Below are 44,441 nucleotides of genomic sequence, written 5' to 3' on the forward strand. Positions count from 1 at the left end.
TGCGGATCGCACTGAACACGGCGTGGTCCAGCCATTGCTGCAAGTGCGCGGCGACGTCGAACGCTTCGTCCTGCTCGAACGCGGCGTCCAGCGCGGCGCCGAAATTGCCGCCGCCCTGCAGCACCGCCAGCGCGGCGTGGCCTGCGCTGCCGAGCGGCAGCACTGCGGTTTTCCAGCTGGCGCGGGTGATGAGCGCAAAACCGCGGATCTCCATGCTGTCCGGGAACGGCGGGCCATCAGACTGGTGCGCCAGCCACAACTGCACCACGTTCCAGCCGGATGCGAACAGGCTGCATGCGCGGCGCAGCGCCAGGTGCGCCTGTTCCAGTTGCTCGGGCGGGACGGCGGCCAGATCGGCAGCCGGCACCGCGGGCGAGTCGGCCGCATAGTGGGCGCGGTGCAGCGCCCATTCGAGCCTGGCCATGTCGGGCAGGTATGGGAGAGCGGCGGTGTGCGGGAAGTCTGCAAGGAAGCCGGCAAAGCCGGCGCCGAACTGGTTCAGGTCGCCGCTGGAGGACGGGTGCGCGCGGCCGTATTGCCCGCTCAGGCCGCCGAAGAATTCTTCGCCCACCAGCTGGGCAATCACCGGATAGGCGGTGGCCAGGGTTTTGTGCCAGCTGACGGCCAGATTGCCGCGATACAGAGCGTAGCGCTGCTCGTTGGCATCGCCCCGGCAGGCCGCCAGCACAGGGCCGGCATCGGCGACGTCGAGCAAGCCGGCGGCGAAAGCTTGCTGGCTACCGGCCAGCTTGGCCAGCCCGCCCGGCACTGCGGGCGCGCGGCCATCGCTCCGCCGCACGTCCGGCAGCGGCAGCCGCACTTGCCGTGGCCCGGCGGCCCATCTCTCAGCCATTGCGCGCGCTTTGCCGGCCTCGCCCAGCAGCACGTCGAGCTCGGGAATATCGGTATCCCACTCGATCAGCGTGGGCAGCCAGCCGAAGCGGCGCAGAGCGGCTTCGTACAATGCCCAAACCGGCTCGGCCACCGCCGCACCATGGTGGTCGATCACCGCGTCCGGCGTCACCAGGTGGCCCGCAAGGTGGATTTCGCCCACCGTGCCGGGTGCGATCGCGGCTAGCGCAGCGAGCGCGTCCTCGCCGTGATTGCATTGGTTCACATAAAGATTGTTGATGTCCAGCAGCAGCCCGCAACCGGTCCTCTGCGCCAGCGCCGCCATGAACTCGGCCTCGCTCATGGCGTCGCCGCGAAAGCGTAGATAGGTGGACACATTTTCCAGCAGTATCGTGCGTTGCAGCCTGTCCTGCACGCGATGCACTCGCTCGCACAGCAGATCCAGCGCGGCGCCGTCAAGCGCCAGCGGCAGCAAGTCATTGAGGTGGCGGCCGGCCACGGCTCCCCAGCACAAGTGCTCGGACACCAGTGCCGGCTGCACCGCCCGCACCAGCTCGCGCACGCGGTCCAGGTGCTCTTCGGAGAAGCCGCGCGCCGAACCCAGCCCCAGCCCCACGCCGTGCAGGCTCACCGGATAGTCGCGCCGCAAGTCCTGCAGCACGTGCCAGTCCCAGCCGCCCCGGTCGAGATAATTCTCGGTGTGTACTTCCAGCCACCCGGCCGTGGGCCGCTGCTCCAGGAAGCGGCGATAATGCTGCGCCCTCAGGCCAACGCCAACGCCCAGCGCGGGGGATGGATGGGCGTCGTGCGGCATGGCGGTGGCTCCGGGCGGCAGGGGCGATTACTTGGCTGGCGCGGTGGTCTTGCCGCCGGCTTTTTCGCAGGTGCCCTTGGCCACATATTTCCACTCGGTAGGCGCGTTGTCGGCTTTGGCCTGGCCGGCGCAGGAGTGGGTGCCATTGGACGAAGCACAGTCGTTCTGGCCGGCTTTGGCGATGCCGTAGCATTTTTCCTTGCCGGCGGCAGGTTCCATGGCCGAGGCGGACACGGTGGCGGCGCTGCAGACGGTTGCCAGGGCAGCGGCGATCAGGGCTTGACGTTTGTTCATGACTATCTCCTAAGGATAAGTAGGGTTATCGTTCTTGATGCGCAGAAGTCTGCGGCTGAAGCATAGTCGCGCACCGAGTTCGCATCCTTACATATTTTTTTGAATTCACAAAAGAAAAAGCCCGGCATCACCGAGCGGTGTCTCCGGGCTTGCTGGCGCGCGAGGAGCGCGGCGGCGGTCTACGCCGTGGTGTTGATGGTGTTGCCGAGGTTGGAAGGCAGGTTGGATGCCTTCGGTACAGGAGGGATCGCTTCGATCAGCGCCTGTGCGCTCGATGCCTGGACGTCCTGGGCTTTTTTCTGCACGGCCAAGGCCACGTCCTGCTTGAGGCCGGTGTCGGCGATACTGGTTGCTACGCGTGCAATTCCTGAAACGTCCATGACATCCTCCACTATGGGCTATCCCCTGTTTACGGGCGCTTTTGTGAAAGCTTTAGGGGGCCGGCGAAATAATTTTCACGCGTTGCCGCAGCCAGGCCAGGATGGCCGGCGGATTATTCAAATCCAGCCAGGCCAGGCCGTCGCGCAACTGGTCCGGCGGCGGCTGGTCGGAGGCCACTGCCGCGATGCGCGGGTCGGACGGGTACAGCGGCGGGCGCCCCGTTTCCGGGCGGTACACCTCCAGCTTGTAGTAGGGATAAGACTTGAAGCCTTCGACCAGGGTCAGGTCGGCGGGCGCCATGCGCGCCAGCTGCTCGTACAGCGTGGGTTCCGGGGCGCCGCGCAGCTCCTGGATAATGGCAAAGCGGTACGGGGAGGCCACCATCACTTCGGCCGCGCCGGCCATGCGCAGGCGCGCGGAATCCTTGCGCGGCGGCTCCAGCTCCAGGTCGTGGTGGCTGTGCTTGATGACATTGACGCGCAGGCCCAGCGCGGCCAGCTGCGTCACCAGCAGTTCCAGCAGCGTGGTCTTGCCGCTGCCGGAGGTGCCGACGATGCCGATAACGTTGCCGGGAAGTTCGGGGAAATGTGGATGCATCAGAAGTTCTTTCAGTACGGCACGCGGTAGCGGTAGCCCTTGAAGGTGAAGATGGCCGCTTTCGGCAGCAGCTTTTCCAACACCAGGCCGGGGGCGACCTCCTCGCCTTCGCGGCGCAGGATTTTGTCGATCAGCACCAGGCGGTCGGCCGGGTTCTTGGAATACATATAGCCGCCCATGGTGATCGGCGGGATGCTGCGCTGTATCGGCTCCGGCAAGTCGCGCAGCAGTTGGACCGGCTCTTCCGTGACTTCGGCGACAGCGGCTGGCGCGGGTTTCGCCGGCGCAGGCTTCACCGCTTCGGCAGCGGCTAATTGAGCGGGAAGCGGCGCCGGAGCTGCCTGCACTGGCGTGGCAGCCTGCGGCAGCGCGGCCGGTCCGGCCACGGCAAGCTTGGCGGCGGGCGGCGAGGCCGGCATCCCGGCAGCAGCGCCTGGCGGCGGCGCTGGAGGCTCGGCGGGCGGCGCAACCGCAGGCGCAACGGCGGCGGCAGGCGCCGGCGCCGATGCAGCAGCAGCAGCAGCAGCAGCAGCAGCAGCAGCAGCAGCAGCAGCGCCAGTGCCGGGCGCGGCAGGCACTGCCGCCACCGCTGGCGCCTGGCCAACAAGCGCGGCGGGTACCGGCGCGGCAGGGGCGGCAGGAGCGGCTTGCTCGCGCCATGCCAGCGCGGCCGCGCCGGCAATGACCACCGCTCCGGCGGCCAGCGCCAGTGGCTTCCATGGCAGCCCTGGCGCGCGGCGGGTTGCCACCGCATCCAGGGTGGGCGCGTGGATGGTCGGCGTGGCGCCCAACTGGCGTTCCGCTTGCGCCTTCTTGAGCGCTTCAAGTATGTACGACATGATTATTTCCCCGCCACGGCCACGCCGGGCTTAGCCGGCGCCAGCAGGCGCGGTTCGTTCACGCCGCCCAGCCGGTTCAGCCTGATAAAAGTCTTCGGCCCCGCGACACCGTCCGCCTTCAAGTTCTGGCTGAGCTGAAATTCGCGCAGCAGGCGCTGGGTTTCCGCGTCCATGGGCCGGTTTTCCGGCGGCGTGCGGGCGCCGCTCAGCGCCGCCAGGCGCTTGGCCAGCCAGTCCACGTCCGGTCCCTGCTGGCCGGCCGACACCTCGTCGCGCCATGCACGCGGCGCGCGCCACAGCGTAACGAAGGTGCCGTCAAAGCGGCCGGCCAGCGCCTCCAGCCGCACGGTTTCACGCTTGCCGGCAATTTCCAGCGTGGCGCCCTGCCCGTCCATCGCAGTCAGCACTGCGTAGCGCGGCGCCACCGGGTCATCGATCAGTTTCAGCACCGCCGGGCGGTCCAGCAAGCGCAAATCGTCCAGGCCGCCTTTGCCGAACAAGCAGCGCAAGTTCAGTTTCGCGGCGGCCGGGCAGAATTCGCCCGCCGGCACAGCCTGCCCCCACAGCGTAGCCATCTGCCGCAGCGCAAGCTGGACACTTGCCGCCGCGTTCGCAGCGGCGCCAGCAGCCGGGCTTGCAACCAGGGGCGCACCCGGCGCCGGCTGCAATGCGGCGACTGGCGTGCCGGAAGCCGCCGGGGGCGGCGGCGTTGCGGCGGAAGGCGCGGCTGCAACCGTCGCCAGCCCCGTCCTGTCAGGCACCACAACCGTCACCGGGTGCGACATCAGTTGCCAGGCGGCGGTGGCGGTCAAGGCCGCACCCGCCAGCACGCCGGCGGCGACGGCCGGCCACAGGCGCTTGGCCGGCGCCGTACCGGTCTCGGTGGCGAACACCTCGGCGGCGGCGCGGCGCAGGATGGTGCGCGTGACTTGCGGCGCGTTTTCGACATAGGCGCCCAGCATGGCGCGGTCGCACAGCAGGTTGATGCGGCGCGGCACGCCCTTGGTCAGCTGGTGAATCTGCGGCATCAGGCTGGCCGGGAACGGCGCCGCGCCAACCGAGCCGGCCACCGCCAGCCGGTGTCCGATGTAGCTGCCGGTTTCCGCCACGGACAGCGAACCCAGGTGATAGCGCGCGATCACGCGCTGCGCCAGCTGCTCCAGCTCGGGCCGGGCCAGCATGGCGCGCAGCTCGGGCTGGCCGATCAGGATGATCTGCAGCAGCTTGCGCTCGCTGGTTTCCAGGTTGGTCAGCAGGCGCAGCTGCTCGAGCACGTCGGCCGACAGGTTCTGCGCCTCGTCGATGATCAGCACATTGTTGCGGCCCTGCGCGTGGCTCTCCAGCAAGTGCTGGTTGATGCCGTCCACATAGGCTTTGACACTGACCGCGCCGGCTCCCTGCGGCGCCAGCGTAATGCGGAATTCATCGCAGATCGACAGCAGCAGCTCTTCCACGGACAGCTTGGGATTGAAGATGTAGCCCAGCTGGCAATTTTCAGGAATCTGTTCCATGAAGCAGCGGCACACGGTGGTCTTGCCGGCGCCGATCTCGCCGGTCAGCAGCACGAAGCCGCCGCCGCTGCCCACCCCATACAGCAAGTGCGCCAGCGCTTCGCGGTGGCGTTCGCTCATGTACAAATAGCGCGGGTCGGGCGCGATGGAAAACGGCGATTGTTTCAGGTTGAAAAATTGCGTGTACATGTAGTCCCTGGATGAACGCCCGGCCAAGCCCGCGCTGCGGCCCGCCGTCAGCGCAGGGCAGGCGGCAGCGGCTTGAACTTGGCGCAGTAAATCTTGGCCCTGCGGTCGGCGTACACGATGCGGCTGCCCAGCGCGGCTTGCCGCACCGGAAAGCGCGAATTGTCAATTTTCGCATACCGCAGCCCATCCTGGGCAATGATGGCTTCTTCCAGCTTTTCCGGCGTGCTTTCAGCCACCGCGCCAACGAACACCATGGGCCAGCTGTCGTCGCTGACGATCACTTCCACGATCTCCTGGCCCCACAGCCGCGCGTCCTCGGTGCGGAACCACCAGGCGCCGCCTTCGCGCTTGTATGGCGGGCCGAAGAACTTGACCATGTAGTCATAGTAAAAGCGGTTGCTGGTTTCGTCGCGGCACAGCAGGCCACTGCCGATCACCGTGCCGAAAGTGGTGGGCGGCGCAGCCTGCGTTGCCGGCAAGGCCAGCAGCAGGCTCAGCGCGAAAACGGCTGTCAACGAGGGGGGCAGGCAGCGCATTACTAGATTTTGGACATCCACGCGCGGTTGGCGCTGATCTTGGCCTTGGCGGCCGCCGGCAACGCGTCATAGCAGCCGGGATACTGCTTCAGCGCGCTCTCGCGCACTTCCTTCTGCAAACCGTTTATCAGGAAGACATAGAGAGTGCCACCTTCGCTGGTTTTCCTGGTCCCTATGTATTTGATCATGCTGATTCTCCTTCCCGGCTTGGCATGCGCTCCGCCGGCGTCGCTCTGCAACCATTATGACATCTCTGGGAGCTTCTAATGGTATTTCGCGTGGCTATGCCGCTACACAACTTAACGGTATGGAACCGGGAAATCTATAGGGCGCCGATAATTGCTGACATTGGAATTGTGCATTGCGATTATGCGGCTTTTTCAAGCCAATGGCGCTGTATACACTGGGCTCATATTGATGTGGAAACACTTCTTCCCTCTTCCCTCTTCCCTCTTCCCGCAAGGAGCCAGACCATGAAATCGCTGAAACTGATTGCCGCCCTGACCGTCCTGAGCGCCGCCTCCGCCTTCGCGTCCGACGCGCCCAAGGCCGAAGCACAAGCCCCGGCCGACGCCAAGCCGGCCCCGGTGCTGCTGGCAAGCGCAGCCACCCCGGCCGCCGCTGCCGGCCTTGCCACCGCCGTGGCCGCCCCCCTGGCACCGGCCAAAAAAGACATTGGCCGCTCGCGCGCCGAGGTGCAGCGTGAAGCCGTCGAGGCGGTGCGCAACCATGAAAACACCCTGTCCAGGGACTTGAGCTTCTATACCAGATAAGCGCCCTGCCCCTGCCTGTGCGGCGCTGCATTTCAGCGCCGCTATTTTGCAGTTGATCCCGCGATTTCGCGCTTTCATCCCATTCCGCCTACCGCGCGCTGCTTTTTATCATATTGTTCACACACTTCCCGCCCCCTGGGTGAAAACTACAGTGTGAAAACTATATGAATAAGCTGATCAAACAAACCGCCCTGGCCTCCCTCCTGGTAGCGGGCGGCGCCATCTCCCTGGCCAGCCGCGCGGAAACCGCCCCGTCCAACGCCGTGGCCAATGAAGCACGCCCGGTGGCGGCCTTCACGGCCATCGAACTGGCCGGCCCCTACAACGTGGTCATCAAGGATGACGGCGGCCGCGCAGTGGAAGTGCGCGGCACCCGCAAGCAGCTGGACAACCTGGAAACCATAGTGCAAAACGGCACGCTGATCGTGCGCCCGGTCAAGCGCAACGGCTTTTCCTTCCAGTTCGGCAAGACCGCCGAACCGCCCACCGTGCGCATCAGCGCGGCAGGCCTGAAAAGCCTGATTGCAGGCGGCTCCGGCGACGTGCGCGCCGACCTGATCAAGGGGCAGCAATTCGCGCTCACGGCCAGCGGCTCCGGCGACGTGGAAGCCAGCGGCGCGGTCGGCAACCTGGTGGTGCGCGCCGGCGGCAGCGGCGACCTGGACATGCGCCAGCTGAAAAGCGGCAGCGTGAACCTGCAGATGAGCGGCTCCGGCGACGTGCAGGCCGGCGCCGTCAGCATGGACCTGAACGCCGAACTGAGCGGCTCGGGCGACCTGGAAGCCACCGAGCTGCGCACCAACACCGTCAACGCGCTGATGCACAGCTCCGGCAGCGTGACCCTGGGCGGCAGCAGCAAGGAAATCCGCGCCGAGATTACCGGCTCGGGCGACCTGGAGGCGTGCGGCCTGGCAGTGGAAAACGCCAGCGCCATGCTGCGCAGTTCGGGCAACGCCTGCATCGCCGGCAACATCAAGAAATTCGACGCCGAGGTACATGGTTCGGGCGACCTGAGCGCGCGCGGCCTGGCCAGCAACAATGTGCGCGTCATCCTGGACAGCTCGGGCAGCGTGGAACTGTCCGGCACCAGCAATACGCTGAGCGCCGAAGTGAACGGTTCGGGCGACCTGGACGCCAAGGGCCTGGTGGTGGCGCGCGCCGTCACCCGCAACCGCGGCCCCGGCAATATCTTCCTCAAGAAGGTGAGCGACTCGCTGGACGCCGAAGTGCGCGGTTCCGGCGAGCTGAAAACCACCGCTGAATGCAAGGACGTGAAACTGACCATGAGCGGCCCGGGCCAGGTCCACCTGGACGGCAACACCGCCAACCTGAACGCCCGCCTGAGCGGCTCCGGCAACCTGGAGGCGCGCGGCCTGGTGGCCAAGCAGGCCGACGTGGTGGTGCGCGGCCCGGGCAGCGCCTGGGTCCACGTGCAGGGCAAACTGAACACCGAGGGCAAGCAGTCCGGTGCGGAAGGCTCGCGCATGGTGATGATAGATCGCAGCGGCGTACGCCCCAGCCGCGACAATTGACGGTGGAGGCGGGCCTGCGGGTCCGCCCAGCCAGACTTTCCCGAACGCCCGGCCCCGAGCCGGGCGTTTTTGCGTTTACGGTCCCGCCCCCTGAAAATTGGCCTTATGCCAGACCAGATTCAATACCAACGCAACAAAATAATTTACCCTTAAAAAACAAAGATATAAGCAATAATTGCCGCCTTGGAAAGCAAGTCCACTTAACCCAAATACAATACCAGTTAAATACCTGTTGACAAGCTGGTTAGGCAACCATATAGTGCCCCACAGCTCCTCACATACACATGAACATGATCGAATTCTTAATCGGCGTCGATGGCGGCGGCAGCGGTACCCGGGTGCGCCTGATGCGCAGCAACGGCGCGGCGCTGGGCGAAGGCGACAGCGGTCCTTCTGGCCTGCTGCACGGCATCAAGAACGCGTGGTCCTCGGTCGAGGATGCGGCTGCGAAAGCTTTCAAGGCCAGCGGCCTGGACTATCCGGCGCGCGAGCGCATCGCCATCGGCCTGGGCCTGGCGGGCGTGCACAACCGCCAGTGGGCAGCCAATTTCGTGGCAGCCAATCCCGGCTACGCGGCCGTGGCGCTGGAAACGGACGCCTACACCACCGTGCTGGGCGCCCACCAGGGCCAGCCGGGCGCCATCATCGCGCTGGGCACCGGCAGCGTGGGCGAAATCCTGCTGGCCGACGGCAGCCGCAAGGAAGTGGGCGGCTGGGGCTTCCCGGCCGGCGACGAAGCGGGCGGCGCCTGGATCGGCCTGCGCGCCATCAGCCACATCCAGCAAGTGATCGACGGCCGCGCCGAAGGCGGCGCCTTCGCGGCCACTGTCATCAATGCCTGCGGGGGCGAACGCAACGCCATCCAGGTGTGGCTGGCCAACGCCACCCAGACCCATTATGCGCACCTGGCGCGCATCGTGCTGCAGCACGCGGACACGGACGAGGTGGCGCGCGCCATCCTGCTGGAGGCGGGCCGCCAGGTAGCCTTGATCGCGCAGGCGCTGGACGCCTCCGGCAAGCTGCCGATCGCGCTGTGCGGCGGCCTGGGCGAGCCCCTGCGCGCCTACCTGCCATCCCAGCTGCTGCAGCGCATCGTCGCGCCGCAGGGCGACTCGGCCGCCGGGGCGCTGCGGCTGATCCAGCAGCATCTGCAGCACTCGCAACAACACCAGACCAACAACTAAGCACCCACCAGCAAGGAGCCACCCGTGCTAGACCAGTTGAGCGATTTCAGGCCGGACCATGAAAGCGACACGCCGCTGTACATGCAGCTGGCGAACAAGCTGTCCGACGGCATAGCCAGCGGCGACTGGCGCGCCAACGAGGCGCTGCCGTCCGAACGCGTACTCTCTGAAATGCTCGACATCTCGCGGGTCACCGCGCGCAAGGCCATCGACATGCTGTGCGACCGCGGCATGCTGACCCGCAAGCGCGGCTCGGGCACCTACATCACGCCGAAACTGGAACAGCCGCTGTCGCGCCTGACCAGCTTCTCCGAAGAGCTGCGCCAGCGCGGCTTCACGGCTGGCTCGCGCTGGCTGCAGCGCGAGATCGGGGTGGCGGCGCCGCTGGAACTGCTGTCGCTGGGCCTGTCGCCCAACATGGCCGTGGCGCGCCTGAAGCGCCTGCGCACCGCCGACGACGTGGTGATGGCGATCGAAACCACCACCATCCCGGCCACCTACATGCCCAACCCGCACAGCGTGACGGGTTCCCTGTACGGCTTTTTGGAAGCCAACGGCACGGTGCCGATGCGCGCGCTGCAGCACATCCGGGCGGTCAACGCGACCACCGAGCAAGCCAAGCTGGCCAACATCCAGCCCGGCGAAGCCATGCTGCATATCACGCGCGTGAGTTATCTCGAAAACGGCGCAGCGGTGGAGCTCACGCACTCCTACTGCCGCAGCGATTATTATGAATTTGTAGCGGAGTCGCGCAGATGAGCGATGTAACGATCCAAGGCAATATCCTGACCCCGGCCGGCTGGCTGAGCGGCGCAATCTCGTTCGGCGAACGCATCGCCGGCATCAACGGCGCGGCAGTCGACCCGCAACTGAACGGCGACGACTACATCCTGCCCGGCTTTATCGACCTGCACGTGCATGGCGGGGCCGGCAAGGACGTGATGGAAGGCGGCGACGCGGTGCACACCATCGCCAGGATCCACGCGCAGCACGGCACCACCAGCATGCTGGCCACCACCATGACGGCGCCGCCGGAAGACATCGACATCGCGTTGACGGCCATCGGCCGGGCGGTGCGCCAGCGCGGCAAGAACGAGGCGCGGGTGCTGGGCGCCCACCTCGAGGGCCCGTACATCAATTCCGGCAAGCTCGGTGCGCAGCCCAATTTTGCGCGCGCCGCCACGCTGGCCGAAGTGCAGCGCCTGGAAGCCATGGCGCCGCTGCGCGTGATCACCGTGGCGCCCGAAATCGCCGGCCATCTCGGCCTGGTGCGCGAACTGGCCGACGAAGGCATGCGGGTGCAGATCGGCCACACGCTGGGATCGTACGAAGACGGCGTGGCGGCGCTGGAGCACGGCGCGGCCGGCTTCACGCACCTGTTCAACGCCATGAGCGGCCTGCACCACCGCGAGCCCGGCATGGTGGGCGCCGCGCTGGCGCACGCCGAATACGCCGAGCTGATACCGGACCTGCTGCACGTGCATCCGGGCGCCATCAAGACCGCGCTGCGCGCCATACCGCGCCTGTACTGCGTCACCGACTCCACCGCCGCCACCGGCATGCCGGACGGCGAATACATGCTGGGCCGGCACGTGGTCCACAAATGCATGGGCGGCGTGCGCCTGCCCGACGGCACCCTGGCCGGCAGCACCCTCACACTGGACCAGGCGCTGCGCAACCTGGTCGGACTCGGACTGGACCTGGCGGACGCCTCGGCCCGGGTCTCAACCAATGCGGCCGACTACATCGGCCTGCAGGAACGCGGCCGCCTAGCGCCGGGCGCGTATGCCGATCTGGTGGTACTGGATCGCGATCTCAAACTCAAAGCCGTATATATCGAAGGAGAACGTTGTGACCTCAATGATGCTTAAAGAAGCCCTGTCCGCCGCTGAATGCGTCGCGCTGCAACTGGCGAACGACGCGGACCGCTACGCGGACCTGGGACGCAAATTGAGGAGCACGCCCTTCTCGACCGCGCTGACGGTGGCGCGCGGCAGCTCGGACCACGCCTGCAACTACATCGCCTACCTGATCATGGCGCGCCTGGGGCGCGTGGTGGCCTCGCTGCCGATGTCGCTGGTGACCCTGCACAAGTCGCCGCTGATCACGCGCGACACCTTGACCATCGCCGTGTCGCAGTCGGGCCAGAGCCCGGACGTGGTCGAGCCGATCCGCTACTTCCGCGACGGCGGCGCCACCACCGTGGCGCTGGTCAACGACATCGACTCGCCGCTGGCGCAGGCCGCCGAGTGGTCGATGCCGCTGCGCGCCGGCAAAGAGCAGAGCGTGGCCGCCACCAAGAGCTTCATCACCTCGCTGGTGGCCGGTGCGCGCCTGGTGGCGCAATGGCAGAACGACCCGGAACTGCTGGCCGGCCTGCAGGCACTGCCCGAGTCGCTGAGCAAGGCCACCGAGGCCGACTGGTCGCAGGCGCTGGACGTGCTGGCCCCGGCCAAGAACATCATGGTGGTGGGACGCGGCATCAGCTTCCCGGTGGCGCTGGAATCGGCGCTGAAATTCAAGGAAACCTCGGCGCTGCAAGCCGAGGCGTTCAGCGGCGCCGAGATCAAGCACGGCCCGATGGCGCTGATCGAGGAAGGCTACCCGCTGCTGATCTTCGCCACCCGCGGTCCGACCCAGGCCGGCCTGCTGGCGCTGGCCGACGAGATGCGCGGCCGTGGCGCGCGCGTGCTGCTGGCCGCGCCGGACGACGTGGCCCAGCGCGACCTGACCTTGCCGGTGGCCGCCACGCCGGACCTCGATCCCATCGTCGCCATCCAGGCGTTCTACGTGATGGCTGCCAAGCTGTCCGCCGCGCGCGGCATGGACCCGGACCGTCCGCGCCACCTGAGCAAAGTCACCAAGACCAATTAAGCAAGCCAAGCTGCGCCCTGCCCCGGACCATCGATGAGAATCAAGACACTGCTGACCGCATTGATGGCCCTGGGCGCGGCAACGTGCGCCCTGGCTGCGCCGCCGGTTCAAAAAATCGAATTCTGGACCTTCAGCATGAAGCCCAAATTCACGCCCTATTTCGAGGGCCTGGCGCGTAATTACGAAGCCACCCATCCCGGCGTCAAGGTTGAATGGGTCGACTTCCCATGGGACATCATCCAGACCAAGCTGGTGACCCGCATCGTGGCCGGCACCCCGCCCGCGCTGGTGAACCTGAACGTACCCTGGGCCGATGAATTCGCCCGCGACGGCCTGCTCACCCCGGTCGACGACCTGCTGCAAGGCGCCCGCCAGCGCTACCTGGCCAGCACGCTGGAAGACCTCACCTTCGGCGGCAAGACCTACGGCTTCCCGATGTACAGCAACGTCGCCGTCATCAGCTACAACACCGAAATCTTCAAGGCTGCCGGCCTGACGCGCGCGCCGCGCAGCCTGGACGAGCAGCTCGCCTTCGCGCGCCAGATCGCCCAGCGCACCGGCAAGGCCGGCCTGTGCCCGGCCTTGGCCAAGATCGACGGCCTGATGATGCAGCAAGGCCTGCCGGTGATCAAAGACGGCCGCGCCGCCTTCAACTCGCCCGCACACGTGGCGCTGATCGCCAAGCTGGCCGAGACCTACAAGGCCGGCGGCCTGCTAAAGGACAGCCTGTTCGCCGAAGACAACTTCCCCGCCGCCATTGACGCCTACAAAGGCGGCCGACTTGGCATGCTGCTAGCGCCGCCGACGGCCGTCAAACGCATCGAAACCGACGCCAAAGACATCTACGCCAAGACCGACGTGGCCCCCGCGCCGCTCGGTCCGACCGGCATCGCCGATGGCGGGTGGCTGGTGCACTTCGCCGTGCCGGCCGGCGTGGACAAGCAACTGCTGCCGCAGATCGGCGAGTTCGCGCGCTACCTGACCAACGACGCCAACCAGCTGGCGTTCGCCAAGCAGGCCAGCGTGTACCCGGCCGCGGCCAACGCGGCGCGCGACCCGTTCTTTCTGGCGGTGCCGGCCAATGCAGGCGCTGCGGAAAAAGCGGTGTCGGCCGGAGCGGTCTCGATGCCGCATTCGCATACGCTCTACGTGTCCGGCGTCACCGACTATGACGAGTTGCGCCGTTCTCTGGTGAAAGCCGTCGAAGCGGGCGTCACCGGCCGGCAAGACATCAAGCAGGCGCTCGACGCCGCTGCTGCCATCTGGAACAAGAAGCTCTCCCGCCAAAGCAAGCTGAGCCGCATTCCCCCAATTCGGGGTCTGACCCCGAGTCAGGAGAATGCGGCTCAGCTCGTTTCCCAGCGGAACGCGAAACCTGCCGAGATTCGCATTGCAGCGGCGACAGTTTCGCCAATGACGGTGCCGGCGTCACTCTGGGAAGAAGGCGAGCTGAGCCGCATTGCGCGCACACGGGGTCTGACCCCGGGGTTGGAAAATGCGGCTCAGGCTGCTTGGGTGGGGCGGCTGTGAGCGCGCGGCGGACGACGTTGGCGGCGTGGCTGTTCCTGGCGCCTGCGCTGATTTTGCTGGCGGCGTTTTCGTTCTGGCCGGTCGGCTTCGGCTCTTACCTGGCTTTCACGGACTACAGCCTGATCCGCCCCACGTCTTGGGTGGGGCTGGACAATTTCCGCTACATCTTCGATAACGAGATGTTCGTCACCGGCCTGAAAAACTCGCTGGTGTTCCTGCTGATGGTGCCCTTCGTGCAGCTGGGCGCGCTGGGACTGGCGGTACTGGTGAATAACCAGCTGCCCGGCATACGCCTGTTCCGCGCGGCCTTCTATGTGCCCGTGGTGACCACCGTGTCGGTGGTCGGCATCATGTGGGGCTTCATGTTCCACGAGCAGGGCGCGCTCAATTACGTGCTGATGGCGATGCGCTTCGTCGATGCGCCCATCGGCTGGCTGTCGAACGATACGCTGGCCCTGTTCTGCATCATGTTCGTCACGCTGTGGCGCGGCCTGGGCTGGTACATGGTGATGTACCTGGCCGCGCTGCAGGCCGTACCGGCCGACATGCAGGAAGCGGCCATCCTCGACGGCGCCAACCGCTGGCAGCGCTTCTGGAAAATCACCGTGCCCACGCTGCGCCCCACCATCATGGTGTGCACCATCCTGTCCGTGCTGGCGGCGCTGAAGGCTTACCAGGAAGTGGACGTGCTCACGCAAGGCGGCCCGATGAACTCCACCTTCACGGCGCTGTACTACTCCTACGACCAGGGCCTTAAGCACCTGAAGCTGCCGCGCGCGCTGGCGGCCAGTTTCGTGGTCTCTGTATTCTGCGTCGGCATCGCCATGCTGTGCCTGCGCTATCTGAAGCCGAGCCACAAATGACGATCGCAATCAAGCCACGCACTGTCCTGCATTACGCCGCGCTGTGCGCCATCGCGCTGGTATGCGTGTTCCCGTTCTGGTGGACGGTGGTGACGGCCGTTTCCACGGAGGGCAACATCTTCGCCTTCCCGCCCACCTTCTGGCCCAAGTCGCCGTCGCTGGTCAATTTCGAGGAAGCGTTCCGCGTCATCCCCTTCCTGGCCTTCTTCAAGAACTCCATCCTGATCGCCGCGTTCACGGTGTTCTGGAAGCTGGTGCTGTGCTCGATGGCCGCCTACCCGCTGGCGCGCATGCATTTCAAGGGCCGCCGCCTGGTGTTCGGCCTGATTTTGGCCACGCTGGTACTGCCTTCCGAAGTGAACTTCCTGGTCAACTTCATCACCGTCACCAAACTGAGCCTGGTGGACACCTACGCCGGCGTGATCCTGCCCAACGTGGTGACCGCCGTCGCCATCCTGCTGCTGAAGCAAGCCTTCGAGGAAGTGCCGCAGGACCTGATCGACGCGGCCCGCGTGGACGGCGCTTCCGAGTGGATCATCTTCACCCGCATCATGCTGCCGCTGATCGCGCCCTGGCTGGCCACGGTGGGCATCCTGACGGCGGTGGAGGCCTGGAACGAATACATCTGGCCTTCCATCGTGATGAGCAAGCCGGACGAGTTTCCGCTGTCGGTGGGCGTGCTGTACTTGCGCGGCACCTTCGGCAGCAGCACCCGCGTGATCGCCGCCGGCACGGTGCTCACCATCCTGCCCACGCTGGCAGCTTTCCTTTTCACCCAACGTTATTTCATGCGCGGCATGGACGGAGCAGTCAAATGAATCACCAGGAACTTCGAAAAATCGCCGGTCAACTGATCATGATCCGCTTCCCCGGCACCGTGCTGGACGAGGCCACCGCCGAGTTCATCCGCACCAACAGCATCCGCGGCGTATGCCTGTTCCGTGGCAACATGGCGGACTCCGAGCAGCTGGCCAAGCTGACCGCCGACCTGCGCGCGGTGATGGGACCGGACGCGCTGATCGCCATCGACCAGGAAGGCGGCGCCGTGGTGCGCTCGACCTGGGTGCCGGCGCCGCCGGCCGCCATGGGCCTGGGCGCGGCCGACGACACCGACCTGGCCTACCGCACCGGCGCGGCCGTGGCGCGCGCGGTCAAGTCGCTGGGCTTCAACTGGAACTTCGCGCCGGTGCTGGACTTGAACAACAACCCGAACAACCCGGTGATCGCCGAGCGCTCCTTCGGCGCCGAGCCGCAGCGCGCCGCCGAGCTGGCGATGGCGTGGATGGCGGGCAGCCATGCGGAGGGCGTGGCTTGCTGCGTGAAGCACTTCCCCGGCCACGGCGACACGCACGTCGATTCGCACCGCGACCTGCCCACCGTGGACAAGCCCTTGTCGGAGCTGGAGAACTTCGAGTTCAAGCCCTTCAAGCTGGCCGCGCCCACAGCGCCCGCGATGATGACGGCGCACATAGTCTACCCATCCATTGATGCGGACAATCCGGCCACCATGTCGCCCGCCATCCTGGACGGCCTGCTGCGCAAGCAGTGGAACTACCGGGGCGTGATCATCACCGACGGCATGGACATGCATGCCATCGCCGGCCGCTACGGGGTGGGCAACGCCGCCGTGCGCGCGCTGATCGCCGGCGCGGACATGGTGATGGCGCTGGGAACGCCGGCAACGCAGGACGAAACCTTGAACGCCATCGCCGCCGCGCTGGCCGAGGGCTCGCTGCCGCAGGCCGCCGTGGACCAGCGCCTGGCGCGCCTGACCGCGCTGGCGCAAGCCTATCCATGCAAGCCGCGCTCGTACAAGGAAGACGCCGCCGACCGCCAGGTAATGGCCGAAGGCTGGCGCCGCGCCCTGACCGCGCGCGGCAATCCGCAGCGCCCCGCCGCCGGCGCCAGGGTGCGCCTGGTGGCGCGCCAGGACGTGGTGAGCGATGGCGTATCGGAAGCCGGCGTACCGGCCGCCGTGGTGGCGGCGTCGCTGGGCAGGCTGTACGACGTGGAACTGGTGACCTACTCGGACGCCGACGCCTTCGACTGGTCCGCGCTGCCGCAGGATGGCCGCTACACCATGCTGGCCTCGACCTCCCGCCTGCGCTACGGCGCCCATGCGCGCGCGACGTGGAAGCCGGACCTGCACCTGGCGCTGTGGAATCCGTACCAGGCGCTGGACATCGACGCGGCCGCACTGATGACCTACGGCTTCGCCGCGCCCGCGCTGGAGGCGGTCAACGCCTGGCTGGCCGGCGCGCTGGAAGCGCAGGGCCGCTGCCCGGTGCCGGGATTCGATTGACACCGCCATGGCGGGTTGCGGGCGCTGCGCGCACCGCCCCGCCCTACGGTATTGCCGCGCGCCGCCAACTGCCCGGCCCAGACAACTATAACGACAGGATGACGCAATAATGGACAAGACCGCCACCCGCAGCCCGCTGGCCTGGGTTCCCACGCTGTACTTCGCGCAGGGCCTGCCCTTCTTCGCCGTGGCGCTGATCGCCGGCCTGATGCTCAAGTCGATGGGCGTGCCGAACGACGACATCGCGCACTGGACCGCCTACATCGGCCTGGCCTGGGTGCTCAAGCCGCTGTGGAGCCCCTTCCTGGAACTGGCCGCCAGCAAGAAGGTCGTGGTGGTCGGCTTCCAGCTGGCCGGCGGGGTCTGCCTCGGCCTGGTGGGGCTGGCGCTGCAACTGCCGTTCTGGCTGTCGGCCTGCGTGGCCATGCTGGCCCTGGTGGCGATCTGCTCCGCCACCCACGACATCGGCTGCGACGGCCTGTACATCGCCAGCCTGACCGAGAAGCAGCAGGCCGGATACGCCGGCTGGCAAGGCGCCTTCTTCAACGCGGGCCGCTTCATCTCGCTGGGCGGGCTGGTGATCCTGGCCGGCTACCTGGAAAAGTCGCAGGGCGTGGTACCCGCCTGGACCATCATCTTCTGCATCCTGGCCGCCACCATGATCGCGCTCGGCCTGTATCACAGCTGGGCGCTGCCGCCGGCCTGGAACGCCGTCACCGCCGACGCCACCGCCGCCGGCATCGCCCGCACGCTGAAGGACGTCATCATCGACTATGTCAGCAAGCCGGGCATCTGGGTCTCCATCCTGTTCATCATCCTGTTCCGCGCCGGCGAAGCGCAGATCCAGACCATTGGCCCGCTGTTCCTGCGCGAGGCGCGCAACCTCGGCGGCCTGGGACTGACCACCTCGGAAGTGGGCGCCGTGTATGGCACCACCGGCACCATCGCCTTCCTCATCGGCTCCATCGCGGGCGGCTACTTCACCTCCTGGCTCAGCCTGCGGCGCGCCATCCTGTGGCTGATCCTGGCGATGAACCTGCCCAACGCGGCCTTCTATTTCCTGTCCACCTACCAGCCCACCGACCTGCCCCTGATCGGCGCGGCGCTGGGCGCGGAGATGTTCGGCTACGGCTTCGGCTTCGTCGGCATCATCCTGTACATGATGCAGGTGGTCGCACCCGGCAAATACCAGACCGCGCACTACGCCTTCTCCACCGGCATCATGCAGCTGGGCTTTGTACTGTTCAAATACGTGAGCGGCACCATCCAGCTCTCGCTCGGCTACCAGAAGTTCTTCGTCTGGGTGCTGCTGTCGGCCATTCCCGTGGCCGTGCTGTCGCAGCTGATACCGATGGCCTCGCGCGCCGCCAAGGACCAGCCGGCGGCTGGGGCGCAAGAACCTGCCACCGCGAGCTAAGCCCATGTCCAGCGTCAGCCTGAAAGGCGTCGTCAAGCACTACGACGCCAAGCACCCCGTCATCCACGGCGTGGACCTCGACATCGGCGACGGCGAGTTCGTGGTCTTCGTCGGCCCGTCCGGCTGCGGCAAGTCCACCCTGCTGCGCATGATCGCGGGGCTGGAGAGCATCACCGGCGGCGAACTGCATATCGGCGAGCACCTGGCCAACGACGTGGCGCCGGCCGAACGCCGCATCGCCATGGTATTCCAGTCCTACGCGCTATACCCGCACATGACGGTGTACGAGAACATGGCCTTTGCCCTCAAGCTGGCAGGCCACAAGGCGGACGAGGTGCGGCAGATGGTCGAGCGCGCCGCCGCCATCCTGCAGCTCACGGCCCTGCTCAAGCGCAAGCCGAAAGAGCTGTCCGGCGGCCAGCGCCAGCGCGTGGCGATCGGCCGCGCCATCGTGCGCAAACCGGAAGTGTTCCTGTTCGACGAACCGCTGTCCAACCTGGACGCCAGCCTGCGCGTGCAGATGCGGGTGGAAATCAGCCGCCTGCACCAGGAGCTGAAGACCACCATGATCTACGTGACGCACGACCAGGTGGAAGCGATGACGCTGGGCGAACGCATCGTGGTGTTCAACGGCGGCCGCATCGAGCAGGTGGGCGCGCCGCTGGAGCTGTACAACAACCCGGCCAACCTGTTCGTGGCGGGCTTTCTCGGCTCGCCGAAAATGAACTTCATCCCTGGCGAAGTGATGGCCGCCGGCCCGCATTTCGTGGCGGTGATGGCGGCCGGCGGCGCGCTGGTGGAAGTCGCCGCCCAAGGGGGCGGCGCCCAGCGCGGCGAGCGCGTCACCATCGGTATCCGCGCCGAGCACATGGCGCTGCGTCCGGCCGCCGTGCTGGACGACCAGCTCGCGCCGCAGGAAGAAAACCTGCTTGAGGCCACCGTGGGCCACGTGGAGAACCTGGGCGACCAGTCCATCGTCTACGCCAACCTGCCCGGCGTGCCGGACATGGTGGCGGTCAAGCAGGCCGCCGGAGGCCTGCAGCTGGCGCCCGGCAGCGCGGCCCGGCTGCACCTGCCGGCGGCGCGCTGCCTGCTATTTAATTCCGACGGACAAGCTTACGCACGCGGGGTGTAACAGCGGTTACAATTCACGCACTTTTGAAACCCGGCGCGCTTCCCTTTTTATGGGAGAATATGCGTTTGTCTTTATTTAGATTGAAGGATTATCCATGTCCAAGTTTCGTTTCGCACGTACCAGCCTGATCGTTGCCGCACTCGGCCTGAACCTTGCGCCAGCCCTGCTGGTTACTGCGACCGCCGCCGAAAAGGCCGCGCCCGCACCGGAAGCACCGAAGCCTGACACCGTGCGTCCTGAACTCTTCAAACTGCTGGATCCGGCCCAGATCAAGGAACTGATGGCGGCCAAGAACTACGCCGAAGTCCAGAACCGCATCACCCAGGCCGAAGCGATGGCGAACCTGACCCCTTACGAGACCTTCGTGCTGAGCCGCATGAAGGTATCGCTGGGCTCCGTCACCCAGAACAACCCCATGACCATCCAGGGCCTGGAAGCCGTGCTGGCGTCGGGCAAGCTGCCGGCCGCCGACCAGGGCGACTTCATCCAGGCGCTGGGCAATCTGTACTACAACGGCAAGGACTATCCGAAAGCCATCGCCACCTTCAACAAATACGCCGAAGTAACCGGTGACGCCACCAAGCTGCGTCCCTACGTGCTGCGCGCCTACTACTTCAACAACGACTTCGCCACCGCCAAGGCCGAACTGCTGAAGGACCTGGAAGCGAACACCAAGGCCGGCAAGACGCCCGCGCTGGAAGAGCTGCAACTGCTGGCCAACACCGGCGCCAAGTCCAAGGACACCGCCACCTATCTGATCGCCGTCGAGAAGCTGGTGCAGTTCTACCCGACCGACGACTACTGGATCGACCTGCTGAGCCGCACCCAGGGCAAGTCCACCTACTCGACCCGCTTCGCGCTGGACGTGTACCGCCTGGAGAAAGCCGCCGTATCGAAGATGGCGCAGGAAGACTACATGGAAATGGCTGAACTGGCGCTGCTGGCCGGCCAGCCGATCGAAGCGAAAAAGGCCATGGACGCGGGCTACGCAGCCGGCGTGCTGGGCACCGGCGGCAACGCGGACAAGCACAAGAAGATCAAGGCGCAGGCCGACAAGCAGGCAGCGGACGACGTGAAGAACATCGCCAGCGGCGAAGCGTCGGCCAAGAAATCGAAAGACGGCACCGGCCTGGTCAACCTGGGCTACGCCTACGTGACGCTGGACCAGTTCGACAAGGGCATCGACCTGATCCAGCAAGGTATCGCCAAGGGCGGCCTGAAGAACGCCGACGACGCCAAGCTGCGCCTGGGCTACTCCTACGCGCTGGCCGGCAAGAAGGAAGAAGCGGTCAAAGTGCTGGAAACCGTGCAAGGCGCCGACGGCCGTGCCGACCTGGCCCGCTACTGGATCCTGTGGGTTAACCGCCCAAGCACCGCAGCCGCCACTGCAGCCAAGTAATATTTCCCAAGGAACAAATGGGGTCAGGGTTAATTAGCTGCTTAATTAACCCTGGCCCCATTTTGCATTTTGGCTACGTCCCCCCGCCTCCTCAGTCTCGACGCGTTCCGCGGCTTCGTCATCCTGGCCATGATCTGGGTGAACTATGTCGCCGGCATGCCGGGCATTCCTTATTGGCTTGAGCACGCCGGCCCCACGGCGGACGGCATTACCTTGCCGGACCTGGTGTTTCCTGCTTTCTTGTTTATCGTGGGCATCGCCATTCCGCTGGCGCTGCACCGGGAGCAAGGCCGCTTCAGCGCCGCGCTGCTGGGGCGCTTGCTGTGGCGCGCCGGCAGCCTGATGGTGGCGGGCGTGGTGCTGGCCAACGCCTACCGCTACGATGCCGCCGCCGCGCTGCTGCCGCGCGCGGTCTACTTCCTGCTGTTTTACGTGGCGATGATCTTGCTGTGGCGCCAAACCGCGCAGCGCGGGGCGGCCTTCTGGGCCGGGCTGGCGCTGATGCTGTTCCTGCTGCTGTCCTTCCGGGGCCAGCTGAACGCGGAGTTCAGCAGCGTCTACCTGCAGCACACGTGGTGGGGCATCCTGGGGATGATAGGCTGGGCCTACCTGCTGTGCAGCGTTATCTACCTGGCGGTAAACGGCAAGCCGCTGCTGCTGCTGGCCGCCTTCGGGCTGCTGATCGTGCTGTACCTTGTCGGCACCGCCGGCCTGCTGCCGCTGCCGCAGGCGCTAAATGAAGTGGTCAACGTGCCGCAGGTGCTGGGGTCCACCTCGGCCAATGTACTGGCGGGCACGCTGATGGGAACGCTGTTCCTGCGCCGCGCACAGCCCGAAGGACTGCGGCCGGTGTCGCCTGCGGTGCCCGTGCCGCCGGCGCCTGCAGGCAATGCGCTGCTGCACCGGCGCCGCGTGATGCTGATGGCCTGCTTCGCCGTGGCGCTGTTCGGCGCCGGCATGCTGCTACGCCCCCTGCACGGCATCAACAAGGTCCATGCCACCGAGTCGTACACGCTGGTGTGCTCCGGACTGGTGCTGGCGCTGTTCATTCTGTTCTACGTGCTGATCGATGTGCTGCAGTGGCGCTGGTGGAGCGTTGCGCTGATGCCGGCCGGCGCGAACGCGCTGTTCGCCTTCATTGCGCCGGACCTGTGGGAGCAGTTGGCGGCGGTGCTGCGGATGCCGCGCTGGTGGTGGCCTTACCTGGAGTCGGGCGGCGGCGCCGGGCTGCTGAACGCCGCCGCGCTGACCGTGGCGATGATGGGACTGACAGCGCTGGCCAACCGGGCCGGCCTGCGCCTCAAGTTCTGACTCAGACTTTGATATAGATCCGCCGGCGGTCCATCAGGTAGCCAACCGCCCAGCAGGCCAGCATGAACGTCACCGCGAACAGCAGCGAGGCCACCTTCGGCGGCGCCAGCGCCTGGAAGGTATGCGCGTACAGCCAGTCGTAGCCGTTGCCGTTGCCGGCCTTGGTCTTCACCAGGATCACCACCGCCAGTTCGGACAGCAGGTAAATGAACAGGGTGTTCTTGCCGAACACTTCAAAGAAGTAGGTCCAGCGGCGGCGGCCGCGCATCTCGATCAGGTAAATCAGCAACGGCAGCACCAGCAGGTCCAGGCCTACCGTGTACAGCGCGTAGGAACTGGTCCACAGCTTTTTGTTGATGGGCAAGACCATGTCCCAGCACAGGGCCACGCCAACGCACAGCACGCCGGCCATCATCAGTTTCGCCAGCGTTTCGTAGTTGGCTCCCTGCGCCAGTATCAGCCTGCCGGTGAAGTAGCCGGCAATGACGTTGACGGTGGCAGGCAGGGTGCCAAGCAGGCCTTCCGGATCGAACGGCAGGCCTTCGCCGCGGTACAAATGGCGTTCGCCCAGCAGCCACAGGTCGGCCTTGCCGGCGGCATTGCCGGCCAGTGTGTAGTCGCCTCCCAGCGCCAGCATCAGCCAGTAGCCCAGCAGCGCCAGCACGCAGTAGGCCAGCGCCCCCTTCTCCTTCCAGAAATATAGGATCAGCGAGGCCAGGCCGAAGCACAGGGCGATGCGCTGCAGCACGCCCGGAACGCGCGTGCCCGACAGCGGGATCAGGCTCCAGTTGCCCGCGCCGTCCACCGCCACGAAGGGAAACCAGAACAGCAGGAAGCCGAGCAGGAAAATAATGGCGCTGCGCCTGCCGACCTTGGCCAGTACCGCGCCTTGGCCCAGGCGTGCGTACTTGGGCTGGGCGAAGCTGAGTGCGTTGCCGACCACGAACAGGAATGTGGGGAAGACCCAGTCGGTGGGGGTGAAGCCGTGCCATTGCGCGTGCAGCAGCGGCGCGAACACGGTGTTCCAGTCGCCCGGCGTGTTGACGATGATCATCAGTGCGACGGTCAGGCCGCGCAGCACGTCCAGCGACAGGTAGCGGCTGACTGCGTTGACGGCGGACTGCGCCGCCGACGCTGGCGCGGCAGAAGGCAAAGCGCTCACCTGCCCGCCTCCGCAGCTTGTGCGTGCGCCTGCGCGCGCGCCTTGGCGTGCTCCTGCAGCGCGCGCGCGTAGGCGCCGGCAGGCACGCCGGGCATGCCGCTGCAGGCGGCGTCCGCGCCCTTCACTTCGGTGCGGCAGGGCGTGTCGCGGTCGGTCGACCAGAAATGCAGGCCGGCCAGCTTGAGCTTGCGCGCTCCGCGCGCCATGGCGTCCATGTCGGCCACGGTGAACACATTTTCCACCACGTCGTTCACGCCTATCATGGCGGTCAGCTCGATCCGGTTGTAGGGCACCTGGTACTTCTCATGCACGTTGCGTGCCGCCTGCAGCGCCGAGGCACCCATGTCGCAGCGGCCCTTGCGCACCACGCACACGTCCTTCGCCGCCGGGCCGTAGTCCATCACCATGATGTTCAGCGTGTAGTCTTGCAGCCCGTTGCGGCGCACCGACTCCAGCACGGTCTCGGCCATCCCGTTCAGGCTGCGGCGGCTGCCGTCCGAGGCCGCGTGCGTGGCCACCGTAAAGCTCATGCGCAGATGCGGGCGCCGTGCCTGCGCGGCCACGACGCGCTGCACCAGCGAGTCCACCTGCTGCCCGGTCTGCCCTGCCTCGATGTCGAAGTCGAGACCAATCAGCTGCGGCGACTCGTAACGCCTGATGAAGCGCTCCATGCCCTCGTCGCTGCCGCAGGTGAAGACGTTGCCCTGCCCGCCGGTGGAAATGATGTAGCCGATACCAGCCGCCGCGAAGGCCGCCACGTTGGCCTCCGCCACCGCTTGCGCGGGCTGGCCACCCCAGTTCTCCTCGCCGCATTCGCCGCTGGCGAAGGCCCAGGTCAGGGGCTGCCTGCTGTGGCCGGTATAGGGCACGCGCTGGCCGTCCGGGGCGATGGTGATGGCGTTGCTGGCCGGGTCGTTGTGGATGGCCAGGTGCTTGTAGGGACTGTAGACCACGCGCGGCGCCGTGTCCGCGGCGTAGGCCGAACCCGTTATGGCGCCCGCCAGCAGCGCCGTTTTAATCAAATTATGCATTCCCGCTCCAGGAAGAAAAAAGGCAGGGCCTCCGAGGAAGCCCTGCCCTGTATCGCGTCAGACTTCAGCCGGCATTACATCTTGCCGCGCACGCCCAGGAAGAACTGCTTGCCGTTCTTGTAGAAGGCGCGCGGCTGCTCCTTGGTGGAGGCGTAGGACTTCAGCAGCGGATCGTTCAGGTCCTTGCCTTCGAACGACAGCGTCAGGTTTTCGGTCAGGTTGTAGTTCAGCGCCAGCGACACGGTGCCCACGTCGTCCTGGTAGATCGCGCTGTTGCGGTCCAGGCCGTTCAGGAAGGCCGAGCGGAAGCTGTAGTTCACGCGTGCGCTGAACTTGTCGTTCTCGTAGAACACGCTGGCGTTGTACGAGTTCTTCGAGGTGCCGATCATGCTGCAATCGCCCAGGTCCGCGCAGGCCGATTTCGGCGCCTTGCCGGTTTCCTTGCCGTCCGCGTAGGTGTAGTTCACGCTGGCGCCGAAACCGTTGCCCAGATCCTGCGAATACTGCAGCTCTACGCCTTTCACGCGGGCCTTGGTGTTCAGGGCCGAGCTCATGTTGTAGTTGGTGATCGAGTTGGTGGACTGGTTGTAGAACTGCGCCACCGAGGAGCCGAAGGTCACGTAGGAACCCAGGTGCATGTCGTACACGCTCATGGCGATCAGCGACTTCGGCATGAAGTACCACTCGACGCCGGCTTCCACGTTGTTCGAGTAGATCGGCTTCAGGTTCGGATTGCCGCCGGTGCCCGAGAAGGTCAGGTCGTTCAGGCTCAGCGAACCCAGGGCGCCGAAGTCCGGACGCGCCAGGGTGCGGCTGGCGGAACCGCGCAGCACCACGTCGGAGGTCAGGTCGGTACGCAGGTTCAGGCTGGGCAGGAAGTCGTTGTAGGTCTTCGAGGTGTAGACCGGTTTCCAGGCGGTGTTCGGCGAACCGTTGGCCACGTCGATTTCGGTCTTCACGAAACGCACGCCGAAGTTACCGCTGACAGGGCCCACGTTCAGGTCCGCCATCGCGTAGGCGGCATGCGCCTTTTCGGCGATCTGGAACTCGTTCTGGTAGGCGTGGCTGTCGAACTTCACGTACTTGTCGCCCCATTCCTTCATCGATTCTGCGGTGAAGGTCCACGGATTCTGCAGCACATTGCTCAGCGGGCTGGTTGGGTAGGTCGTCAGGCCGGTCGGGCGGTTGGCCAGCAGTTTACCCGCGTCGGCCACGGTGCCCTGCAGCCAGGTCAGCTGGCGGTCATGCTTGGCCGTGCGCAAGCCCATGCGGATGGTCGGCACCATGTCCCATGGGGTCTTGTAGGTGCCATCCACCTGGCCGTAGGTTTCCTTGTCCTTGGCGGTGGTGTCCGATGCCCAGCCGCCGAAGAAGTCGGCGCCGGTACGCGGGCTGAAAGTGCCGGCGTTGTCCACGGTGACGGTGGCGGGCGACATGCCGTTCATGGTCAGGCTGGTGCCTGAATAGGCCAGCCATGCTTCGTAGCCGTAGTCGCGGGCGTAGCCGGTGCCGCGCGTGGTGCCGACCTGGCCGGTGAATTTCAGGTCGTCGTTGACGCGGTATTTCCAGTCCACGTTGACGAACTTCGAGTCGCTGTACGAACCTGGACGGGCAATAATGTCCTGCACCGACGGGCCCATATTGGCACAGCTGGCGACCGGGCAGGTTTTCGGGAAGGTGATCGAGGTGATCTGGTTGCCGGTGATGGTGTAGGCCGACGGCACCACGCCGCCCACGCCGGACCAGTTGTTCGACAGCGGCTGGTACGGTGCCAGCATGAAGTTGGCGTTGACGTTGTCCGCGTCCAGGCGGGTGTACAGGCCGCTCACGTCGAAGCTGAAGTCGCTGTTGACTTTCACTTCCACGTCGATCATGCCGCCCTTGCGTTCGCGCTTCTGCTGGAACAGCGAGGAGCCGGTCAGCATGGACAGGTATTTGTTTTCCACTTCAGGATTTTTCGCGATCCAGTCCGGTGCGAAGCCCTTGGTCAGCTTGTCCCACCACAGGAATTCCTGGCCCATGCGGCGCAGCGTGCGCTTCTCGTCAAACACCTGGACCAGTACCCCCAGGTTGTTTTCCTGGTTCTTCCAGTTGGCCAGCGCGCTCACTTGCAGGTCGGTCTTCTTGGCCGCGTCGCCGTAGGCGCCTTCGATGGAACCCATCAGCGTCAGCGGTTTCTTGAAGCTCAGCGGCTTGCGGGTTTCGATGTCCACATTGCCGGCGGCGCCGCCTTCGGTCAGGTTGGCCTGCGAGCTCTTGTGCACGGTCACGCGGCCGATCAGTTCGGACGGGAACATCGAGTAGCTGACCGAACGGCCGCCGCCGGTGATGTTGGAGATATACCAGTCGCCGCTCGAGACGGTGTGGCCGTTCAGCGTGGTCAGGGTCAGGTTGGACGGCGTGCCTTTCAGGCTGACGCGGTCGTTTTCACCGAAGCCGCCTTCGGCGCCGCCGGCCGTGGCGACGGACACGCCAGGTACGCGCTGCAGCGAGTCGGCGACGCTCTTGTCCGGCATCTTGCCCACGTCTTCGGCGGTGATTACTTCCACCTGCGAGTCGGCGTTACGCTTCTGGTTGATCGACTGCGCCAATGCGGCACGGACGCCGGTCACGGTCACAACCGCGTCTGGCGACTTGGATGCATCCTGCGCCATGGCGGCGGTGCTGGTGATCAGGATGGCGACCGCAGTGGCGATCGGTGTCAAATTGCGCTTCATGTACTCCCCCTTGATTGTGGCCTTCGGTGAAAGCCCGTCCGTTTTAAGTAGATCCTCTTGCAGACCGCCGCGCTCCCCGCAACGCCCCGCAGATCCATCTATACAACCACTAACAAAACCAATTCAACGCCAATATACTCTCATCCAATACCAGAACACTACCAATTTTCGTATTTTTTTCACATGTTGTTTGCACCACACAGACCACTTTGCCAACATTCCGCCTTAGATAGCGCTACCTCCCTCTGTGGTTGCGCATGCGCAATGCAAACCGCTAGCATGCCGGTCTTTTTTTGGTATTATCGGAGCGCATAAAAGTAGACAAAAACAACAGGGGACCAGACATGACATCGCTTCAACAGATCATGCAGCACCTGGGGCAGACCAGCAGCCAGCCCCTGTACCAGCAGTTGCAGCGTGCGCTGCGCGAAGCGATCGACAAGCGCATTTTCGGACCCGACGAGGCGCTGCCGGCCGAGCGCCAGTTGGCCAACGACCTGGCCATTTCCCGCATCACGGTGCGCAAGGCCATTGACGGCCTGGTGGACGAAGGCCTGCTGGTGCGGCGCGCCGGCTCCGGCAATTTCATCAACACGCGGATAGAAAAGAACTTCGCCAAGCTGACCTCGTTTTCAGAGGACATGCGGGCGCGCGGACGCACGCCGCGCAGCGTGTGGCTGAAGCGTTCGGAGGGGACGGTGACGCCGGAAGAGGCCTTGCGGCTGCGGCTCAGCCCCGGCGCGCCGGTGTACCGCTTCAACCGCATCCGCTACGCGGACGAGATACCGATGTGCCTGGAGTACGCCACCATCGTCGCCGGCGCCCTGCCCTCGCTGGAGGCGGTGGGCGTGTCGATGTACGAGGCGCTGGAGCAGGCCGGCAACCGGCCGGTGCGCGCGCTGCAGCGCCTGAGCGCGCTGCTGCTCACCGGCGAGCAGGCCGCGCTGCTGCAAGCGAAGGAAGGCGACGCGGGCCTGGCGGTGGAGCGGCTCGGCTTCCTGCGCGACGGCCGCGCGGTGGAGTTCTGCCGCTCCTACTTCAGGGGCGACATGTATGACTTTGTCGCCGAGTTGAGTACGCCGTAGCCGCTTACTTGGCCTTGGCCTGGTCGCCGGCCGTCACCACGCTCAGCTTGTTCAAGTCCACCGCCTTGCGGAAGGCGGCGTTGACCTGCGCTGGCGTGAGCGCTTTCAGCTTGTCTTCGTAGGCCTGGCTCCACGCGTAGGTGCGGTTCAGGTACAGGAAGTTGGCCCAGCCGCCGGCCAGCACATTGTCCTGCGAGCGGTTTTGGACGCGCTGCTGCAGCATGCCGGACTTGGCCCCCGCCACCTCGGCCGCCGTGAAGCCGTCCTTCAGCGCGCGCGCCACTTCCTCGCGGATGGCCGTTTCCAGCTTCTTCAGGTTCTGCGGCGCGGCGATGGCCGAGATGCTGAGATTGCTGGCGCGGTCCACGTCGCTCACCGACAGGCTGGAACCGCCGCCGTAGGACAGGCCGTCCTTCTGCCGGATGCGGTCCATCAGGCGTGATTTCAGGCCGCCTTCGCCGAGGATGTAGTTGGCCACTTCCAGCGCCACGAAGTCCGGGTCTTCGGTGTTCATGTCGATGTTCACCTGCGCGGCATAGAAGCCGTTTTCCTTGTCCGGCGCGTTGATCACCGTATGCAGCGGCGGCCGTTCCACGTTCACGTTCAGCACGCGCGCGTAATTCGGCTTGCTCACCCAGTTGCCGAATTCCTCGGCCACCACGGCTTGCGCGGCGGGCGAATCGAAGTCGCCGACGATGGCCAGCTCGCCGTGCGAGGCGCCGTAGAATTCGCGGTGATAGGCCTTCAAATCGTCCAGCGTCAGCGCCTTGATGGCTTCGATCTGCTCATCGGTGCTCATCGCGTAGCGCACGTCGCCTTTCGGGTAGTTGTTGTAGTGCTTGGCCAGCGCATTGGTGGCCAGCACCTGCGGCTCGTTGCGCGACGCTTCCACGCCCACCAGCCATTGCTGGCGCAGCTGCTCGAACTCGGCCGCGTCGAAGGCCGGTTCCTTGAGCACGTGCGCGGCCAGGCGCAGTGCCGCTTCCAGCTTGCTGCGCGTGGTGTCGAAGCGGTACACGCTGCCGGACATCTTCAGCTTTTCCATCGCGTCGGCCAGCTGCGCACGGCTGTACTTGCTGGTGCCGCGCGTGAGCATGTGGTTGGTGGCGGCGGCGACGATCGCCTTGCCGAACTGGTTCTTCTCGTCGCCCCAGTGCAGGCGCAGCTCCACCGACACGGTTTCGCCCCGGTTCTTCTTCGGCAGCAGCGCCACTTTCAGGCCGCCGATGGTTTTCAGCTCGGTGCGCTTCAGGATGTTGGCCTGGCTCGGATCGAACACCTCGGACTTCAGCGTGTCTTCCTTGCCCTTGAAGTCCTGCATCACTTTCTCGATCGCCGGCGCGGCGGTGATCTCGGCGCGCTGCACGCTGTCCTCCGGCACGAAGCTGCCGACGGTGCGGTTGTCGCGCTTCAGGTAATGCGCGGCGGCCTTGGCCACCTGCTGCGGCGTCACCTTGGGCAGACTGTCGCGGCCCAGGAACAGCAGGCGCCAGTCGCCCAGCGCGATCTGCTCGGACAGCGCCACGCCCACCTTCTGCGGATCATTGAGCGCCTTCTCGATGCCATTGCCGATGTTGCGGCGCACGCGTTCCATTTCGTCCTCGGTGGGGGGGGTTTTCGCGAAGCCTTCCACGGCGGCGATCAGCTCGTCGCGCACCGGCTCCAGCGGCTGGCCGGCCTTCACCACGGCGCCGATCAGTTGCAGGCCGGGCGCGTAGCCGGTCTGGCCGAAGCTGAACACCTGCGCGGCCTTGCCGGTTTCCACCAGCGCCTTGTGCAGGCGGCCGTTCGGCGTGTCGTTCAGGATCTCGGACATGAAGGCCAGCGCGTCGCTGTCCTCGTGCAGCGCGGCCGGGATCTTGTAGCCCAGCGCGACGATCTGGATGTCGCCCTTGCGGCGCACGATGAAGGAACGCTCGCCATCCTGGGTCGGCTCCACGGTCCAGAAAGGCGGCAGCTTGCGCTTGGGCTTGGGGATGGCGCCAAAGGACTTGCTGATCCACGCCAGCGTCTGCGCCGGCTCGAACTTGCCGGCCACCAGCAGCACCGCGTTGTCCGGCTGGTAGTAGGTGCGGTAGAAGGCCTGCAGGTTCTCGATCTTGACGTTCTCGATGTCGCTGCGGTTGCCGATGGTGGAGCGGCCGTAGCTGTGCCAGTCGTAGGCCACGCTCTGCATGCGCTTGAGCAGCACCTCGAACGGGCTGTTCTCGCCGCTCTCGTACTCGTTGCGCACCACCGTCATTTCCGAGTCCAGGTCCTTCTTCGCCACGAAGGAATTGACCATGCGGTCGGCCTCCATGTCGAGCGCCCATTTCAGGTTGTCGCCGCCGGCCTGGAACACTTCGTAGTAGTTGGTGCGGTCGTACGAGGTGGTGCCGTTGTACTCCATGCCGCGGTCGGCGAACTGCTGCGGGATGCTGCGGTTCTTCGGCGCGCCCTTGAACAGCATGTGTTCCAGCAGGTGGGCCATGCCGGTCTCGCCGTAGTTCTCGTGGCGCGAACCGACCAGGTAGGTGACGTTGACGGTGACGGTGGGTTTGGAGGCGTCCGGGAACAGCAGTACCTTGAGGCCGTTCGGCAGCCGGTATTCGCTGATGCCTTCGACCGACGGGCCTTTCACGGTGCCCGGCGGCAGCGCCTGCGCCAGGACCAGGGAGGGCGGCAGCAGCGTCAGGCTGCACAGCAGCAGGGTGGCGCGCAGCGCCGGCAGATGTGGTTTCATGTAGTAGCCGTACAGGAAAATTGCATCCTACCCTACTTCGCCCGCCCCTCACAGTCCCGCAGGGGCGGCGTGACAAAGCGCGCATTTTTCGGCCCGGGCCGATCGATATACTGGCCGCTTTCAACCGCGAGAGGAAAACATGCATCAACGCTCCGTACTGACGCTGGCGCTTGCGCTGGCAGCAATGCCCGCCGCCGCCCGGCAGGCCAGCGCCGATCCCCTGGGGCCGATCGCGCAATGCATCGCCAAGGGGCAGTTCAGGTCGGCCGAAACGCTGCGGCGCGCCAACCAGGATCCAACGCGCCAGGTGGAGGGCCCGAACGGCCCCGCCACCGTGTCGGTGGCCGACGGCTACCGCGTCATGCTGCACAAGGCCGGCAAGGCGCCGCTGGTCAACTTGAAGATAGAACTGTCGGCGCCGGGGCAATTCAGGCAGGACCGCGACGCCATCCTGGCGCAATACGGCGTGATGGCGAAGCGCGCAGCGGCGGCGGGAGCGGCCCCGGTGGCGGCGGCGCGCAGCGAGATCAACGGCGTGGAAGTGATCGACCTGACCAGTCCGACCATCGATCGCGGCGGACCGCTCAGCATGGTCACGCTGGCGCACGAGGCCAGCGGCGTGATCGGCACGGCTTACATGCTGAGCCAGCCCAAGGACGTGCGCGAATACGCGAACATGGAAGAATATACCGCCTTGCGCGACCAGTTCACCCGCGAACTGGCCGGTTGCATGGCCGCGAAGGGCTAGGCGGGGTCGCCGGGCAGCGGCAGGAAGCAGGCGTCCACCACTTGCAGGCCGTTATCCTTGGCGAAATTGAGGACGAAATGGTAGGCCATGGGTTCGAAGTCCCGCAGCGCTTCGTTCACCACCACCGCCTTGACGCCATTGATGTGGGTCGGGCGCACGAAGGTGGAATAACCGAGATGGGAATCTCGGCCGCTGGTGCCTTCCGGACGGAAGCACGACATGACGCCGCACAGGCGGTCGGCCCAGTCGCTGGGACGGAATTGCCTGCCATCGGCAGTAATGCCAAGGATAAAGAACTCGTTGGCCAGTTCTTTGGGGGATTGAGCTGACTCGGCCATAGATGACTCGCGGGACCTGGATGCGTGAAAAATCCTAGGTATTATATCTTATAGAAGACCTAAGGAGGTAAGTACTTGATTTGAAACACGCATTGGCGGCCGCACTGCCTGGGGCGCGGGCGCCAATCCCGATATTGTAACCCGATCCAGCTGTCGGATTTCTTTCAGCGCCCTCAGCCGAGCCAGACCGCGCCGGAAAGCAACAGCAGCAGCATCATCCACAGCAACAGCGCGCGCCACACCAGGCCGACCGTGCTTTGCAGCGCGCGCACCCCCGGCTCCTCGCCCGGCAGCGCCTCCGATTCCATGTCGCCGCTGTCGACCACGGCCGCGTCGGCCGGCAGCAGGCGCGCCGCGTTTTCCTGCGGCGTGCCCAGGCGCACGCCCATGGCGCCGCCGCCAGCGGCCAGAATGATGCCGCGCGCCTCGTCGGCCCAGCGGTGGGCGAAGTTGCGCCAGGCGTAGATGGCGTCCTCGAAGTTGCCCACCACGGCGAAGGCCACGGCGGTCAGGCGCACCGGGATCCAGTCGATCCAGTAAAAGGCCCGGGTGGCGAACTCGCCGAACGCCTCGTTGCGCATGTGCTCGGGCTCGTTCCAGGCCCGCGCCAGGTATTCCGACACACGGTACAGCACCGCGCCGGCCGGGCCGAGCGGCATCAGGAACCAGAAGAACACGCCGAACACGTTGCGGTGGGTGGTGATCAGGGCTTTTTCGACGGCGATGCGGGAGATTTCGCCCGCTTCCATGCCCACCGTATCGAGCTTGGTCCATTCGGCCAGCAGCGCGCGCGCGGCCGCCTCGTCGCCCGCGTTCAGGGCCAGCTGGATGGAGGTGAAGTAATGGCTGTAGTGGCGGAAGCCCAGCGTCAGGTAGACGATCAGCACATTCCATGCGAACGCGGCCAGGAACCAGTCGTAGCGGATCAGCACCCAGTAGATCAGCATGGTGGGCGCCACCAGCGCGAACATCATCAGGAACCAGCCGATGCGGCCATGGCGCGAGTCGCCCGCGTTGAACCACGCTTCCATGCGCACCGCCAGGCTCTTGATCTCGGCGTAGATGGGATTATCCGCCCGCAGCGGCTTCATCTGCTCGATCAGCAGCGCGCAAAGAATGGAAAGAAAAGTCATTAAACGTCCTTAAGATTGGCATTGCCGCAATGCCCGCTACGATAGCGCAGCAGCGCGCCGGAATCAAACTTATTAGCGTTCCGGGAGCGCCGCGTCAGGCTCTGAGGAAATGGAACAGATTGCGCAGCATGCCGGCGGTGGCGCCCCAGATGTAATAGCGCTGGTAGGGCATGGCGTAGAAGCTGCGCCGCCCGCTGGCCAGCTCGGCCGACAGGCGCTGGTGGTTCAGGCCGTCCATCAGGAAGGCCAGCGGCACTTCGAAGATCTCGGCCACTTCGCCCGGGTCGGCGCGCAGCTCGAACGGCGGGTGCAGCAGGGCCACCACCGGGGTCACGCTGTAGTTGGTGCCGGTGTAGTAGACCGGCAGGGTGCCGATGATCTCGGCATGGCGGCGGTCCAGGCCGATCTCCTCCTCCGCTTCGCGCAGCGCGGTGTCGGCCGGACTGGCGTCATATTCCTCGGCGCGGCCGCCGGGAAAGCTGATCTGGCCGGCGTGGCTGCTCAGATGGTCGGTGCGCTGCGTGAGCAGCAGCCGCAGGCCCTCGGCGCGCTGCACCAGCGGCACCAGCACGGCGGCGGCCTTGGCGCTGGCCTGCGGCGCGAACGGGGTTTCATCGCCCTCCGGGGTCCACAGCGGCGGCGCGGCGAAGCGCGCGCGCAGCCAGTCCGGCGCCAGGCGCTCGGCCGGCACGGCCGGCTCGCCGGCGATAGCGTCAATCGGGAGTTGCTGCGGGTCGAACAAAAGCTTGGCCATACCACCTCCAAATAGCGAAAGGGCGCCAGCGGCGCCCTTTTGAGGGACGCCACCCAGGCGCCCCTGCCCCAAACCCAAACGCGATTAAGCGCTTGCTTTTGCCGCTGCTGGGCGACGGTTTGGCAGTTTTTCTTTGATACGTGCCGATTTGCCCGAACGGTCGCGCAGGTAGTACAGCTTGGCGCGACGTACGTCACCGCGGCGTTTCACTTCGATCGAAGCGATCAGCGGGGAGTACAGCTGGAAGGTACGCTCAACGCCTTCGCCGGACGAGATCTTGCGAACGATGAAGTTCGAGTTCAGGCCACGGTTACGACGGGAGATGACCACGCCTTCGTAAGCCTGGGCGCGCTTGCGGGTGCCTTCGACTACGTTGACGTTGACGATCACGGTGTCGCCAGGTGCAAATTCAGGGATGTTTTTGCCCAGGCGAGCAATTTCTTCTTGCTCGAGTTGTTGAATCAGGTTCATTTGATGACTCCAATTACCATCGTGCCGGCGCGTACTAAACCCGGTAGAGGATGGGGTTAAACAAAGAGGCAACATGCCTCTCGTCTCTACTGCTTTGCTACAGTGCCGGTTTTTCTAAACCGGCCAAAAATTTCTCGTCCTGGCGCGTCAGCAAGCCTGCTTGGCGCGCCTTGGGCAATAAATCCGGGCGCTTGCGCGCGGTCGCTTCCAGCATGCGCTGGCGGCGCCATTTTTCAATCTCGGCGTGGTTGCCGCCCATCAGCACGGCAGGCACATCCTCGCCTTCATACGTCACCGGCCGCGTGTAGTGCGGCGAATCGAGCAGGCCGTTGACAAAGCTGTCCTCGACCGCCGACGCTTCGGTGTTGAGCACGCCCGGCAGCAGGCGCACCACTGCGTCCATCAGCGCCATGGCCGGCAATTCGCCGCCCGACAGCACGAAGTCGCCCAGGCTGATTTCCTCATCGACGCAACGGTCGATCAGGCGCTGGTCCACCGCCTCGTAGCGGCCGCACAGAATCACCAGGCCGGGCTCGGCTTTGAGCTGCATCACGCGTTCGTGCGTCAGCTGCTTGCCCTGCGGCGACATGAACACCACGCGCGGCGCCGGCAAGCCGGCGTCGATCTGGCGCTGTTTCGCGGCGGCGATGGTCGCCTCCAGCGGCTTGGCCAGCATCACCATGCCGGGGCCGCCGCCATAGGGGCGGTCATCCACGGTGCGGTGATTGTCGGTGGTGAAGTCGCGCGGATTCCACAGCGACAAATTCCACTTCTGCTGCTCGAACGCGCGGCGGGTCACGCCCGACTGCGTCAGTGCGGCAAACATTTCCGGGAACAGCGTTACAACATCGAATTGCATACAGGCTCCCGGATCAGTAATCCAGGCCCCAGTCCACCGTGATCTTTTTCGCTTCCTTGTCCACCGTGATGATGAACTGGTCCACAAATGGAATCAGGCGCTCCTGCGCCGCGGACTCGGCGTCGCCAGGCTGTGCGCTGACCGGAGCGGTAATACGCAGTATCGACTGCGGACCATTGCTCATCATGTCGGCCACAACGCCCAGGCTCTCGCCCTGCAAATTCACGACTTCCAGCCCGATCAGGTCGGACCAGTAAAACTCGCCGTCATCCAGCGTGGGGAACTGGCTGCGCGGGATGTACACGCCGGTGCCTTTCAGCGCCTCCGCGAGATCCCGGTCGGTCAGGTCGTCCAGCTGGGTCACGACGTCGCCGCCGTGCAGTTTCGCACGGCGCACATTGACTGCGTGCAGGCTGGGTTTATCCAGCCACCAGGTCTTAACATGCAACAAGGCATCCGCATCGTCGGAAAAGGGGCGAACCCGGATTCCGCCTGCTACGCCGTAAGCGCCGGACACAAAGCCCACTTGCACCAGATCGTCGGGGAGTTGCACCCCGGATGCCAATTTATCTGTCAAAACCTGAACGCCGAATTAGGCTGCTTTCTTGTTCGAAGCGACCAGGCGAGCAACGGCTGGGGACAGCTGTGCGCCTACGCCGATCCAGTGAGCCAGACGGTCTTCGGTAATCTTGAATGGCACTTCTTGACCCGAAGCCATCGGGTTGTAGAAACCAACGCGTTCGATGAAACGGCCATCGCGGCGATTGCGCGAATCGGTTGCAACGATGTTGAAGAATGGGCGCTTCTTGGCGCCTCCACGAGCTAAACGAATAACGACCATAATATTTCCAAAAAGTGTGCTGAGACGGAAAAAGCCGCAAATTATAGCGCGCTTTCTCTTCCGCCAGCAAGCATTAATAACAATTGGGGTGGGTTTGGGGCAATCGAAGATTATCCCCCAGTCCGGCAAGCAGGGCAAGCATTGCGTGCAAAAAGGCTGGGCCGGAAGGCGATTATGACCGATACTTGCCGCTCCGCCGTTTCATTTTCGCCATTGTTATCGATTGTTATCGCTTTTATGACACCACAACACAAAAACAAGACTTTCTCGTCCCTGCTGGCCTTCCTGCTGGGCGGTATCGGCGCACACCGCTTCTACCTGCGTGGCGTAAATGATACATGGGGCTGGGTGCATGCGGCCAGCGTGCCGGCCATCGGCCTGGTGATGGCGGCGGCCCCGCAGGCCGACATATTCTTCAAGCTGCTGCCGCTGTTCCTGTCGATGCTGGCCGGCTTCCTGCAGGCGCTGGTGCTGGGTTTGATGTCCGACGAGCAGTGGGACGCCACCTTCAACCGCGGTTCCACGCGCCGCTCCGAAACGCGCTGGCCGCTGGCCGTGATCCTGGTGGCCACCATGCTGGTGGGCTGTGCCAGCCTCATCGCCACGATATCCCGCCTGTTTGACTTGCTGTACACTGGGGGCGCTTACGGCTGACCCAGCCCCTCACCGCCACCACCAGATGACGTTCCGCCTTTCCGCCCTGCTGTGCTGCGCGCTTGCCGCCGCCGTCACCACCCAGGCCCACGCCACCGAGCGCCTGAACTGGGGCTGGTTCAACGCCGCACCCTATATGATTGCCGAGGGGCCGGACAAGGGCAACGGCATCTTCGACCAGATCCGGGGCTTGCTCAAGGACGAGATGCCGGGCTACGAGCACAAGGACGTGCAAGCGCCCTTCCCGCGCATCTTCCAGGAAATCAGGAATGGCAACCCGTGGTGCTTCGTGGGCGGCGTGAAGAACCCGGAGCGCGAGGCGCTGGCCTACTTTTCAGCCCCGGTGGCGGTGTTCCTGCCCTTTAAAGTGGTGGTGCGGCGCGACCGGCTGGCCGAGTTCAGCGGCGCTGCCGGTCCCGGCGGCAGCATTTCGCTGGCCGAACTGATGGCGCGCGACGGCGTGCGCACCAGCTATCTGCGCGGGCGCTCGTTCTCGCCGCAGATCAACGCGCTGCTCGAACAGCACCCCAACCGCCAGTACCACTCGGAGTTCAACGAGGCGCTGCAGATGCTGCTGGCGCGGCGCCTGGACTATCTGCTGGAACTGCCCATTATCAGCACCTACTCGGCGCGCCAGCTGGGCCGCGACGGCGAACTGGCCGCGCTCACCATCCGCGAGCACGCCGACCCCACGGTGAACCGCGTGATGTGCCCGCGCACCGAATGGGGCAAGCAGGTGGTCGCCAAGGTCAACGCGGTGCTGCACGCGCAGCGCAACACCGCGCGCTACCGCGCCATCGTCGAGCGCTGGTCGGACGAGGAATCGCTGCGCATCATCCGCGCCATCTATCCCACCCAGATCCTCAAATCCGAATGAAGAGCAACCTGGCGGCGCGCCTGCTGCGCATCATCTTCGGCTGCTACTTCATCGTCACGCTGGTGGTCACCTGCGTGCAGCTGGCCGCCGAATACCGCCACACGCAGCAGCGCCTGGACGAGGAAATCGGCGCCATGGAGCACACCTTCGGCCCCGGCATCACCGGCGCGCTGTGGCGCTTCAACGGCGAAGTGCTGGGCAGCATCGTCACCGGCGTAAAAGCGCTGCCCATCGTCATCGGCGTCAAGGTCGAGGACGAGCAGGGCAAGCTGCTGCGCGCCATCGGCACCGTCAACGACGGCGCCGGCAAGCGCCTGGAAGCGGGCCCGGACGGCGCACTGATGGCCGCGCCGGCGCCGGGCATGCTGTTCGACCGCATGTTCAGCCGCAGCTTCGCCGCCGTCTACGTGGACGAGGCCGGCGAGCGCCACCCGGTGGGCCGCTGGACCGTGTACTCCAGCCAGCAGGTGGTGGTGCGCCAGGTGGCCTACGGCTTCTTCCTGATCCTGGTGAACTCCGTCATCAAGACGCTGGCGCTGTGGTTCATCTTCCTGTACGTGATCAAGCGCACGCTGGGCCAGCCGCTGCGGCAGATGAGCGACTTCGTGGGCCAGCTCAATATCGACAACATCGGCGACCGCCATTTCGTGCTGAAGGACAAGGGCAAACACGAGCTGCACCAGCTGACCGACAAGCTGAACCAGATGGCCGGCACCCTGCGCAAGTCGGTGGCCGAGAATGCCGCGCTGTACGCTGAACTGAAGGAAATGAACCGCACGCTGGAATCGCAGGTGGCCGAGCGCACCCGCGAACTGCAGCGCGTGGCCAGCACCGACATGCTGACCGGCCTGCACAACCGGCGCAAGCTGGACGAGGTGCTGGGCTATGAGGTGGAGCGCGTGCACCGCTACGGCGGCGGGCTGGCCGTGATCCTGCTCGACATCGACCACTTCAAGCAGACCAACGACAGCTACGGCCACCCCGCCGGCGACCGCGTGCTGGCGGCGGTGGCGGCCATCCTGCGCAGCGGCGCGCGCAGCATCGACAGCGTGGGCCGCTGGGGCGGCGAGGAATTCATGGTGATTTGCCCGCAGACCGAACTGCTAGGCGCGGGCGCGCTGGCCGAGATGCTGCGCCTGCGCATCGCCGCCGCCGAGTTCCCGGAGGTGGGCCGCAAGACCTGCTCCTTCGGCGTGGCCGCGCTGGGTCCGGACGAAAGCCTGTCCAGCCTGGTGGCCCGCGCCGACGCCGCGCTGTACCGCGCCAAGCAGAACGGCCGCAATGCCGTCGAGCACGATACGATTGCACAATTGCTGTAAAGCCATTTTCACCGGTTATACTGGAGAAATAACCCAGTCACCGGAGAACCAAAATGAATGTCCGCACCACTCTGCGCGCCATCGCGCTGTCCCTGATCCTGGCCGGCATGGCCAGCACCGCGTCGGCCCAGAGCTACACCAAGGCGCAGTACGCGGCCGACACCAAGCAGGCGGCCGCCCGTTATGCGGAAGACAAGAAACTGTGCGCCGAAGAGAGCAACTCCGGCGCCCGCATGCAGTGCCAGCGCGACGCCAAGGCCGAGTACAACAAGGCGCTGGCAGCAGCCAAGGCCGACCTGAAAAACGCCAGCGCCAAGCCGGCCGCCTGCAACGACTGCGGCCGCGTGATCGCGGTCAACGTGGTGGATAAAAAAGGCGAAGGCAGCGCGGTCGGCGTGATCGCCGGCGGCGTGGCCGGCGCCCTGCTGGGCAACCAGGTGGGCAGCGGCGGCGGCCGCAAGCTGGCCACCTTCGCCGGCGCGGCCGGTGGCGCCTACGCCGGCAACAAGGTCGAAGAGCACGTCAAATCGACCAAGGTATGGAATGTCAAAGTCCAGTACGACAACGGCACCCAGGGCGAGTTCAGCTTCGACAAAGACCCAGGCTACGCGAACGGCGACCTGGTCAAGAGCGCCAACGGCACCATCGTACGCCGCTAAGCCGCCCGGCACCGCCCGGCGCGCAAGCGAGCGCCGGGAATTCCTTGTCTTGTGTACGATTTGATAATTTCCACAAGACAAGGTAATCATGGAAGACCTGAAAGAACCCGAGGCCGCCCGGCCCGCCCCGGTCCACTCGCCCGCCGCTCCTGCGGCCGCCTCTGCGGCCTCGCCTGCCGCCGCGCGGCCACGCCGCAAGCGCTGGATCAGCGTGCTGCTCTATCTGCTGGCCGCCTGCGGCCTGCTGTTCCTGGGCATCGTGGCCTACGCCATGCTCAAGGCGCCGGCCCCGAAAGCGCGCATCGTCATCGACGAGGCGGCTGTCATCGACAGCGTCATGTCCAGCAACTACGGCAAATACTCCCCCACCAAGAAAGGCTGGCTCTACGTCGGCGAGGACAACCGCACCTATCTGATGCGGGTGGTGCAGCAGGCGCGCCTGCAGGACGGCGCCGACGGCGACGAGCTGTATTTCATCGCGAGCGGCGCCTCGGTCACCGAAGGCGACCAGGCCGCCGTCTACGGCGTGTTCTACATCCGCCCCGACCTGGCCGACGGCGGCCTGTCCGAGATCAGCAGCCCGGCCATGCATGCCGGCACGCGCGCGGTGCAGCCGGAGGACGTGCGCTTCGAGGCGCTGAGCGACAATCTGTGGGGCTGGGTGGTCAAGACGCGCGACGGCGAAGATCCGCGCGCGGTGCGGGCGGTGACGCACAACGTAGTGCTGGCGCCGAACGGCACCCAGATCGCCACGCTGGCCGAGTTCCTGGCGGCTGCCGAGCACGCGCCGGAAGACGGCTGCGCGGGCGCCCAGGCCCGCTACGACGCCTACCAGGCCGAGCAGAGCGCCGCCGCGGCCACGGACGACAGCGTGACCGAACCGGAATACGAAGAACCGCTGCGCTGCGAGAAGCGGCGCTGGAGCTACCGCACCGCGACCGTCAACGGCAGCGTGCCGGTGCCGTTCACGGTCACCTTGAGCGGCATGATGAACGGCGCGGCGGTGGAAGCGAAGAACTGGAAACTGATGTTCGACACCAAGAGCTTCAGCTACAACGTGCCGGAGGAATTGAAGTATTGATCAACGTTCGCCCGGTCTCGGCAGCGCGCCTAGGCGCGGCGCGACAGCAGCAAGCCCAGTCCCGCGCTGGCCAGCAGGGCAGCGCAGCTGCGGTTGAAGATGCGCTTGCCGCGCGGCTGCGCGAACCAGCGCCGCAGCCGCGTGCCCATCCAAGCATAGATGGCAATGGCCGCCATTTCCAGCGCCAGGAACAAGGCGCCCAGCACGGTGAACTGCGCCGCCATGGGCTGCGCCGGATCGACGAACTGCGGCAGGAACGCCGTGAAGATCAGGATGGCTTTGGGATTGCCGGCCGCCACCAGGAACTCCTGCCGCGCCAGCTGCATCAGTCCTGCGGCCGGCGCGGCCGGCCCGGCTTCCGCGCCGCGCGCCGCGCGCCACAGCTGAAACGCCAGGTAGAACAGATACGCCGCGCCCACCGTCTTGATGCCGTAGAACAGCAGCTCCGACGTGTGCAGCACCGCCGCCAGCCCGGCCGAAGCGAGCGCGATCATGACGCCAAACGCCAGCAAGCGCCCCGCCCCGGCGGTGCAAGCCTGGCCGAAGCCGTAGCGCGTGGCGTTGCTGATGGATAGCAGGTTGTTCGGCCCGGGCGCCATGTTCAGCGCGAAGCAGGCCGGGACAAACAGCGCAAGCGTGGAAAATTCCATGGGACCGGCTCCTTGAGTTGAGCCCTATTCTACCCACGTCCGGCATCCCGTCTCAACCATTGGCTTCCGGCGCTCCGAACAGGTCCGATGGCACCGCGCCATCGGACAGGCGCTCGATCCAACGCTCCAGCTCGGTTTGCCCGGCCTCGTCGATACGCCGCGCCCACTCAGGCGCGACCGCCGCTGCCCGGCGAACCAGCAAGCGCCGCAGCAAATCCCTGGCAACTTGCCGCCGGCCCTCCTCCCGGCCTTCTTCCCGGCCTTCAGCCCTGCCTTGTTCCCTGCCTATCTCCAATCCTTGCGCCCGGCCTTCCTCCAGCCCTTTCGAGATCCACAGCTTCCTGGCATCGTCGCGCAACAGCTCCTTGCCATTGACCAGCAAGTCATACAAACACTCTTCCCACGAGTCGAACTCTTTATCCTCCACCACTGCCGTTTTCATGGCCGCCTCCCTGCGCGCCGCACGATGCTTTGTTCCCAGCTTATGCTGCATCGCGCGTGAAATCCAGCCCGACAGGCTGTCGCGCAGCAGCTGATTCCGCTCTTCCAAAATCCACTCCGTGAGCCGGTTAACCACGTGCGCGCAAGCCTGGCGCGAGCGGGTATGGAGCAGGCCAAACAAGGCCGCCACCAGGTTGCGCCCGGCGGTGCACACGGCACTGCGATCCCGGTCGATCAGCAGATACCGCTGCTCTGGCTGCAGCAAGTCCAGGCCTTCCGGTGGCGCCAGCACCAGGCCCGACAGCGACCTGCTGGCGCGCCAGGGCCGCGCGCCGCCATACAACACGATGGGCAGCACCGCAGGCAGCTTGGCGTTCCGCCCCAGCCTGCGCTGCTTGACCAGGGGTAGCCGGTGTCGGGGTCGGTGCGCATCGGCACAGTGTGGTCCCGGCGCGCCACGGCCACGGCCGCCATGCGCGGGATGTTTGGGCTGGCTCAAGCAGGGTGAAAAAAAGGCAGCCAAAGCTGCCTTGAAGTCCGTCCCGCGGAGTGCGCTCGACCTGCGCGGGGCGCGGCTTAGAACTGGTCTTCGCTCAGCGCCAGCACGCCGGCGCTGCCGTCGATGATGGCGGTGCGCATGCCGGACGATTGCGTCAGGAAGTGGTCGGCGAAGAAGCGCGCGGTGACGATCTTGGCGCGGTAGAAGCTGGCGTCGCTGTCGCCGGCGTCCAGCTTCTGCCGGGAGATCACGGCGGCGCGCGCCATCTGCCAGCCGCCCAGCACGATGCCGGCCAGCTTCAGATAGGTCACGCTGCCGGCGAACACGGCCTTGATGTCGGTCTTCATATTGCCGGCCACGTACTCGACCACCGCTTCCAGGTCGGCCGCGCCTTGCGCCAGGTGCTTGCGGATGGCCGCGAAGTCAGCGCCGTCCAGCTTGGCCAGTTCCGCTTCCGTGGCGCGCACTTGCGCGATCAGGCCCTTGGCCACCTTGCCGCCGTCGCGCACGGTCTTGCGGCCCACCAGGTCATTGGCCTGGATGGCGGTCGTGCCTTCGTAGATCGTCAGGATCTTGGCGTCGCGGTAGTGCTGCGCCGCGCCGGTTTCCTCGATGAAACCCATGCCGCCGTGCACCTGCACGCCGTCGCGCGCCACGTCCTGCGACAGCTCGGTGGACCAACCCTTGATGATCGGCACCAGGTATTCGTACACGGCCTGGTTCTCGGCGCGGGTGGCCGCGTCGGCATGGTGGTGCGCCGCGTCGTACAGCGCGGCGCCGACGTAGGCCAGCGCGCGCGCCGCCTCGGTCTGCGAGCGCATATTCATCAGCAGGCGGCGCACGTCCGGATGGTGGATGATAGCCACCGGGCCCGCCGAACCGGCCAGGTCGCGCGACTGCACGCGGTCCTTGGCGAAGGCCACGGCCTGCTGGTAGGCGTTCTCGGACAGGCCGATGCCCTGCATGCCTACGCCGAAGCGGGCCGCGTTCATCATGATGAACATGTATTCCAGGCCGCGGTTCTCCTCGCCCACCAGGGTGCCGATGGCGCCGCCGTTGTCGCCGAACTGCAGCACGGCGGTGGGGCTGGCCTTGATGCCCAGCTTGTGCTCGATCGACACGCAATGCGCGTCGTTGCGCGCGCCCAGCGAGCCGTCGGCGTTGACCATGAACTTGGGCACGATGAACAGCGAGATGCCCTTCACCCCTTCCGGCGCGTTCGGCGTGCGCGCCAGCACCAGGTGGATGATGTTCTCGGCCATGTCGTGCTCGCCGTAGGTGATGAAAATCTTGGTGCCGAAAATCTTGTAGGTGCCGTCGTCCTGCGGCACGGCGCGGGTGCGCACCGCGGCCAGGTCGGAACCAGCTTGCGGTTCGGTCAGGTTCATGGTGCCGGTCCATTTGCCGGTCACCAGCGGCTCCAGATAGGTCGCCTTCATTTCGTCGCTGCCTGCGGTCAGCAGCGCTTCGATGGCGCCGTCCGACAGCAGCGCCACCAGCGCGAACGCCAGGTTGGCGCCGTGCAGCATCTCCACGCATGGCGTGCCGACCAGCTTGGGCAGGCCCTGGCCGCCGAAGTCGGCCGGATGCTGCAGGCCTTGCCAGCCCGCCTCGGCGAACTGCTTGAACGCTTCCTTGAAACCCTTGGAGGTGAAGACGTTGCCGTCCTTCCAGTAGCTCGGCTCCTTGTCGCCGGCGTGGTTCAGCGGCGCGATTTCGCCCGCGACGAATTTCGCGCTTTCTTCCAGCACGGCTTCCGCCGTTTCCGGGCTGGCGTCCTCGCAGCCGGGCAGCTGGCTCACGCCTTGCAGGTTGGCCAGTTCGTTCATCACGAACAGCATGTCTTTCAGGGGGGCTTGATAGCTCATCTTCTTCTCTCCAAGAAAAAGGCCACGCGGCGGCGCAATGCCTTACCCGCGTGGCCTCGGTACTAAACGTGTGGATTAACCCAGTTCTTTGACCAGTTCAGGCACGATGTCGAACAGATCGCCCACGATGCCGTAGTCGGCCACGGAGAAGATCGGCGCTTCAGGATCTTTGTTGATGGCGACGATGGTCTTCGAGTCC

At 65.7% G+C, this 44,441-nt stretch carries 43 protein-coding genes and 1 pseudogene (1 of these 44 cut by a window edge); 21 read left to right on the forward strand and 23 right to left on the reverse strand.

Translation table 11 applies throughout. The annotated features are described in order from the left end of the window. The 8 genes from ASD15_RS31235 to ASD15_RS31270 all read right to left on the reverse strand — a co-directional run. Positions 1-1,666, reverse strand: partial view of a DUF692 family multinuclear iron-containing protein gene (locus ASD15_RS31235; protein WP_057158958.1) — the 5' portion only. 26 nt of this gene lie to the left of the window's left edge; only the first 1,666 of its 1,692 coding nucleotides appear in the window; the start codon lies at positions 1,664-1,666; its stop codon lies off the left edge, out of view. Positions 1,667-1,693: 27 nt separating this feature from the next. After that, positions 1,694-1,960, reverse strand: a complete 267-nt coding sequence (locus ASD15_RS31240; RefSeq protein WP_057158959.1) for a DUF2282 domain-containing protein — start codon at positions 1,958-1,960, stop codon at positions 1,694-1,696. A 179-nt stretch (positions 1,961-2,139) separates the two neighbouring features. Beyond that, positions 2,140-2,340 carry a YjfB family protein gene (locus ASD15_RS31245; RefSeq protein WP_057158960.1) on the reverse strand — a complete coding sequence of 67 codons (201 nt, stop codon included), beginning with the start codon at positions 2,338-2,340 and terminating at the stop codon, positions 2,140-2,142. A 52-nt stretch (positions 2,341-2,392) separates the two neighbouring features. Further along, positions 2,393-2,938 (reverse strand): molybdopterin-guanine dinucleotide biosynthesis protein B, encoded by a 546-nt coding sequence (mobB, locus tag ASD15_RS31250; protein WP_057158961.1) that lies wholly within the window; start codon positions 2,936-2,938, stop codon positions 2,393-2,395. An 11-nt stretch (positions 2,939-2,949) separates the two neighbouring features. Beyond that, the gene (locus ASD15_RS31255; RefSeq protein ID WP_057158962.1) at positions 2,950-3,777 is read right to left on the reverse strand and encodes a general secretion pathway protein GspB; all 828 of its coding nucleotides are present in this window, start codon (positions 3,775-3,777) and stop codon (positions 2,950-2,952) included. Positions 3,778-3,779: 2 nt separating this feature from the next. After that, positions 3,780-5,477: an ExeA family protein gene (locus tag ASD15_RS31260; protein ID WP_057158963.1), complete on the reverse strand. Its 1,698-nt coding sequence runs from the start codon at positions 5,475-5,477 to the stop codon at positions 3,780-3,782. 47 nt (positions 5,478-5,524) lie between these two features. After that, entirely contained in the window at positions 5,525-5,992 is a 468-nt protein-coding gene (locus ASD15_RS31265; protein ID WP_229418401.1) for a hypothetical protein, read from the reverse strand. A 23-nt stretch (positions 5,993-6,015) separates the two neighbouring features. Beyond that, the gene (locus tag ASD15_RS31270) at positions 6,016-6,201 is read right to left on the reverse strand and encodes a hypothetical protein (RefSeq protein WP_057158965.1); all 186 of its coding nucleotides are present in this window, start codon (positions 6,199-6,201) and stop codon (positions 6,016-6,018) included. Positions 6,202-6,486: 285 nt separating this feature from the next. Between ASD15_RS31270 and ASD15_RS31275 the strand changes: the two genes are divergently transcribed. The 14 genes from ASD15_RS31275 (at position 6,487) to ASD15_RS31340 (ending at position 22,333) form a co-directional block, all read left to right on the forward strand. Continuing rightward, positions 6,487-6,786 (forward strand): hypothetical protein, encoded by a 300-nt coding sequence (locus ASD15_RS31275; RefSeq protein ID WP_057158966.1) that lies wholly within the window; start codon positions 6,487-6,489, stop codon positions 6,784-6,786. Between the two features lie 164 nt (positions 6,787-6,950). After that, positions 6,951-8,318: a GIN domain-containing protein gene (locus ASD15_RS31280; RefSeq protein WP_082552266.1), complete on the forward strand. Its 1,368-nt coding sequence runs from the start codon at positions 6,951-6,953 to the stop codon at positions 8,316-8,318. A gap of 290 nt (positions 8,319-8,608) precedes the next feature. Next, positions 8,609-9,502, forward strand: coding sequence for a BadF/BadG/BcrA/BcrD ATPase family protein (locus ASD15_RS31285; protein ID WP_057159016.1), 894 nt, complete (start codon positions 8,609-8,611; stop codon positions 9,500-9,502). Between the two features lie 24 nt (positions 9,503-9,526). Beyond that, on the forward strand, positions 9,527-10,261 hold the full coding sequence (locus ASD15_RS31290; RefSeq protein WP_200954133.1) for a GntR family transcriptional regulator: 735 nt from the start codon (positions 9,527-9,529) through the stop codon (positions 10,259-10,261). Next, positions 10,258-11,373 (forward strand): N-acetylglucosamine-6-phosphate deacetylase, encoded by a 1,116-nt coding sequence (gene nagA, locus ASD15_RS31295; RefSeq protein WP_057158967.1) that lies wholly within the window; start codon positions 10,258-10,260, stop codon positions 11,371-11,373. Before ASD15_RS31290 ends, nagA begins: the two co-directional genes overlap by 4 nt. After that, positions 11,363-12,376 carry an SIS domain-containing protein gene (locus tag ASD15_RS31300; RefSeq protein ID WP_057158968.1) on the forward strand — a complete coding sequence of 338 codons (1,014 nt, stop codon included), beginning with the start codon at positions 11,363-11,365 and terminating at the stop codon, positions 12,374-12,376. The genes nagA and ASD15_RS31300 overlap by 11 nt, the downstream gene beginning before the upstream one ends. A gap of 33 nt (positions 12,377-12,409) precedes the next feature. Further along, positions 12,410-13,906: an ABC transporter substrate-binding protein gene (locus tag ASD15_RS31305; RefSeq protein WP_229418402.1), complete on the forward strand. Its 1,497-nt coding sequence runs from the start codon at positions 12,410-12,412 to the stop codon at positions 13,904-13,906. Between the two features lie 17 nt (positions 13,907-13,923). Continuing rightward, the gene (locus ASD15_RS31310; protein ID WP_229418403.1) at positions 13,924-14,769 is read left to right on the forward strand and encodes a carbohydrate ABC transporter permease; all 846 of its coding nucleotides are present in this window, start codon (positions 13,924-13,926) and stop codon (positions 14,767-14,769) included. After that, a complete protein-coding gene (locus ASD15_RS31315; RefSeq protein ID WP_057158970.1) occupies positions 14,766-15,587 on the forward strand; it encodes a carbohydrate ABC transporter permease in 822 nt (273 codons plus the stop codon). The genes ASD15_RS31310 and ASD15_RS31315 overlap by 4 nt, the downstream gene beginning before the upstream one ends. Beyond that, positions 15,584-17,071: a beta-N-acetylhexosaminidase gene (gene nagZ, locus ASD15_RS31320; protein WP_057158971.1), complete on the forward strand. Its 1,488-nt coding sequence runs from the start codon at positions 15,584-15,586 to the stop codon at positions 17,069-17,071. The genes ASD15_RS31315 and nagZ overlap by 4 nt, the downstream gene beginning before the upstream one ends. A gap of 109 nt (positions 17,072-17,180) precedes the next feature. Beyond that, positions 17,181-18,488, forward strand: a complete 1,308-nt coding sequence (locus tag ASD15_RS31325) for an MFS transporter (protein ID WP_057158972.1) — start codon at positions 17,181-17,183, stop codon at positions 18,486-18,488. Positions 18,489-18,492: 4 nt separating this feature from the next. Continuing rightward, a complete protein-coding gene (locus tag ASD15_RS31330) occupies positions 18,493-19,623 on the forward strand; it encodes an ABC transporter ATP-binding protein (protein WP_057158973.1) in 1,131 nt (376 codons plus the stop codon). Positions 19,624-19,717: 94 nt separating this feature from the next. Then, complete coding sequence (locus ASD15_RS31335; RefSeq protein ID WP_057158974.1) at positions 19,718-21,022, forward strand: lipopolysaccharide assembly protein LapB; 1,305 nt, start codon at positions 19,718-19,720, stop codon at positions 21,020-21,022. A gap of 69 nt (positions 21,023-21,091) precedes the next feature. Beyond that, positions 21,092-22,333 (forward strand): DUF5009 domain-containing protein, encoded by a 1,242-nt coding sequence (locus ASD15_RS31340; RefSeq protein ID WP_157201214.1) that lies wholly within the window; start codon positions 21,092-21,094, stop codon positions 22,331-22,333. Position 22,334: 1 nt separating this feature from the next. Here the strand turns inward: ASD15_RS31340 and ASD15_RS31345 are convergent, their stop codons facing one another. From ASD15_RS31345 to ASD15_RS31355, 3 genes are all read right to left on the reverse strand, one after another. Further along, on the reverse strand, positions 22,335-23,495 hold the full coding sequence (locus tag ASD15_RS31345; RefSeq protein WP_229418404.1) for an acyltransferase family protein: 1,161 nt from the start codon (positions 23,493-23,495) through the stop codon (positions 22,335-22,337). Next, positions 23,492-24,526: a hypothetical protein gene (locus tag ASD15_RS31350; RefSeq protein WP_057158977.1), complete on the reverse strand. Its 1,035-nt coding sequence runs from the start codon at positions 24,524-24,526 to the stop codon at positions 23,492-23,494. Before ASD15_RS31350 ends, ASD15_RS31345 begins: the two co-directional genes overlap by 4 nt. Positions 24,527-24,600: 74 nt before the next feature. Beyond that, positions 24,601-27,243, reverse strand: coding sequence for a TonB-dependent receptor (locus ASD15_RS31355; RefSeq protein WP_057158978.1), 2,643 nt, complete (start codon positions 27,241-27,243; stop codon positions 24,601-24,603). 344 nt (positions 27,244-27,587) lie between these two features. On the opposite strand from ASD15_RS31355, the gene ASD15_RS31360 reads away from it, so the two are divergent. Further along, positions 27,588-28,328, forward strand: a complete 741-nt coding sequence (locus ASD15_RS31360; protein ID WP_057158979.1) for a GntR family transcriptional regulator — start codon at positions 27,588-27,590, stop codon at positions 28,326-28,328. 4 nt (positions 28,329-28,332) lie between these two features. On the opposite strand, the gene ASD15_RS31365 is transcribed toward ASD15_RS31360, so the two are convergent. Beyond that, entirely contained in the window at positions 28,333-31,050 is a 2,718-nt protein-coding gene (locus ASD15_RS31365) for a pitrilysin family protein (RefSeq protein WP_057158980.1), read from the reverse strand. Positions 31,051-31,189: 139 nt separating this feature from the next. Between ASD15_RS31365 and ASD15_RS31370 the strand changes: the two genes are divergently transcribed. Further along, entirely contained in the window at positions 31,190-31,798 is a 609-nt protein-coding gene (locus ASD15_RS31370; RefSeq protein WP_057158981.1) for a hypothetical protein, read from the forward strand. Here the strand turns inward: ASD15_RS31370 and ASD15_RS31375 are convergent. From ASD15_RS31375 to rpsP, 7 genes are all read right to left on the reverse strand, one after another. Next, positions 31,795-32,136, reverse strand: a complete 342-nt coding sequence (locus tag ASD15_RS31375) for a DUF3579 domain-containing protein (RefSeq protein WP_057158982.1) — start codon at positions 32,134-32,136, stop codon at positions 31,795-31,797. The genes ASD15_RS31370 and ASD15_RS31375 overlap by 4 nt on opposite strands. A 173-nt stretch (positions 32,137-32,309) precedes the next feature. Beyond that, positions 32,310-33,269, reverse strand: a complete 960-nt coding sequence (locus ASD15_RS31380) for a CobD/CbiB family protein (RefSeq protein ID WP_057158983.1) — start codon at positions 33,267-33,269, stop codon at positions 32,310-32,312. A gap of 94 nt (positions 33,270-33,363) precedes the next feature. Further along, a complete protein-coding gene (locus ASD15_RS31385; RefSeq protein WP_057158984.1) occupies positions 33,364-34,023 on the reverse strand; it encodes a CoA pyrophosphatase in 660 nt (219 codons plus the stop codon). A gap of 84 nt (positions 34,024-34,107) precedes the next feature. After that, entirely contained in the window at positions 34,108-34,494 is a 387-nt protein-coding gene (gene rplS, locus ASD15_RS31390; RefSeq protein ID WP_056403202.1) for a 50S ribosomal protein L19, read from the reverse strand. A 97-nt stretch (positions 34,495-34,591) separates the two neighbouring features. Beyond that, positions 34,592-35,353: a tRNA (guanosine(37)-N1)-methyltransferase TrmD gene (gene trmD / locus ASD15_RS31395; protein WP_057158985.1), complete on the reverse strand. Its 762-nt coding sequence runs from the start codon at positions 35,351-35,353 to the stop codon at positions 34,592-34,594. 13 nt (positions 35,354-35,366) lie between these two features. After that, entirely contained in the window at positions 35,367-35,906 is a 540-nt protein-coding gene (rimM, locus tag ASD15_RS31400) for a ribosome maturation factor RimM (RefSeq protein ID WP_200954134.1), read from the reverse strand. A gap of 39 nt (positions 35,907-35,945) precedes the next feature. After that, positions 35,946-36,194: a 30S ribosomal protein S16 gene (rpsP, locus tag ASD15_RS32095; protein ID WP_056403210.1), complete on the reverse strand. Its 249-nt coding sequence runs from the start codon at positions 36,192-36,194 to the stop codon at positions 35,946-35,948. A gap of 237 nt (positions 36,195-36,431) precedes the next feature. Between rpsP and ASD15_RS31405 the strand changes: the two genes are divergently transcribed. The 5 genes from ASD15_RS31405 to ASD15_RS31425 all read left to right on the forward strand — a co-directional run bounded on the left by ASD15_RS31405 (position 36,432) and on the right by ASD15_RS31425 (position 40,784). Then, positions 36,432-36,848, forward strand: coding sequence for an NINE protein (locus tag ASD15_RS31405; RefSeq protein WP_057158987.1), 417 nt, complete (start codon positions 36,432-36,434; stop codon positions 36,846-36,848). 25 nt (positions 36,849-36,873) lie between these two features. Next, positions 36,874-37,725, forward strand: coding sequence for a TIGR02285 family protein (locus ASD15_RS31410; RefSeq protein WP_057158988.1), 852 nt, complete (start codon positions 36,874-36,876; stop codon positions 37,723-37,725). After that, positions 37,722-39,044, forward strand: a complete 1,323-nt coding sequence (locus ASD15_RS31415; protein ID WP_157201215.1) for a GGDEF domain-containing protein — start codon at positions 37,722-37,724, stop codon at positions 39,042-39,044. The genes ASD15_RS31410 and ASD15_RS31415 overlap by 4 nt, the downstream gene beginning before the upstream one ends. A 53-nt stretch (positions 39,045-39,097) precedes the next feature. Next, positions 39,098-39,703, forward strand: a complete 606-nt coding sequence (locus tag ASD15_RS31420; RefSeq protein WP_057158989.1) for a glycine zipper 2TM domain-containing protein — start codon at positions 39,098-39,100, stop codon at positions 39,701-39,703. 88 nt (positions 39,704-39,791) lie between these two features. Next, positions 39,792-40,784: a hypothetical protein gene (locus ASD15_RS31425; RefSeq protein ID WP_057158990.1), complete on the forward strand. Its 993-nt coding sequence runs from the start codon at positions 39,792-39,794 to the stop codon at positions 40,782-40,784. Positions 40,785-40,813: 29 nt separating this feature from the next. On the opposite strand, the gene ASD15_RS31430 is transcribed toward ASD15_RS31425, so the two are convergent. The 4 genes and pseudogenes from ASD15_RS31430 to ASD15_RS32730 form a co-directional block, all read right to left on the reverse strand. Then, positions 40,814-41,434 carry a LysE family translocator gene (locus ASD15_RS31430; RefSeq protein WP_057158991.1) on the reverse strand — a complete coding sequence of 207 codons (621 nt, stop codon included), beginning with the start codon at positions 41,432-41,434 and terminating at the stop codon, positions 40,814-40,816. Positions 41,435-41,486: 52 nt separating this feature from the next. Continuing rightward, positions 41,487-42,398, reverse strand: a complete 912-nt coding sequence (locus ASD15_RS31435) for an Rpn family recombination-promoting nuclease/putative transposase (RefSeq protein WP_307188310.1) — start codon at positions 42,396-42,398, stop codon at positions 41,487-41,489. Between the two features lie 53 nt (positions 42,399-42,451). Beyond that, positions 42,452-44,242, reverse strand: coding sequence for an acyl-CoA dehydrogenase (locus ASD15_RS31440; protein ID WP_057158993.1), 1,791 nt, complete (start codon positions 44,240-44,242; stop codon positions 42,452-42,454). Between the two features lie 75 nt (positions 44,243-44,317). Beyond that, positions 44,318-44,441 (reverse strand): annotated as a pseudogene (locus tag ASD15_RS32730) (electron transfer flavoprotein subunit alpha/FixB family protein); the annotation flags it as partial.

Origin of the sequence: Massilia sp. Root351 (assembly GCF_001425045.1) — a bacterium.
In the GTDB taxonomy this organism is placed as follows: domain Bacteria; phylum Pseudomonadota; class Gammaproteobacteria; order Burkholderiales; family Burkholderiaceae_D; genus Rugamonas.

Coding starts and splice junctions, on each gene's coding strand:
- ASD15_RS31330 (WP_057158973.1), top strand. CDS start 18,493: ATGTCCAGCGTCAGCCTGAAAGGCGTCGTCAAGCACTACGACGCCAAG.
- ASD15_RS31430 (WP_057158991.1), bottom strand. CDS start 41,434: ATGGAATTTTCCACGCTTGCGCTGTTTGTCCCGGCCTGCTTCGCGCTG.
- ASD15_RS31405 (WP_057158987.1), top strand. CDS start 36,432: ATGACACCACAACACAAAAACAAGACTTTCTCGTCCCTGCTGGCCTTC.
- rplS (WP_056403202.1), bottom strand. CDS start 34,494: ATGAACCTGATTCAACAACTCGAGCAAGAAGAAATTGCTCGCCTGGGC.
- ASD15_RS31410 (WP_057158988.1), top strand. CDS start 36,874: ATGACGTTCCGCCTTTCCGCCCTGCTGTGCTGCGCGCTTGCCGCCGCC.
- ASD15_RS31315 (WP_057158970.1), top strand. CDS start 14,766: ATGACGATCGCAATCAAGCCACGCACTGTCCTGCATTACGCCGCGCTG.
- mobB (WP_057158961.1), bottom strand. CDS start 2,938: ATGCATCCACATTTCCCCGAACTTCCCGGCAACGTTATCGGCATCGTC.
- ASD15_RS31275 (WP_057158966.1), top strand. CDS start 6,487: ATGAAATCGCTGAAACTGATTGCCGCCCTGACCGTCCTGAGCGCCGCC.
- ASD15_RS31425 (WP_057158990.1), top strand. CDS start 39,792: ATGGAAGACCTGAAAGAACCCGAGGCCGCCCGGCCCGCCCCGGTCCAC.
- ASD15_RS31300 (WP_057158968.1), top strand. CDS start 11,363: ATGATGCTTAAAGAAGCCCTGTCCGCCGCTGAATGCGTCGCGCTGCAA.
- ASD15_RS31380 (WP_057158983.1), bottom strand. CDS start 33,269: ATGACTTTTCTTTCCATTCTTTGCGCGCTGCTGATCGAGCAGATGAAG.
- ASD15_RS31280 (WP_082552266.1), top strand. CDS start 6,951: ATGAATAAGCTGATCAAACAAACCGCCCTGGCCTCCCTCCTGGTAGCG.
- ASD15_RS31305 (WP_229418402.1), top strand. CDS start 12,410: ATGAGAATCAAGACACTGCTGACCGCATTGATGGCCCTGGGCGCGGCA.
- ASD15_RS31255 (WP_057158962.1), bottom strand. CDS start 3,777: ATGTCGTACATACTTGAAGCGCTCAAGAAGGCGCAAGCGGAACGCCAG.
- ASD15_RS31355 (WP_057158978.1), bottom strand. CDS start 27,243: ATGAAGCGCAATTTGACACCGATCGCCACTGCGGTCGCCATCCTGATC.
- ASD15_RS31415 (WP_157201215.1), top strand. CDS start 37,722: ATGAAGAGCAACCTGGCGGCGCGCCTGCTGCGCATCATCTTCGGCTGC.
- ASD15_RS31325 (WP_057158972.1), top strand. CDS start 17,181: ATGGACAAGACCGCCACCCGCAGCCCGCTGGCCTGGGTTCCCACGCTG.
- ASD15_RS31350 (WP_057158977.1), bottom strand. CDS start 24,526: ATGCATAATTTGATTAAAACGGCGCTGCTGGCGGGCGCCATAACGGGT.
- ASD15_RS31260 (WP_057158963.1), bottom strand. CDS start 5,477: ATGTACACGCAATTTTTCAACCTGAAACAATCGCCGTTTTCCATCGCG.
- ASD15_RS31240 (WP_057158959.1), bottom strand. CDS start 1,960: ATGAACAAACGTCAAGCCCTGATCGCCGCTGCCCTGGCAACCGTCTGC.
- ASD15_RS31360 (WP_057158979.1), top strand. CDS start 27,588: ATGACATCGCTTCAACAGATCATGCAGCACCTGGGGCAGACCAGCAGC.
- ASD15_RS31270 (WP_057158965.1), bottom strand. CDS start 6,201: ATGATCAAATACATAGGGACCAGGAAAACCAGCGAAGGTGGCACTCTC.
- trmD (WP_057158985.1), bottom strand. CDS start 35,353: ATGCAATTCGATGTTGTAACGCTGTTCCCGGAAATGTTTGCCGCACTG.
- ASD15_RS31385 (WP_057158984.1), bottom strand. CDS start 34,023: ATGGCCAAGCTTTTGTTCGACCCGCAGCAACTCCCGATTGACGCTATC.
- ASD15_RS31420 (WP_057158989.1), top strand. CDS start 39,098: ATGAATGTCCGCACCACTCTGCGCGCCATCGCGCTGTCCCTGATCCTG.
- ASD15_RS31365 (WP_057158980.1), bottom strand. CDS start 31,050: ATGAAACCACATCTGCCGGCGCTGCGCGCCACCCTGCTGCTGTGCAGC.
- ASD15_RS31335 (WP_057158974.1), top strand. CDS start 19,718: ATGTCCAAGTTTCGTTTCGCACGTACCAGCCTGATCGTTGCCGCACTC.
- ASD15_RS31285 (WP_057159016.1), top strand. CDS start 8,609: ATGATCGAATTCTTAATCGGCGTCGATGGCGGCGGCAGCGGTACCCGG.
- ASD15_RS31440 (WP_057158993.1), bottom strand. CDS start 44,242: ATGAGCTATCAAGCCCCCCTGAAAGACATGCTGTTCGTGATGAACGAA.
- rpsP (WP_056403210.1), bottom strand. CDS start 36,194: ATGGTCGTTATTCGTTTAGCTCGTGGAGGCGCCAAGAAGCGCCCATTC.
- ASD15_RS31370 (WP_057158981.1), top strand. CDS start 31,190: ATGCATCAACGCTCCGTACTGACGCTGGCGCTTGCGCTGGCAGCAATG.
- ASD15_RS31245 (WP_057158960.1), bottom strand. CDS start 2,340: ATGGACGTTTCAGGAATTGCACGCGTAGCAACCAGTATCGCCGACACC.
- nagA (WP_057158967.1), top strand. CDS start 10,258: ATGAGCGATGTAACGATCCAAGGCAATATCCTGACCCCGGCCGGCTGG.
- nagZ (WP_057158971.1), top strand. CDS start 15,584: ATGAATCACCAGGAACTTCGAAAAATCGCCGGTCAACTGATCATGATC.
- ASD15_RS31375 (WP_057158982.1), bottom strand. CDS start 32,136: ATGGCCGAGTCAGCTCAATCCCCCAAAGAACTGGCCAACGAGTTCTTT.